This is a genomic window from Deltaproteobacteria bacterium (genome assembly GCA_017302835.1).
Classification (GTDB): domain Bacteria; phylum Bdellovibrionota; class Bdellovibrionia; order Bdellovibrionales; family Bdellovibrionaceae; genus UBA2316.
Map to the genome: position 1 here is coordinate 346028 of JAFLCC010000001.1, position 41865 is coordinate 387892.

Here is a 41865-nt window from a genome sequence, read left to right on the forward strand (position 1 = left end):
TTTAGATGATCGTGAACCCGACTTCCAAACAAATAAATTTTAACATGTTGATCTTTAGATATGTATTTTTTAAAAACTGATAAAATTTGTTCCTTTGTTTTTTCAGAAAGCCTCTTTTAACTATACTTTTTATTCCAAGAACGATTGGGGTTTTTAGAAGGATTTGCTTGAAAAGCTCAGTAAGTTCCTTGGCTGCATATTCATGGGAAATTTTTTTAATTCGATAAGAATAGAGTCGTAATTAGTCATCTTGGCCATTATAAAAGCATTTTAAAAAGGCAGAGTCAATTATAAGGAACTGTCTAAATATAACTTCAAACTCGCTCCAGGCAAAATCACTGCCATAGATGCGGAAAATGTTACAAAATCACTGCCATAGATGCGGAAAATATTGACTCAAAAATAAGAAGAAGAGTATTCTCAAAAAAGGTGGGTTTCCTCGATGGAATATATAAAAAGAAGTCTGGACTTAAATAATGATTTAAAACATAAAAGCGTGTTATTGCTTGGGCCTCGACAGACGGGAAAAACTCAGTTAATTGAGCATCAAGTAAAGGCAGATATAACTTATGATCTTCTCCAAGCAGATGTATTTAGGGAGTTAAGTTATGCCCCTCAGTTAATTAGGCAAAGAGTTAACGACAAAACAAAATTAATTGCTATTGATGAAATTCAAAAGTTACCACTATTAATGGATGAAGTTCATAGCATGATCGAGAAATTGCGGATAAAATTTATTTTAACTGGAAGTAGTGCTCGCAAATTAAAAAGATCACATACAAGTCTTATGGCAGGAAGAGCGAGAGTTAAAAATCTATTGCCCCTAACCTCTAAAGAATTGGGAAAAAAGTTTAAACTATCTGTTGCTCTCCAGTATGGGCTTCTTCCATCAATTTATTTTTCAGAAGAAAAGGAAAAGGATTTAAAAGATTATGCCGGTCTTTATCTTAAGGAAGAGATTTTAAATGAAGCTTTAGTTAGAAGAATAGAAAATTTTTCTCGTTTTTTAGAATTTTCTGCATTAACTAGTGGACAGATTTTGAATTTTGAATCAATTGCTTCAGATGCTCAAATTTCTTCAAGAACAATAAGGGAGTACTATGCTGTTTTGGAGGATACTCTGGTTGGGTATTTATTAAGACCTATCCGCTCATCCCCTAAAAGAAAGAGCATTGCTACAAGTAAATTTTATTTTTTTGATATTGGCGTGATAAATTCAATTACTAAACGTCAATTGTCTTCAAAAACTAAAGAATATGGTGAAGCTTTAGAACATCTTATTTTTATGGAACTTCATGCTTTTAAAACTTACTCTCAAAAAAATATAGAATTAAATTTTTGGAATTCGCCAAGAAATGGAGAAGTAGATTTTATTCTTAATGAAGAGATAGCAGTTGAAGTAAAATCAAGCGAAAATATTTCTGTTCAACATCTTCAGGGGCTTGAGCTTTTAACAAAGAATGAAAAAATGAAAAGGCAAATTGTTGTTTGCCAAGAAAAGCATCGAAGAAAAATTGGAAATGTTGAAATTATTCCTGTGATTAGTTTTTTAGAGGGCTTATGGGGCGGTGAATTCGTATAGTCTGTAAGGGCCGGGCCATACTACAACGCGAGGGTTATTTAATAAAATCCAATAAACTTGGTTGAATCATTTTTCCAGAAGTTTCCAAAGTAGCTTTCAATGCGGAGTCGGCTTTATTGATGTCGGATACAACTTGAAAAACATCAGCATCCTCTAACTGAGAAGCGGTAAGTTTATTGTCGAAGATGGATTTTTGCAGAGAATCCAGAGTTCCGTTAATAGTCATAATTCTTGAGCCTAGCTCGGAACGCGCTAAAACGACTTGTGAAATGGACTGATCAATTAAATCTAGAGATTGTTGAATTCCTTCTTTGTCATTCGTTTTTAATGAGACTTCTAGTCCTCCAAGCACTTGAAATATATTTGTACCCGGATCTTGATTAGAAGGATCTTTAGTCCCGATTTTTGTTGCTTTTCCATAACTGGCAGGACCGCGAAGCAGAACTTTATTTTCTTGATCCACTGAAAAAATTTGTTCTGACTCGGATTCTTTTTGTCGTAAAGGATTTAAATCTTCGACTTTGGTAGGTGTGATTTGCCCGGGCCGAACCAGCCCATCTTTAGAAATTCCTTGCCCTAAAAAGACAGAGCTTCCTGGCAGGTTGACGGCCACGAATTGATCTTTATGGGTTTGCATTTTTAAATCCCCATTATCCCCAGAGTAATCCCCATTTTTATCAAAAGGCATGGTCTGGGTTTTAAAGCCAGAAAATATATAGCGTTCTCCGAGTTTTCGATTTCCAACTTGCACTGCTTGATTAAAAATCTGCTGAATTTCTTGAGCCGTCACATTTCTAGTTTGTTCATTTCCAGAGGCATCACTGGCCTGGCTAATGGCAAGCTCTTTGGCCCTGACAAGTAATTCAGATAATTCGTTGAGGGATTGGTCCGAGAACTCAAGAAAAGATTTTGCTTGAGTTATGTTTTTCACAAATTGCCCACTCGTTCTTTCCTCCGTGCGAGAAGAGAGAACTCGAGTTGTTGCTAGAGGGTCATCGGAAGGCTTGTTGATTCTTTTTTGGGTAGCTGCTTGATTTTGCAACTCAGACATGTCAGTGCGGTTTTTACTGATATTTTTCTGAGCTTGATTGTAATTCATTTTATCTGCAATTCTCATTTAAAACTTCCTATAACCTTTTTAAATTTAGAACTGTATCAAACATTTCATCCGCTGTTCTAATCAATCGTGCCGAGGCATCATAAGCTTTTTGCATCTCAATCATTTTGGTTGTTTCTTCATCAAGACTCACGCCACTAATGCTTTCCCTAATTTGACCTAATTGGTCTAAAATGTTTTTTTGATTTTCATGGGTTTTAATGGCTCTTTGGGCAATGGTTCCAATCTGTCCAACTTGAGCATTATAATAATCATCCAAAGAGGAGTTACCTTCTTCCATAACTTTTTGATATTGAATAGAGGAAATGATATTAGCAATCGTACTGTCGCCAGGACTATCGACTCTTGAAGCTGCAACAATTTTCCCTGAATCTAATTTAATGGATTCATTTAATGATAAAGTTTCAGAGGCGTCTTTAACTGATTCAGGCATTTCAAAAAATAAGATTCCACTTTTTCCATATTTATCATAGCCCTCTATATGAGCTTTATTGACTTCTGTTGCTAGGGTGAAGGCCATGGTATCCACTCTTGAAAGATGATCTTCAATCAATTCATCACGAATTTCCAAGGCTCCGCCAATGCGACCACCCCTAATCTGATCCGTGACACTAAACAAGCTTCCATTTTCGCTGGGTCGATAAAATATTTCAACACGATCGCGCTCATCGGTATAGGAAGTTTCTAAATCTCTGGAGGATAATCCCGAAACAAGAATCGCTGTGTTTCCTGCGGTGACACTAACCATCCCATCGCGACCCTCAGCCCAACTGATATCTATTTTTTCACCCAGTTTTTTCAAGAGCAAATCACGACGGTCGCGTTCATCATTTGCTGGGATCCCTTGAACTTCGACAAGCTGAATTTTTTCATTCAGGGTAGCTAATTCTTTCGTGTATTGATTGATTTCATCTACAGTAGTTTTAATTTGGCCATCGAGATCCACTTGCACATCTTTTAATTGACGATTGACTCGTTTAAAATCCTGTACCAAAGACTGAGCTGTTTCTCTGACCATAGTTCTGGAGGCTAAACTTTCCGGGGTGTTCGAGAGTTCTCTAAAGGAATTAAAAAAATCAGTCATAAACTGGTTTAATCCTTTATTGGTTTGTTCATTATAGACTTGTTCTACTCGTGCAAGGGAATCTGCTTTTGTTTCCGTCATGCCAAGGTTCATATTTTCACGTTGAATCTGTTTCTCTAGCCAAGGATTATTAACTCGGGTTACTTGTGAAGCTTTGGCCCCCATACCGATTCTTAACCGACCAGAACTGACAGGGTCATTGGTAACGATTTCAACACGCTGTCTGGAATAACCCTCTGTGCTTTTATTGGCAATATTGTGCGAAACAGTTTGTAAAGCCGTTTGCGAGTTAGATAGTGCTCTTTTACCAACGTCCATCATGGACGAAATTTTAGACATCCTGTCCTCAATTTATTTAAATTTCTTTGGAAACAAAATTACCAGATTGTTCTGGTCCTTGTTTATAATTCCCTTTTCGTTCGTATGTTTTCTTTCCAGAGAGAGTTTCTTTAATATTATTCATAGTCCCGTTCAAGGCTTGCAAGGCTTTTTGAGTGAGCAATTCATTATCTTTATTTATTTCAATAATACGAGTGATCACCATATCTAGTGTTTTGTGTAAATTTCTTAATTGATCCCCCATGACTCCAGGTATTTTCTGAGCGATTTCTAAAAGTCTTGGGTTTTCAGAGTCAGCTTTGATCATCACGCACAATTCTTTGGCATGTTTAAATCGCAGAGTATCTGCCAATTTTATTTTCTGTAAATGAAGCTCTTTTTGAGAATTTAGTTCAAGAATTTTATTCGCATCTGCCTCGACAAGTGCTTCTTTTTCTTTGCGAGCTAAATCGAGCAATTGAAGGTAAAATTTAATTAAATCTTCTAAATTTGAAACTAATTTTTCAAAGGCCTTTTCTTTTACCGCATCCATGCGATGTTCTCCAGTTCCGTATTTAATTTATTATTACGAATTAGTTAAAAAGACTTAATTCTTCATCCACCATTTTGTCAGCTACATCCTTTGAGTTGACGGAATATTTTCCTTCATCAATTAACTTTCTAAATTTTTCAACCTTTGCTTGATCCACATCGGGTGCTGCCAAGGCGAGTTCTTTAATTTTTTTAGCCTCCATCGCGCGAGCAGAAAGATCCACCTTGGAAGCCTCATTACTACTAGGTGAAAAAAGAGAATTAGCTAGGGTCGTTGGAGTTTGAGATTTTTGTGAACTCTCTGTTTTTTCAGATTTTCCACTGTCATTTAGATTTAGATTCTGACCAACTTTATTATGCGTAATTTTCATAAAGAGCCTCCTAGAATTGTCTCATACTGAATCATCGTATCATATTGGAACAGAATTTTAAAGCTAGTTTGCAGGTGATTGGATCTACAGGTCTTTAGTGTGTTCCTTTGAAAGCACAGACCTAAATCGCGTCAGCATTTGGTTTACAATTTCAGAATTTCCAGCAACTAAAGATCGGCTGTAGGGTGTATGAGCCTGATTTTCATAGGTTCTTAGAATTCCACCAGCTTCTTCTACTATCAATTGCCCAGCTGCTACATCCCAAGGGCTTAAGTTTTTTTCCCAAAAACCATCAAATACGCCTCGGGCAACTTGACAAAGGTCATAGGCGGCAGCTCCAGCACGACGAATGCCTCTGCAGTCCCCAACGAGAAGTGAAAATAAATCTAATTGTTCCTTAAGGGCAGGTTTGTTATCTGGGAAAAAACCGGTAGCTAGTAAGGATTTATTTAAATCAGTATTAGAATTAACTGACAATTTTTTTCCATTTACATAGGAACCTTGATTTTTAATGGCGGTATAGGTTTCTCCCAGAAGAGGCACGTCGATAACTCCAAGTAAAAGCTCACCATTTTTTTCCAAGCCTATACTGATACAGAAAATGGGAAATTGATGAACATAATTGGTTGTTCCATCGAGGGGATCGCAAATCCAACGAGCTTTTTCTTGGGCTCGTCCAGGATTCACCCCTATTCCGGCAAAGGCAGATTCTTCACCCAAAAATTCTGTTTCTGGGTATTTGCTAAGCAAAAATGATTTTATCACTTTTTCAGATTCCTTATCCGCTTCACTGACGAGGCCTGCAAGGTGTTTCTCCTCAACACAAGAAAGTTTCCCATAATAATCAAGTAAAACTTGCCTAGCTATTTTGGCTGCTTTGATAGAATCATATAAGGCTTGATTTAAATCCATAAAACCCCCATTCAGATGTAGTCCGTTACAAACTATATGTCACTCTTCTTAGGTCTCGTCGAGCGCCGCCTTCTCAGCTAGCGCAGCGTGCAAGTTTTTCAGGACAAGAAATGCAAACCCTTCTAAGGTCCCATTGACCAAGGGAAAAGAGATTATATAAAATAAACAATAAGTAGGCGTGTAGGGAAGCAGGCTAAATTAGTTTGATTTATCAAAAAGGAATTAAAGCATGGGTGCAAAATCTGATGTGGTTGTAAAATTAGTTTTGGTTTTTTTTATATCGTTATTTTCTTTTGCTATAGGGACATTTGTAGGAAAAAAGTACAGCGATAATCAGCATAAATTGGCTAAATTAGAACCAGAAGCCAAAGCAGTTCATGGCGAAAGAAATGTAGCCAGTGATCATGAGAGCGCAGAACATGGCACCCCTGCATCTGTAAAAAACCATAATGAAAAATCAGAAATGGTATCCGATGAAGAGATTAAAAAACTAACAGAAGAGGCTTTAAAAAAAGAAGAATTTATTGCTGACGACACTAAAGGAGAAAAACCAATACACAATCCTAACGTGCCCAAAACAGCAGTAAAAAATGCACATCATCATGATGAAGCCTTGGCTGCGGCCCAGGCATTTTTAGATGGTAAAGCACCAGAGGCTAAAGACGATGCAAAAAAAGAAGCGCGAATTCCATCAAGTCTCCCTAAGGATGTGGCTCAATATGCAGTGGGAAAGTTTACGGTTCAAGTTGCATCTTACGCGGAAAAAGCAGACGCGGAAAAAAAAGCAAATCAACTTAAAGAAATGGGCTATCAGGCAAATGTTTTCACGGCACAAGTGGGTGGAAAGAACTGGTACCGAGTATCCTTTGGCTTATTTTCTAGCCAGAATGAAGCCTTATCTGAAAAACAAAAATATTTAGAGCAAAATAAAACGGAATCTGCACTTGTACAAAAAATTAAAAATTAATAGAATAAAAAGATGAGGCGTTTCATCTTTTTAGGGTTCATAAGTTTTGTGTTGTTTTCAGTAAAAGGTTTTGCTGCTCAACCTCCAAAATTTGTAATTTATTTAGTATTCGATCAAATGAGAGCCGATTACCTATTGAAATATAGGTCTGAATTTAAGAGCGCTATATCAAAAACAAATGGTTTAGGTGGATTTGCCTATTTAATGGAAAAAGGTGCGTACTATCCGTATGCTCAGTATGAAGTTTTACAAAACATGACCTGCCCGGGGCATGCGATGATTTCAACTGGGTCTTGGCCAATAAATACAGGAATTTCAATGAATGACTGGTATTCTCGAAATACAGAGAAACTAGAATATTGTGTTGATGACAGTAAAGATGGCATTTCGCCGAGAAAGTTATTAACAACAACAGTCAGTGATGAATTTAAAAATTTAGATAAACCAAGTAAAGTTTTCGGAGTAGCTCTAAAAGACAGATCCGCCGTCATGTTGGCGGGGCACCGGGCAGATGGAGCCTTTTGGTTTAATGAGAAAAAATGGATTTGGGAAAGTAGTTCCTATTATAAAGAATCCCCTAAATGGATTTTAGATCATAATAAAAAATTAATTCCTAAGATTGCTGATAAAAGTTTGTTTCTTACAAATTGGGGAACTGAAACGACTATTAATATGGCGATAGATTTAATCAAGAACGAAAATTTGGGAAAAACAAAGGGAACAGATTTTTTATTTTTGAGTTTTTCGACTCATGACCTTGCAGGTCATGAGTATGGTCCTAACTCAGAAGAAATGAAAAAGTTAACCCTAGAAGAAGACAGAGAGCTATCTAGATTTTTAAATTTCTTAAATCAAAAATTTAATTTAAATGAGAATGTAGAAATAATTTTAACTGCCGATCATGGGGTTCCCTCTTCTGTTGAGTATTCTCAAAAAAATAAAATTGCGGCAGATCATTTGGATGAAATAAAAATTGTAGAGAATATTTATTCAGAATTAAACAAAAAATATTCACCAAATGAAAAACAAGAATGGTTTACCTCCATGAGACTATTTCATTTTTTCGTAAATTTAAAAACTTTGAATAAATTAAAAATCGATAAAAAGGAATTTTTAGAAACCAGCAGGGAGTTACTTTTGAAAGAAAATTTGGCAGAGGAAATTCTTATCCCTTCTAATTTTAAAAATCAATTGCCGGTGAGCACTCAGCTCAGAAATCAAGTTCAAAATAGCTATGTTGAAAGTCAGTGGGGAGATTTAATATTAGTGCCTAGACCCTATTATATGAACAAAGGGAAAACCTACACAGTGAATCATCTTACAGGATACGTATATGACAGGACCGTACCACTCATTTTCTTTGGTAAAAACTTTAAGACAGGACTTTTTTATCAAAAAGTTTTTGTCGTAGATATTGCTCCTACCGTTGCGGCCACTTTGGGAAGCCTTCCAGGAGCCAAATCAGATGGAAGGATGCTGCATGAAATCCTTAAATCTAATTAGAGCGTGATTGAAAAGTATTTATTGTACTACCTAAAGGATACTTGCACGTTTGCCCTAAAGGAGACTTGCTTAAAGTGAAGTAGTGGGAGTAGTATTGAACTAATTATGAATCAAAAAGTATTTGTCAATAGAACATTAAATCTTAAAAAAATAAAGTATATCGGCCTGGATATGGATCATACTCTTGTCAGGTATCACAGCCAAGCATTTGAAAGCCTCTCCTATTCTACAATTGTAAAAAAACTTATAAGTAAAAAAAATTATCCTTCCACATTAACAAAATTAAATTTTGATTATAATTTTGCGATCCGGGGACTAGTTATTGATAGAAAAAAAGGAAATCTTCTTAAGCTGAACCGCTATACAGCAATTAGAGCTTCCTATCATGGTTTAAAACCTCTGGATTTTAAAACCCATCAAAAACTTTATCGAAGTACTTATATTGATTTGGGTGATTCAGATTTTATGGCTATAGATACCTTTTTTTCAATCTCCTTGGCTGTTCTGTATGCACAAATTGTAGATCTAAAAGATTCAGATTCTTCGAATCTCTATCCTGAATACGCCCAAATTGCTGATGATATTTTATATGCATTGGATGAGGCCCATCGAGATGGAAGCTTGAAAAATGAAGTCAAAGATAACTTGGGAAAATATATTATAAAAGATCCAAAAGTGGTTGAGGGTCTTGAAAAATATAAAAAACATGGAAAAAAAATATTTGTTCTGACTAATTCTGATTACCATTACACGAAGTTATTAATGGATTATGCAGTGACTCCGTTTCTAAAAGAGCATAAATCATGGAGTGATTTATTTGAACTAGTGATAACTTTTGCACAAAAGCCCAAGTTTTTTTATGAAAAACGAAGCTTTTTAAAAGTGAATCCCGTTGATGGAAGCATGAGCAATTATGATTACCCTTTAGTACATGGAGTTTATCAGGGTGGAAATGCTTTTCAGTTTACCGATGATTTACAACTTGATGGCGATGAAATACTTTATATAGGGGATCATATATATGGTGATATTCTTCGGTTAAAAAAAGACTGCAATTGGCGTACGGCAATGGTTCTAGAAGAATTAGAACAAGAAGTTATAAATAATGAGAAAGCTGAACCGCTGGTAAAAGAAATTGAAAAACTAATGAAATTTAAAGAGCCTCTTGAAGATAAGTACACTGAATTGATGACAGAAAAAAGTGAAAATAAGTCCATCAAGGATGAAGAAATCAATGAACTTCAGGAAAAAATATCAATTGTAGATACACAAATAAGTCAGCTGATAAAAAAACAACAGGTAATATATAATCTTCAGTGGGGACAACTTATGCGATCTGGCAATGAAGAAAGCTATTTGGCCTATCAAGTAGAAAGATATGCCTGTGTTTATATGTCTAAATTGTCTGACCTGGTCACCTTGTCACCTCGGACTTATTACAGAGCCCCTAGACGGCCCCTTTCTCACGAAACAGTATAAGAAAGTTTCCTATGCCTCAACTCTACGTTGAGAAATTAAGGTGCTAGCTCGCAAATCGGTTTGGCAAATAAAATCTTTTTAATGTTTTTCTCTATATTTGGGACTTGTATCTTTAAATAGACTTGAAACTTTTTACTTTTTTTAGATTGAGGACAACTAGGTAAAGGTAAATTCACGAATTTATCTGGGGAATTTTTCTTTGACTGATTAAGGTTCATTTGAAGATCTTTTAGAAAATAAAACCAGCATTTTTTTGCTGATTTATCATTATCAAAATCACAAGGAACTTTGTATCTTTGAAAATACTCCAGAGCATATTTTTTATTACCGACCGTAACAAGCTCGAAAAGAAGATCATTATTTCTAACCCCAGAGAATACCTTAACATATTTCTCAGAATCATAAATTTCAAATTTGGTTCTTGAGCTCAATTCATCGGCATCCTTCAAAAACAAGAAGTGGGCTTTGACTCCCCAAAGAATGGCTCCTTGAGATTCGACTTTTTTAAAACCTTCTAGTTTAAGATCATCACAGGTACGTAGTTTTTTATTAGAGTCTAGATCTTTGATATTTTTAAAATAAATGGAATTTCCTACAAATCCGGGATCCAGTTTTTCAACAATGGTCAGAGAGTGAAAGGCTTTACAAATTAATTTTACCTTTTCGCCTTCAACAAGATCGCTATCTTGTAAGAATTCAGTTTTTGTTACCACTGGGGTTTCAAATTGAGCCAGGGCCAATCGGAATGACAAAAGTAAATATAAGATAATTTTCATAATTAATACTTGCTTTTAAGATTCGCTTTTTCAACTCTTTTTTCTTTGATCTGATTCTTATCATCGACGAAAACAACCTGAGGTTTGTAGGTCAGGGCTTCCTTTTCGCTCATTTGACAATAAGCTACAATAATTACAAGATCTCCCTTTTGAACTTTTCTTGCCGCAGCACCATTCAAACAAATTTGTCCTTTTTTACCCTTGATGACGTAGGTAGAAAATCTTTCACCGTTATTGCAATTTAAAATGTCCACTTTCTCGTGAATTAAAAAATGTGCCGCTTTAATCAATGACGGATCAATAGAAATTGAACCTTCATAGCTTAAATCGGCCTCTGTAACTGTCGCACGATGAATTTTGCTTTTTAAAATATTTAATTCCATATAATTCCTATTTATTTAGTTGTAATGAAATCAGCAGACCTTTTAAAACCAGATCTGGAATGATATAATCATAAATTTTTTCTTTTTCAAACAAATGAGAAAATCCACCTGTCCCTATTACAAGGGTTTCTTCGTTATTAAAACATTCCTGTTTTAACTTGAAAATAATTTCTTTCATTTGGCCAAGATGACCAAAATAAAGTCCCGATTGAATGCTTTCAACAGTTGATTTTCCCAGCACTTCGGATAAAGAAATGATTTCAACGGAGGGAAGTTTGGCCGTTTTACTTTCAAGGGCCTCCATAGAGATTCTTAAGCCAGGAACAATAGATCCACCCAGATATTCTTTGTCTTTGGTCACAGCGCAAAAGGTAGTTGCCGTACCTAAATCCACGATAATCAGGTTTTTATGGGGATAAAGAAATGTAGAGGCAATAGAGTTCGAAATCCTATCCGCACCAACTTCTAAGGGATTTCGATATTTAATTTTTAATCCAGTTTTAACGCCCGCCTGTAACACAAATGGATTTATGTTGAAATATTTCTTACAGGCGCCTTTTAAAGAATATAATACATCAGGAACAACTGTACAAATAGTTATATCTGAAATGGTTTCAGGTAAATAGCCATTTTCACGAATGGCCGTTCGAAGAAATATTCCAATCTCATCAGAGGAAGAACTGCCCTTTGAGTTTTTTCTAAAAGAAATAACCATTTTATCATTGTCAAATAAGCCACCAAAAATTTGTGAATTGCCAACATCAAGGGCTAAAATCATAATGGTTCTCCAAATAAAATATTATTTACGACTAAGGTATTCAAGTTGGCGATCCCTGCACAAGGAATAGAATCACCTGTTTTTTTGTCCCACAAAGAAAAGGCATGCTTTGTTTTATCTGTTGAAATCTCATGTAAATCATTATGAATGACATAATCAACGTTCTTATCTGAAAGCAACTTTTTGACTGCGGCGTCTTTAACATTTTTTAATTTTGAATCGGTTAATTTAAATCCAATTATTTTAACCTTCTTATTGGAGCTGTATGTTTTTAATTTAGAGATAATTTTAAAATTTGGTTCCAGAACAAGACTAATTTCTTCATTAGACTCTATTTTGTTTGAACCCTTTATTGTAGGAAAAGGTAATGGTTTTGATTTCGATTTGTTTCTAGACATGGATCTAATTTCTTTCACAGAGAAGTCGCTGACTGCGGCTGCGTGAAAAACAAAGTCATACTTTGAATTTTTAAGCTCAAATTTCAACGAAGAATTTAAATCGCGGAAGCTAGAAAATTTTTTTAAACTGATTTCGGAACAGATTTTTTCTTGAACCCTTTCACTTAAAAGCAAGGTTACCTGAAAACCCAGTTCCGTAAAAAACTCGGCCATTTTAATGGAAGTCGATCCCGTGCTTGCATTTGTAATAAAGCGAACAGAGTCGATTTTTTCCTGTGTTCCTCCACCCGTGATTAAAATTCTATTTTTGAAAATGCTCTTAGTGCCTAGAAATTTCTTTGGTCTGCTTGACCCTTTAAGGGTTTTTTTAATTTCGGTAAGAATTAATTCGGGCTCCAGAAGTTTTCCATAGCCAACCTCACCACAGGCCAAAATTCCTGATCCTGTAGAAGAGATAGTGATTCCCATAGCAGCTAAGTTTTGCATGGATTTTTGAGTCACCGGATGATGGTACATTGATGAATTCATTGCAGGAAATAAAATAAAAGGTTTTTTGAAATCATGGGCCAAAAATAAGGTACTTGCTAAATCGTCTGCAATTCCAGCAGAGATTTTATTAATAAAGTTGGCGGTTGCAGGTGCTACAACGACAATATCGGCATCACGGATTAATTTTATGTGACCCATGATTTGCCCCTCTTCGAACACGGAAGTATGAACACGAATACCCGTAAGGCCCTCTAAAGTTGCCGTTCCAATAAATTGAGAAGCTGATGGAGTCATTACGCATTGAACTTGGTGACCCTCTTGAGCCAACTTAGAAACGACATTCACGGCTTTATAACAGGCTATAGATCCCGTAAAGATAAACAATATATGATTTGAAGTTTTTAAATCAGATTTCAACATTGTCGATCAACCTCACGGCCCCAACTTGAACGGCAGCATATCTTCGATGATTAAAATCAACGATATAGTCAACTATAAGACCTTCTTTTTGAATTTTATCGGCAGCTTCTTCTGCTGTTTTTGAATTATTAATACTTTGAAATATCACAGAGCTTTTTTCAAGTTCAATAGAGGATAATCGTTTGTTTCTTGAGCTCATTGCCAGCCCTGAGGCCTCACGAATTGTTGGACAAGAGACAATAGTTATCGGCAGAAAGAAATATTTTACCATGTCTTTAATTAAGGATAGTTGTTGGTAATCTTTTTCGCCAAAATAAGCTCGATCAGCCCTGGTGATATTAAATAATTTGAGAACAACAGTCAGAACGCCGTTAAAGTGATGAGGCCTGTTCGCTCCACACAAGGAATAACTAAAATCATTTTCAATGACTTTCAGCCTATAATTGTCCGCATACATTTCCTTAGTCTCAGGAAGAAACAAAACATCAATTTTTTCTTCAGTAGCAATCGTAATATCTTGTTCTAGGGTTTTAGGATAGTTTTCAAAATCTTGTAATTGATTAAATTGAGTAGGGTTAACAAAAATGCTTAAAACCGTTAGGTCATTTTCATTTTTAGATCTACGCAATAGCGAGACGTGGCCTTGGTGCAAGGCTCCCATCGTAGGAACAAAACCAATAGATTTCTCGCTTGGAATCGTTTTTCGCCAAAATTGAAAATCTTTTACTGATCTAAATACTTTCATAAACTTCCATATACTTCCATAAAATAAAATTCCTTATTAGAAATAACCAAATAACTCGAACTCGCCCGTGAACTTGCGTTAATATTTTTCGCTATCATTTGGAAAACTAAGGTCCTTCACTGAGTTATTAAAATTATTGAAAGACTCTAAAATAAGACTCTTCCCATTCAGAAATCGTCTTAAAAATTTAGGTTTAAAGTCATCACTAAAGCCCAATAAATCTTGAAGGACCAAAACCTGTCCATCTGTGTCTTGGCCCGCACCAATTCCAATGGTGGGGATATGAAGGGACCCTGTAATTTCCTTAGCCAGCACGCTAGGGACACATTCAAGAACTAGGGAAAAGCAACCGACATCTTCGAGCATTTTAGATTGTTCAAAAATAAGTCGATGGGACGCAGCTTCTCTTCCTTGTACTTTAAACCCGCCCATAGTGTGTACAGATTGAGGAGTTAGGCCAAGATGTCCCATGACGGGGACTCCGGATTCAACAAGATGCTTAATTAATTCCAAATTTCCCAAAGCGCCCTCTAATTTTAAAGCTTCGGCACCGGCCTTCATCAAAAGCTCTACATTATTCATATTTTCACTTAAAGATTTTCGATAGGATAAAAAGGGCAAGTCCCCAATAACAAATTTATTGGGAGCTCCGACGGAGACTGCCTTCGTATGCCATTCCATCATTTCAATAGAGGCATTGATGGTTGTTGGGTGACCGTGCATGACCATGGAAGCGGAATCGCCTACCAAAATGCAATCTATATTAGAGTCATTTACAATTTTAGCGAAGGAGTAGTCATAACAAGTGATCATAGAAATTTTTTCGTTGGCCTTTTTTTTATCAATAAAAGTAAAAGCATTTAGTTTGTTTTTCATAATTGGATTCCCTTTAGTTTCACAAAGGCTCTATAGAGCTCTTGCGTTGGAAGTTCTTTGTTTAGTGAAGTTATATTTTTAGAAATTGTAAGAAGATCTTTTCGTTGTAAAGGTCCAGTTAAAGAATGGTCTTTAAGATTTTTAAAATTATTCAAATTGATCTGTAAATAGTGGTCTAAAGCAGAACCGGGAATGTTCCAGTTTTTAAATTTGGTATTAACCAGGGACCATAAAATTATGGGAAAGTTTCCAGCAATTACACAGTAGGCATGATAAAGGCTTTTTTCTTCTTCGGATAGGACAGAAAAAGAATTTGGCAAAAAAGGCATTAGATCAGAGAGCTTTAGCGTGTCTCCATCAGGTTTAAATTGAGAGGATGTGGTATGGGTAATTACAAAATGAATTTTATGATAATCCTCCAAAGGGTACAAAGTCTCTGAAAAACTCATTAAAGGATGGCAACCAAAAACTTGCGGGTGGCTAAGAGCACCTGAAAAATGAATCCAAATTTTATTTGGCTCGTAAAACTTCTCTACAAAAGGAATAATTGCTGAATCGGATATGGCTAGAAAAATTCTATCTGCATTTTTAATTTGAGTTTTAAATTCAGATTCACTTTGATGATGTCTGCTGATATTTTCAAATGGCACATCGAGTAAGGATAGATAATGTGAAAAATGCCGCGCCATTTTTCCATTACCAATAATTAAGTTCTTTAAAAGGCTTGCTGATGGCAAGCGGTTACTGCTTATTTCATTCATTTTCAATGGGTACCTGTTCCTTTGATAGTTGAAATCAAGTCCTTGAGCGGAAACATAGCACAAGGAGATTGATAAAGAAAAGAAAAATCATTAGATTACTCCTAACGCGAATTATCCCCAGAACTCGCATTCCTAAGTTAATTGAGGTATTGATGAAAATTTCTAGTTGGATCTATTATTCGATAGCTGGAATAGTTGTTATTTTAGGTGTTTCCGTCGCTATATTTTTTGGCGCAAAACCCAGGTCCTTGCCAAAGATTTCCTTTAGTCATTTTGAATCTCCTGAAGAATTTGGTGGTAATATTTATAAAAGATTAAGACTAGAAATAAATAGTCATCACGTTTTATTTCTAGGGGTTCAGCCTCAAGAAATGGATCACCTGTTAATTTGGAAAGGGTTTCTGGATAGTCTAGAAAATTCAAATAAATTTGAGTTGGTCATAGCCGACAAATCATTAGGTGAGATAAAAGAATTTCAAATTAACGAAACTATTTCTTTGCAAGAAAACCCTGAGGAAATTGCAGAGTATTTAAAAAAAGTAATTTCAGGTTCTAAAAAAATCATCATTCTGGCGCCTACTTCTTATCTAAGTTATATGATTCAAAACAATTTTCAGTCGTTTCTGAGGGACGCGATATATGGAAGCTCAGAAAAAATCTTTGACGTAAGTTGGCTGACGTTTTCATTAAGTAAATTCGCCAATCAAAGGGAAGACGAAAAATCAATACCCTTTCCTTGCAATACAAGCCCACACGATTTAGATGGCTCAAGCGAGTTAGGATGTCTGATATTAACGAAATCAAAGGTAAACTACAGAAAAAAAAGAATTTCTAATAAATATCCTGGAATGTTAGAACAAATTGGAAGTAAAGAATATTTAGCTCTATTTGCCCCAAAAAACAAATAGTTACAGATTTTTCCCCTCAAATTCACCTTGATAGCTAAATTTAGTTCGAAAGTACCCAACGCCTTCAACGTAAGCTTTTGGTTTGTAAGCCTTAAGTACCTGGTCCCAGTTTAATTCCTGCCATCCAAAAACTTCATAGACAGAGTTTTTGACATTTCGAGCTTGTACATATTGGAACACTTCAGAGTCTAAATTTAAGTAATCTCTTTTCTTAATTAAAGAGGGCAGGTGAAACTGAGCAAATTGAACATCTAAATTTTGTGTTGCAAAACCAGAAGCTCCTTGGGCAACGAGTTGATCCACTTTCTTTAGCTGTGTGTATCCACAGTCATAAGTTAAAAGCACTTTATCGGAGATTCTCTCATAGTTTAAGATATCTCGTATTCTTGCTTTTGAACAATACTCAAGTAGAATTTGGTTTGCTTTAAGTGAAGTGAATACATCCAGTTTGATTTTTTTATCAAGAGGAAGAATAATAATTTCTTTAAAATTACTTATTGCAATTTTTAAATTAGGAAATTTCTTAATAACCAAATTAATATTTTTATTTTCATAAACCGTATTTAAATTTAAATTCTGCTTGAAATAAATGAGATCAAATTTTGAGTTATCGACAAAATAGTTGTAGTTATATTTATTGAATGCCTTTAAAAAGCCGAATAAAAATTTCTTGCCAAGAAAAGTGTTCGGCAAATCAGAATTTAGAGACCAAAACTGACTCAATAATTTTAAGTTGGCTGTAAATGAAGGCTCTTTGGCTCTTGCTTGATCCACAGGGTAAACAAATTTAATGAGATGGAATTTAAAATTTTCGTTTAAATCATATCTTTGCGTTATGTTCATAGTTCCTAAGGACTCAACCCAGGAGTCAAAAACCTTTGTGTAAAGTCGATCATAAATAAAATCAGAATTGGTATCGAAAAAATGAAGGGAACTATTTATGCAAAGATCTAAAGTATTTGTGAGTTGCCAATGAGTGATGCAATTATAGTGGCTAGATTTTTGAATTTGCTTCCAAGCAATCTGAGGTTGGAAATTTTGAACTAAAGGTACAACGGCTTTTTTTCCAAACAAAAGAAAATATTTAAAGTTAACCAATAGATTTTCTAATAATTTATTTTTTTTAATATTTGAGTTGTAATTTTGAATCCAGTTTTTAATTAAAAAAAGTTCAAAAGATTGAGAGTTTAAAAAAATATTTCTAGAAATAAAAAGATGATTATTAGTAAAGTATAAAATGTTGGTTGGATCAAGAATTTCTACAGTAAGTGCTAAATTGGTTTTTAGTTTTAAGAAGACTTCAATTTCTCTGAGTCTTTTATTAAATTCGACAACATCCTTATTGATTTTTGAATTCCAATCCAGTTTTTGATTCTGTGTGCAGTTGGAAATCTTAAAATCTTGATAAATCACTTTTTGAACAAATGTAGATTGAATGCAGATGTTAGATTGCTGGCTGTAAGAAAAGAATAAAATTATGATTACAGCACTCAGCAAGGTGGAGAAAAGCAATGCTTTTTGTAAATTCATACAAGAGCTATGGCACAATTTTTCAATAGCCTGTATCAAAAAGTGTCAACCATGAATTTTTTTTACTGAGGGAAAAACGCCAATTCTATTGTCGTTTTTTTTGATGAGCTCAACAAGTAATTGAATAGATTTCTCATAATGTTTGGATTCCATCGGCAAATAGAGCCATTTTTTTAGAACGGGATGATTTTCCGTTCCTTTCAGCGATTTTTTGAGACTCTGGTGATGACTATGATCTGTGGGAATAAGAACTCCATTCCAAATTTTATATCCGTATCGGACGCTTCGCCAGGATTCTTCGTCTCCTTCGCACAACCCACTCACCATTTTGTAATTAAAATAAATAGCAACACTTCCGAACATTTTTTTACAAGCAAAGGTTTCTCTTTCGACAAGGGTTTCAAAAAAATGAGCTTGGGATGATTTTGAAAGTATTTTTTCATAGTTTGGCATAGAATAAAATTACCTTTGACCTATCTACTTTGCTGCAGCCGTGCCAATGTCTCTAGGATCAGCAACGGCAGTTAGTTCAGTATGATCCTTATTTAAGGTTACCGCCATTACTCGACAGGGTATTTCACCCAATTCAATTTTATATCCCATAGCTTTAAGTTTTTCTAAGTGAAGAGCCCCGGGTCCTGGACGCTCAAGAAACAAAGTGTCGGGTTGCCACTGGTGATGAACGCGGATATTTTTAATGGAATTTTCTAAGGATTGTTTGAAAAATAAATGATTAAAAATAGTCAGGGCCGTACAACTGATAATTCGCGTTCCCCCTGGAGCGCCAACGGACATAATGGGTTTGCCAGTTTCATCAAAGACAAGCGTGGGAGACATGCTTGAAAGTGGCGTCTTGAGTGGCTCAATAGAGTTGGCATCAGAGCCAAGGGCTCCAAACAAATTGGCGGTTCCAGGTTTTGCCGAAAAGTCATCCATTTCATTGTTTAAAACAATGCCCGTTCCCGTGGCTACGGCTCCTGAGCCCATCCATCCATTAATGGTTTGTGTAGAGCTTATGGCGTTCCCCTCCTTATCAAGAAAAGACATATGTGTTGTTTCTGTGGATTCATAGACATCGTCTAACACTCCAGATTTGATATCTGCTGCTGAACGTGCTTTATCAGGCATAATTTCCTTTTTTCGTTTTTCCAAGTAGGAATCAGAAATTAACTGTGTCATGGGAACCTTAACAAAATCAGGATCACCTAGATATTGAGCGCGATCGGCAAAGGCCATTTGAAAAGCGGCCGCTTGATAATGGATGACTTTGGCAGAATTTATTTCCAACGGAGACCAAGACTCTTTTTCCAACATTTTTAGAAATTGTAAAACATGAATTCCACCAGAGCTTGGAGGAGGCATCGAGACAAGCGTGTAATTCATAAATTTAGAGGTCAGAGGAGTTCGCGATTTTGTTTGGTAATTTAACAAGTCCTTCTCGGTGAGGATACCTTTCTCGCTTTTTATAAAATCGACAATTTTTTTGGCGGTTTCTCCTTGATAAAATTCAAGGACTCCATTTTTAGCAATAGCGCGCAAAGTTTGAGCCAGATCTTTTTGGACAAGAAGATCACCTTCACTATAAGAGTTCCCATTCTTTTTTAGAAAGATTTTCTTTGAATCTGGAAATTTAGCAAGAACATCTTTTCTAGCAGCCAAAGCCTTGGCAAGGCTTGGATAGACAGAAAAACCCTCATCGGCCATTTTAATTGCGGGCTCGATCAATTTCTCCCACTTCATTGTTCCAAAACGATGATGGATTTCCCACAATCCTTTAATCAAACCAGGAACAGCGACAGATAAAGAACCATCTTTTGAAAGAGTGGTAAGATATTCTCCATTTTTATCAAGGAACATCCTCTTAGTTGCATTTAGAGGCGCTCTCTCGCGGAAATCAATAACAATAGTTTCCTTCGACTTTGCCTGATGAAATACAAAAAAGCCGCCTCCACCGATGCCCGTAGAGTGGGGACGTTCTACAGAGATAGCAAATGAAGCGGCCACAAAGGCATCAATCAAGTTTCCGCCTTGGTCTAAAATTTCGGCTGCCGCCTTAGTCGTCAAAATTCCCTGCGTTGCCAAAGCATAGGCTTTTCCAGTCTTCAAAAAATCTCTACTTTGTGGACTGATAAATTCAGATGCAATAACAGAGTTTTTTGAACCGAGCTTCTTTTCTGAGCTTGAACATCCAAGAAAAAAAGATGGAATCAAGAAAGCTAAGGGTAAAAACGCAAAAGAAATGAGAAGAAGTTTTATTTTTTTCATAAAATCCATTCTATAAAATATAAATATGAAGACAACTATATCTGTCTAAATTTGGGACAACAGGTTGAATAAAAATAGAACACCTCAACAAAACTCACTAAAATCAAACTTGTCTACTTTTAATACATAATGCTGACAGTATTAGGAACTTTGTTATTTAAGGCAGCTGTAACCAATTAATTTTGCAAACTAAAAACTGGTTTCATATTTGCTTTACTCTTTATTAAGAGGAGTCCCATGAAAACACATCTGAGCAAAACCAATAGCCTTTTCATTGCTATATTCATGGCCCAGATTTTTATGAGCCACACCACGGCCCTAGCTGAAGGTAAAGGTTTTAAGCATACCTTTGAACACCAACAGGCATCTGGAGAGTACGCACAACCAACTCCCGATTATCAAGATAATCCTCAGATTCAAAATAATAAAAATTTATCTATAAACGTCTCTGTAATCCCAGGAAAAGAGGCAGATTCAGATGGAAAAGGAGGATCCTCTCCAGCTGTTGGTAGCGTAACAGTAGAGGGAACCCCTTCGACGGATCCAGCTTTAACACCGTCTTCGATAAGACGTCAGATGTTTTTGGAAGATAAAGAAGCCTATCGAAAAATGATGCAAGATTATAAACACAGTATGAAAACAGCGGGAGCCAAGCAGGAATGGCAAAAAACCATTTGGGGATCTCAGCTCAAAAGATTTCCCGTAGAGACTTTATTATTTTTCGTGGCCATAGGGGTTGTAAATCATGCTCAGCTCATGTTCGATTACGCCAACAACCCGCTTATCATGGAACAGCATTTAAAATCCTTAACTGATCCTATTGGGAATCTTTCTTTTTTGGCCTTTATGGTGGCCAATGGGTACGCCCATCATTTCTTTGATAATCCAAAACTGACAACTCGGTTTGTAAAAGAAGATGCCGCCAATATTTTTAGAAGAACTATATTTATGGAAAAATTACGTAGAGGAGCTACGGAGGCAGAATTAATACAAGAAGCACAAAAATATACCGATGGAAAATATGTAAGTGCAACTAAAAAAATCTATGGCCATTTGCTTCCATATCTTGCAATGACCGCTGGATCTATGGCTTCTCATTTAACTGGGGATATTTTTCACCAGCTGCAAGCTTGTGTAAAAAGTTTTACACCTAAGAAAAGTGCAGATGGTAAAGAGAAAATAAACGACCCCCTCACTTTAAGCGAGGATCCTTGTGATGTTGCTTGGCGAGAGTGGACTCAAGAGAAAAAATTCAATACCTATGCTCCAGCTTTGGCATCGATGATGGTTTCCCAAGCCTTATCTACCTTAGTTTCAATTGGATTTAAAAAATCAGGTTCTGGAATTTTTCCAGGCATGGGAGAGGCGCTTGCTGGAAAACAAGCTTTTAATTTTAAATTGCTTGGTTGGACGGTTTTAAAAGAAATGAATCCATTAAGTTTAAGATTTAAGGCTGTACAAATTATAGGGCATATTTCAAATCTGACACTTTTCACCGCTTTAGACCAACTCGTGCATCATTTCGTTTCAGACATCGTACTGAATTTAACTTATGGTAATTACAATCCTTGGTTTAACTCTGATGCCTTCCCAAAAAAGGCAGAGAATCTCTACAATATTTTAGAAAAAGAAAGCAAAGAAAAATATCAAACTTTGAACAGTGCGTGTGTGAAAGACATTCAAGATTACACCTGTCAATCCGAAGATATTATGGGGTTCTTACATAACTTCACAGAGACAATGACCAAATGGAAAGAATTCAATAAAACCAAACCAATGACCGCCCATCAAAATTGGCTCGAAATGGTCAATAATTTCCAAGCCACCGAAAGATCAGCATTCCATTTCTATCGAGAATTTTTGCATGATTTACAAACAACAGAATACTACCGCAAAAATCCCATAGTAAGTAATGCTAAGCCAAATGAAACTCAGGCTGAAAAAGAAGCTAGAATTGTTAAAGAAATTGAAAGTGGCAGTGACAGTACTGAGGTGATTAGGGATGTCCCGGAAATGCTTAATTATATCCGTTATCCCTTATTTGGAATTGAACCTACAAAAGGAATTGCAGATTTTGATTATAGCAAATGGAAGGATTATTACTTAAGCAATCCGAAAAAAATTCAAGCTTATCAATTATTGAAGGTAAAAACAGTTGCAGATGAATTTGTCAAATATATGGATCAAAATGGATACGCGTCTCTTAATTTGAAATATGATGAGGGAAAAATAAGACAAGTTTTAAGTGGATTGGCCTCCGATGATCTAGTTAGGATTGGAAATGCTATTAATTTAATGAGGCATTACGCTGAAGTAAAAAATGCTGGCGCCTCTGATAAAACTCAAGAAATTTTTAGAGATTTTTTAGAAAAATTGGGTAGGCCTGCACCGCTTATGTATCAAGGACAAGGGTTTAGTTTTGCTTTTGAATTAAACTCAGATTTTTTGGAAGGCTTAAAGAATATGGTTCTGCCTCATGCTTTAAGAAATATAAGATTGTCGACGCAGTATAGCTTTTCTAAAAAAACTGATTATTTTTATTATAATATGCTTTGTGGTCCACAAGTAAGTTCTCCGGAAATGATATCAGGTAAGTATATAAAGGCTATTTTCGGAATTAATACAGGCATTCCTTCAGGCCTTCAGGCTTTATTTATTCCACCTGCATTAGTGTCAGAATCTGTAGATGCGGATATTTGTTCCAAAGCCTTTTTATTTAAAAACTCAAATCAAATTTATAGTGATACAATTATTGATGAAAAAACAGGGAATAAATTCAAAGGGGTTTTTCAATTCATATTTAAAAATTTTAATACAGAAATAAAATCAATCATTGATGCTAGTCCAAAGTTTAATATAGCCATGGGAGCTGAGGAATTTCCTGAGTTTACAAAGTGGTGGGAAAGTAAAATTGAAAGTAAAGTGATTGATAAGCTCAATGAATTTAAGGAAGATTATCATGGAATCACTGTTGATCTTTTTGAGACATTATTTAAAGAAAACTCCCGATTGGGAAAAGATATTGTTAATAATTCTATCGTTTTTGCAAATATGCAAGAAGCCAGAACTTATTCAATGATTATTGCTCATGTATTAAAAACATTAGTGCCAGGAGATAAATTAAAAGAATTTATAGATACTACAAATACCCCTATTAAAAATTACAAAATAACTGAGAAATCTGATATTCTATTGTTTCAACGGGCCGCTTATTTACAAGATTTTGACGCCATTAAAAATGGAACGACGCCTGTTATTTTTAAGTTTCAAACTCGATTAGAAGAATTGCTAACCCTATACCATAACACTCTAAGTGGTTACAAAATAAAAGAAGTAATGGGCTCTAAAGGCAAAAACATCAAAGTCGTTGATTCAATTCAAGATGAAGTTAAAACGAATGAACTTTCAAAAAAATCTGATGAGCTTTTTAAAAGCATTGATGAAGATCTTGATAAAGTTATGACTCTGATTGCTGTGCCAAAGGAGAATAATAAGTCACACTCGGTAATTGCGTATGCAAAAGCTCAGTTAGCAAAAATATCAAAAGAGCTTCAGTATACCAATGAAATGATTAATCTTATGTCATTAAAGATAACAGAGCGAATACAAAAAGTTGTATCTAAAGAAGTTCAAGAGTCTCGAGAAGAGAGGGCTAAGCGTTTAGAGGAACAAGTTAAAAAAGATTGTAAGTCGAATCATTCAACTATTGGTTCAAAAGGAGGTTGTTAGATTATAATTGTCACCATGTCATTTTTTTAAACACCTAAAATGCCTAAAAAAGAAAAAGTCATAAGAGAAGATGGCATAAAAAATGTAACAACAGAAATGTAATAATAGAATTTAGAAAGTAAAAAACAAATTTAAAAAAAAGGAGAAAATATGATAAAAACATTAATTACGATTCTTGCCGGGATACTAATGGTAAGTGGAGCTTTCGCTGCTCCAAAAATAAGTGAAGTAAAAGAAAATCGAGAGAAAGCTTTAGAGCAATCTAAAGCAGCAACGACAGCGGAACAAAACAAAGAAGCAGAGCAGAAGTTGTACGAGTCTATAGTAGGTAAGGAAAATGCAACACCTGAAAAACTCGAGAAAATGAGATCGGTTTTGCCTGACGGTCAAATGAAGGCAGCTCTAGAGTCCTATGTGGAAGCTGGTAAGTCAAAAGACAGTGCGGCAATTAACGTTTCTGCGCAGGTAAGATATGTAATGAAAAAATATCTTTCTAGAGAAGTTACTGATATTAGCCTTTTAAAAGCATTTTTTGGAGCGGCACAAGTTGCTCTTGATCCTGCGAATAAAGGTGGCTCTGAGATTGTAACAAAAGTTGCCTCACAAATTAGAGATTTTTCGATTTATAAGAAAAATGGAATGAGTGATGAAGATGCGTCGCTGTTAGCGTTTATATCAAAAGTGTCTCCAATAGAAAATGCTACCCAAACTTTTGGATCTATTGATGCTGTTAAGAAGGCCGTTGGTGAGGACGCTTTGAATAAAAAAAGAGCAGAGCATGATGAATGGAAAAAAGATTGTGCGAAGGGAAAAGGGTAAAATTTTACAAAAATTTTGCTATAAGTAAAAGAAAAGGAACCAACTGATTTCAGTTGGTTCCTTTTCTTTATGGTGTATAGACTCATTAAAGCCAAAATGGTGTGCAACATGTTTGCATAATAATCAAAATAAATAAATTCTCAATTTTCAATTCTCAATTTTCACAGACTTAATCTTGATTTCTTCTGCTGGTTTGTCGGCCATGCCGGTTTTTGCTTTTGAGATAGCTTCTACGATTTCGTAGCCTTCAACAACTTCCCCCAAGATAGAGTGGCCCCCATTCAACCATGGAGTTGGTGCCACGGTGATAAAGTATTGAGAGCCGTTGGTATTGGGTCTGCCGATGTTGGCGCTGGACAATAGGCCTTTACGGTCGTGTTTCAAATCGGGATGGTATTCATCATTGACGTTGTAACCAGGACCGCCGGTACCGTTACCTAGGGGGCAACCAAATTGGACCATAAAATTGGGGATAACTCTGTGGAATATGGTGCCATCATAAAATGGGCGAGTGACTTTTTCTCTGGTTTTGGGGTCGACCCATTCTTTTGTACCTGAAGCTAGGCCTACAAAGTGGGCAACCATATTTGGCGCTTTATCTTGAAATAATTTAATTTTGAAATTTCCTGCAGTTGTTTCGAAAGCAGCTATCATTGGACCTCCGTAGGACTTCTTTATTTTGTTTTATGATTAGGAATATTATGATGATGAAAGTGGTTTTTAAACTCACCTTTGTTTTTTGTGGAGTGAAAACTAAAAGCCACCAAGAAAAAAGCTAAAAAATAAATATAAAGAATACTTCTTAATGAAGTTGATTTTTTTGGTTTCATATTGTGAATACATATATAGAGTATTTAGTCAGGTCAAGACTCGCCATGGCTTTTTCCATTTGAGACCGACAAAATTATCGAATTTTGGGATTTGGATCAGGTTATTCCAATCGACTCGTTCTTTCCTTTAAAAGAGCTTTATATTTTTCCTTCATATCTTCCGACAAAAAAGACCTATCAATCATTTCTATCCATGTGGGTAAAAAACTTAAAAGTCTTTTTGTTTCTTTTTCTACTTTTGCTTGTGGCAAAAATAGAGTTTGCTGTGCGAAATAAACAAGAAAATCTGCTTTAGTAAAGTTCTTCTTTTTGTCTGAAATACTTAGGGCCATTTCTTCATCCGAATGTGGATTAGCGATTTTTGAATTAGCAAAATCATACACGGGTGTGAGTTGCACTTTTTTAGCTTTTGTATATAAAGATATATTTTTTAAATGAAAATCTTCATTTCCTAAAAGAAAAGCTAGAATCACTCTTTGAAAAAGTTTAAAATTTTCTATAGTTGGAAAAGTGCAATGTTCCTCTATGGTCTCAACCACCTTTTCAAAACTGACATCATATTTAGTATCTCTGGAAGCGCCTATTAACTGCGAAAAATCTTCCATGGGAATTTTTTCTTTATTTGCACGATCAAATCTTTTGATTACATGGGATAAACTTTCATCCGAGCATTTTACTAATCCATGCCAGGGAATTTGAATTCCTGATATGGCCACCAAATGCATTGTTAAATCTTCATTTTCTGGGATCTGTGGATAATCACGTACTTGTGGTTTAAGTATATAGGTTCCATTACTTTCTACTTCTTTGAAAGCTTGTTCTTTTTCAGATAAAATAACACTGAATTTTGGTTGAACTCCTTGAATAGAAATTTTTTTAATCATTTTACGTGCTATTTCTATTTGCTCTGGCTGGCTATACGGAAATATTTCCAAATGAGTTAGTTTTTTAGAAAGCTTTTTTAACCCCTCAAGAGAATAATTTTTTTCATTTACACTTAAAATAATCCTGACGGTTGATTTTATGATCCTTTAAAAGAGCTTCAAGCTGAAACCCCTCTGGCAAAAGCCCTTCAAAAAATGCTGGAAATGAAGTGAATTGATAATTTCGATGAGATAGTGGTAATGTCAGCGACACTGGAGCTCCCTTATAAGATTCGTCATAATTAAATTCATAACGATTCCTATCGTGCTCAATCAGCTGACCTGCCTTTATACCATTAATAAAAATATGAGCAGTCCTCATTCTGGAGTCTCAAGCTGAATTTTGATGTTGAGCACTCCAAGAACTTTAAGAAAATTATCAAGGTGGACGCTTATGTGGCCATTTTCTAAATTAAAAACAAGAGTCTTTCCAACTCCTGCCAACTCAGCCAATTCAATTTGGCTAATCCCTGCCTTTTTACGAGTGCTTTTTATGATCTCAGGCAAGGATTTACAATCTAGTTTTACTGTCATTACAGTAAAGTATATCATTTTTTACTGCTATTTCAGCAAAAAATGACTTACTTTAAACATTTTTACCGCTATTCCAGTAATTGTACAAAATTCTACTGTAATAGCAGTAAATTATCTAATAAGACACCGATTTTTACCGCAATTGCAGTAAAAGGTATAACCAAACTAGACCTGAATTATAAATTGAAACACAAAAGGAAAACACAACTGCAAGTCTAATCTAAATTCACTGACCATTTGGGTTTGAAGTAGTTGTGATTATCCTGGGTGACCCTTCGTTCTTCGGTGCCCTCAATATTGGAGAAGTAAATTTGATTTTTACCTGTGCGATTGCTGGTGTACACAATGAACCTTCCATCTGGAGAAAAACTGGGGTCCTCATTGTCTGCGGGTTTGCCATTTTTTTTCTTAGCAGACGTAATTCTTTCGATTTTAGTGCCATCGGCATTCATAATAAAAACGTCGAAATTACCCTCTGTTTGCCCTGCGAAAGTGATTTTTTTTCCATCTGGTGACCAGCCTGGAGCCGAATTAAAAACCCCGTCAGAGGTGATTCTTTTCACATTGCTTCCGTCAATATTCATTGTGTAGATCATGGGCTTGCCATGGCGGTCAGAGGAAAAGGCCACTTTTTTTCCGTCGGGACTGACCGCGGGTTCAACATTCATGGCGCTGTTAGGACCATTGGTGATCTTGCCGTCCAAGGTGCCATCATAAGTAATTTTAAAAATATCTGGAGAAAACCCTTGAGAGATCGTTAGATAGATGGATTTCCCATCGGGGCTAAAACTGGCACCAGAGTTAATTCCTTTTCGACTAGAAACAGAAGTTCGGGTGCTATTTGTTAAGTCAAAAAGAAAAAGATCTGCATTTCTGAGTTTGGTACTTCGTCTTTGAACATAGGCTGTGTAAGCCACTTTTTTTCCATCTGGGGACCAGTTTGGCGAGATGGTGATGGAGTTGTGATTTGACAATTTTTCTAGATTTTCCCCGTCCCAGTCCATGAGGTAAACTTCTTTAAACTGTCCACCAGCTCTATCGCTGGTAAAGACCAGTCTAGAGTTAAATGGGCCGGCGGTATCGGTCAAATTTTTTAATACATCATTGGAAAAAGTATGGGCTATTTTTCTAACTGTTGAAAGAGGCCCCTTGTATTTTTTCCCGAAAATGAGTCCTGATTTAGGAACATGATAAAGATAAATTTCGAGTTCAATTTGGTCTGCCGTGACAACATAAGATCCACGGATTAAAAAGTCGGCACCTAGGGAACTCCAACTTGGAAATTTAAATCCATTTGGTTCTGTGGGGAATGGTTTTATGGCTGTTTTTTGAGTGTCTTCAACAAAGGCTGATTGAGAAATAAACTTGAAATATCCAGAGACATCTAAATCATTATTGATGACATTAAAAAGTTCTGCGCCAATGGAAATATTTTTGCTACCTACAGCAGGTGATCCAACATACTGCAAAGGAGGCATTGCCATAAGGCTTTTTTTTGTCTTAGCATCGCCGATCTTGATATAAATTTGATCAGCGAGTGTTCTGAACGAAAAAAGAGTTACTGAAATGAAAAATGTAACAAGAGTCCTTATTAGAAATTTGCAACCTTTACCCATGAATACTCTCCCACCTTGAAATAAATGCATTAAAAACGATCATTCTGGAAATCCAATTAAAATTCCTTTGACCCCAACAAGAGCCACAAATTTTTCTGGAGGCTTAGGGAAAGGAGAAGACTTATGAATCGTCTCGAGAACAAAATCATCATAAGTGGTATTTCCGCTGGTTTTAAAAATCTGATTGTAAATGACAACACCATTTTCATCAATCTTTATTAAAGCTTGTGCCGTTAGATCTTTATTAGAAAGCCATTGAGGTAAGGTCCAATTTTCTTTGATCTTTTTATCAAGCAAGGCGACATAATTTTCATGCTGAAGTTTGTTTAAGCCAGTGAGCTCGGTTCCTGGATTTAAGACACTTCCTTTGTACTGAAATTTTTTTTGAGTTTGATTTGAACCTATTTGTTTTGTCTGTTCCGCTTCTAAATCAGATTTAATTTTATCTAGCGCGGATAACTTTTTTATTTTATTTATCGCCTCAACTTGTTTTTTTTGAATAACCTTAGTGTCTAATTTTCGTTTTTCCTTAGTTAACTTGATGGCCTCTAAGTCCGGCAAAGATTTTTTTTCGGGAAGCCTATCTGTAATTTTTTCCGCTTGCTTTTCTATTTGGTTTTCTGGGATTGTATCAGGGGTTTTTTCAGGCAATTTATCAGGTAATTTATTTGATGTCTCTTTAGGTGTAGGGATTAGTTTTTCTGGTAGCCCTACAATGTCAACGCGAATGGCTGATTCATAGTCAATTTTTTCACCTTCAAAAAAGACATTTTGTAATATAAATATAGAAAATATAAAAAAATGAAAAGCCAAAGAATACCATAAACCATTTTCGTTGGTGGAGATTTTGTATTTTGAGACATCTTTTGAACCTTGTTTAAACTGATTTTCCAAATATAAACCCTATTTTTCTTTTGGCAAGGTGACTAACCCCAGGCTCGTGATTCCAGCTGCTTTTGTTTCTGCCATGACCTCTGCAACAATCCCATAGTCAACTTTCCTATCTGCTTGAATATAAACTTGTTTATTTTTTCTTGTTTTGAAAATGGCCCTTAATTTTTCGTTTAATTGAGTTAAGAAAATAGGATTTTTTGCAATAGTTATCTTCCTATTGGCTTCGATGACAATAAGTAAAGGTTCTTCATTAAGTTCTAAGCCCGTTGCGGAGGTTTTCGGTAGCTCCACTTGGATTCCTTGCTGCATCAGTGGCGTTGTTACCATAAACATGATTAATAAGACCAACATCACATCCACAAGTGGTGTTACATTGATTTCACTGAGAACAGCTTTCGATTTTCCTGAACCAGAACTCATACCCATGATAAGACTCGATCCTATTGATTTAAAAAATTTCGTTTTACAAGGTTTAGAAAATCAGCAGAGAAATTATTCAGTTCTATTTCTTCTTTTCTGATTTTTGAAATAAAATGATTATAAAGAACAACAGCTGGGATGGCTGCGGCCAATCCAACAGCCGTAGCAATCAAGGCTTCAGAAATACCTGGAGCCACTACGGCTAAGCTCGCATTTCCAGTGGCGCCAATTTTGTGAAAGGAGGTCATGATCCCCCAAACGGTGCCAAACAAACCTATAAAGGGTCCCGTGCTTCCTGTTGTGGCTAAAAGAGTCAGTTTAGATTCCATTTTGGCTAACTCATTTTCCATGGCCTTTCTGATGACACGTTCTAAATTATCCATACTTGTTAGCTGAGGTTTGGCCGCTTTGAACACTCGAGCCAAAGGACTTTCATGGAAGGCATCTATTTCACTGTAAAGCTGATCTAAGGAGCTACTTTTCCAAAATTGAACCAAAAAAAGCTCGTTGACAGTGTGAATTCGTCTTAACAATAACCATTTATTAAATGAAATTCCCCAGCAGAGGATACTTAGAAAAACTAAAACGACAAGTGTTAACTGAACAATGGGCGAGGCTTGAAATAGAATATCTAAGGTGCTGGAATTAACGCTAATTTTATCCAAAAGGAGTCCCCCCTGCTTTATAGTTATGCTTAATTATATTCAGGGAATAAAGGGAGTCTATCAAAAAAAGACAATTCAAGATTCTGGACAAAAAAAAAGGTCCGAAGACAACTTTGAAATAAACCTCATTATTTAAGTGGGTGGCCATGGTAACAACTTTAGGCTTCCCAGTACGAGCTGGGCTTGCACACCATTGTCAGGGACAGCCCCCGATTACTTTGCTTGTAAGGTTTATTTTCGATAAGCTTTACGCCGTCGAACCCAAAATCAGTATACCTCAATAAAAAATAATTTTCAATAAGGCAGGACTATATATTAAGAATAATTAACCGAAAGGAGATGTATGAATTTGATTCTAATAGACTATATATTTCCTTTTGTTGTATTTTTCTATGGACTCTTAGTCCTTATTATGCTGGAAGTTCCTGTTCAAAAAATTATGAAACCTTCCCTTCATCGACTTAACTCTCATAAACCCTTAGCATGGATTTGTTTTTTTGTCGGAGGTCTTTGGTCCTTGCAGAACCTACTGTTGTAGACTCAAATAATGGAAAAACAGACCCATTGACATAGAAACCGGGTGATATTAACGTGCTCAAATGACGGAAATACCTTCGGCCCCTTTGCTTCATTCGGTGACAACAAAAATAAGTTTAAAAGATGATATCGATACTCTTAAAAACGAAGTTGAAGTTTATACGGTTGAACAATTAAATCTGCAAATTAAACAATTGTTAGAGGGACAAATTTCCTCAATTTGGATCAAGGGTGAAGTATCCAATTTTAAAGCGCATACATCGGGTCATTTTTATTTTTCTTTGAAGGACAATAAATCACAAATCTCTGCAGTGATGTTTCGAGGTTTTAATTCTAAACTCAAATTTAAAGTCTGCGATGGTTTAGAGGTGATTGTTAAAGGAAGAATTAGCGTTTATGAGCCCAGGGGAAGTTATCAAATTTTGTGTGAGACGATGGAGCCTGTCGGAGCCGGGGCTTTGCAAAGAGCCTTCGAAGAATTAAAAATTAAACTCAAAGCAGAAGGTTTGTTTGAGTCGGCTCGAAAAAGAAAAATACCGCCCCTTCCACAAAAAATCGTTTTGGTCACTTCTCCAACGGGGGCGGCGGTGCAGGACATGCGGCAAATTATTTCACGGAGAGCACCCTACCTTGAAGTTATTTTGATTCCTACCCTAGTTCAGGGTGAGGGGGCCTCAGAACAAATTATTTTAGCTCTCAAAAAGGCTTGGCAGCTCAAAGAAGTGGATGTCATTATTTTGGGCCGAGGCGGGGGATCCATTGAAGACTTGTGGGCTTTTAATAATGAAAATTTAGCTAGGGCTATTGCCGCTTCTCCAGTTCCGGTGATTTCAGCAGTAGGACACGAAATAGACTTTACCATCGCAGACTTTGTAGCTGATTTAAGGGCGCCAACACCTTCTGCTGCGGCAGAGCTAGTGGCTAAGAGCGCAAAGGACTTGACGGATCGTTTGATTAACTTAAACCGTGTGATGAAGATGGTTCTTGAAAGGCAAGTGAAAAAATGGGATCAAAAACTTGAAAATTTAAAACTACGGCTGATAGATCCAAAACAAAAACTTCAAGATTTAATTCTTAAAAACGATGATTTTTTTAATCGGTTGCAAGCAACACTTGAGTTGAAGATCTTGTCCTTTAGGCATAAAAATGAACTTCTTTTTCAAAAATTAAAAAATCCTAAAAATAAAATTGATAGCGCCAAAGAAGAGCTTAATTTTATACAAAAGTCCTTAATTTATCAAATGCAGAACAAGATCGAAAGAATGCAAAAAGACGTTCAAAATAAAATGTTGTTAATGGATTCATTTAGTCCTTTAAAGGTTGTAGACAGAGGATTTGTTATTGTCACTAAGAGCCATAAAATAATTAAGGAAAGCACCCAGTTGGAAGAAAACGATCGAATTGAATTGCGCTTTTCTGATAATCAAGTAGAGCTTACAGTTAAAGATTTAAAATTCAGCAATATAACTTAATAAGATAGCAACATAATTTAACAAAATAATTAGTGGGTAAATTTTAAAAAATTAAAGTTAAAATAAGGACGAAAATGGAATTTGAAAAAAAACTAACCAGATTAGAAACTATAGTTCAAAAGATGGAAAAAGGCGATGCGACCCTGGAAGATTCTTTAAAGCTTTTTGAAGAAGGAGTTAAGCTTTCAAGAGAGTGTCATCAGAAACTCAGTGAGGCTGAATTGAAAATAAAAAAACTTATTAGCTTCGACGACAAAGGCGAGCCAATTACAGAATTCTTTAATGAAGAGTAATATTCAAAATTAAGCTGGGTGGGTCTTTGTTTAGCGAAAAAACCAAAAATAAAATAATAGAATTTGATGAGTTTTCTAAGGGCGCGGTCGATTCCCTTTATCCAAATAAAATTGAAAACAAAAAACTCATTGAGTCTATTCAATATTCATTTTTGGGCGGTGGTAAAAGATTTAGACCCGCCATAACCTTTGTTGTCGCTGACTTATTAAAAGTAGAGACAAAGCAAATTTTGCCATGGTGTCTTTCTTTAGAAATGATACATACCTATTCTTTAATTCATGATGATTTGCCTTGCATGGATGATGATGATTTTCGTCGAGGAAAAGCAACAAATCATAAACTCTATGGTGAAAGCATTGCCCTTTTGGCAGGGGATGCTTTGTTGACAGAAGCTTTTGGAATTTTAGCCCAATTTTATGCCAATGAATCTGGAAATTTAGTTAAGCTTATTAACGAACTTGCTTTCATTTCTGGGCTCAGAGGGATGATCGGTGGTCAGTTTCTAGATATGGAATTAGAGGCAGCCACCATAGACAAAATAAAATTAATGCATCAAATGAAAACGGGGGCATTGATTTCAGGTTGCTTCAGTGGTCCTGGAATCATAAAGGGTTTAGCCCCAGATAAAATAAATAAATTGAAATTTTTAGGACAAGAAGTGGGTTTTCTCTTTCAAGTCAAAGATGATATTTTAGATTACCAAGATAAAAATCAAGATATTAAAAATATCGTTCCTTTTCTGGGGGGAATTGAAAAATCAAAAATATTCATTGAAAGTGAAACGGATAAACTCCTCCAAGAGGTAAGCCATCTTTTGGACACGTTGGGGACAGAACTCACGCCCACAAATGAACTTTCTTTTTTGCTAAAATGGAATCAAAATAGAAATTTATAAAAATGAGTAAATGTAGAGCGGATGTATTACTTTACGAAAAAGAACTAGCTAATTCTAGAACTCATGCCCAAGAACTGATTAAATCTAAAAAAGCTTACTATATGGAAGGTAATAAGAAAGTTTCTATTGATAAGCCAAGCCAAGAACTAGCGAAAGATTTGGAAATTATAATTGAAAATGATGAAACAATTAGTTTTGTTTCAAGAGCCGGTAACAAGCTCTATGAAGCCCTTAACGAACTTAAGGCCGGAGGCTTCATAGACTCAATGAGTTTTAGGGGGCATCATTTTCTAGATATTGGGGTGTCAACTGGTGGATTTTCTGACTGTGTTTTAAAGTTAGGTGCAAGCCAAGTTTTTGGTATCGACGTGGGTCATGGGCAAATTGCAAAAAATTTACTAGTGCGTCCTAATTTTAGGCTTTTCGAGGGCGTCAATGCTCGGTATTTATCTTCATATAAAGAAGTAACAAGTCAATTTCCACCAGAGGGGTTTGATTATATTTTGATGGATGTGTCTTTTATAAGTATAAAACTCATTCTTAATGAATTGTCCTCTTTTCTGAAAAAAAATGGAAGGCTACTTTCGTTAGTGAAACCACAATTTGAATTAGGAGCAGAGAATTTAAATAGATCTGGCATTGTTAAAAATATTGATTTGTATGCAAAGCTTGAAAAAGATATGATGGAGTTTGCAAGAACAGGTCAATGGGAAATCATAAGATATTTTGCCTCTAAAGTGCCTGGTAAAGATGGCAATAAAGAGTTTTTTATTTTTTTAAAAAGAGGAATTTAAAATGAGTTATTTTTATTTGTTGGCTTCCGCACTCATCATTTTGTTCCAACTGGGGTGTCAAAGTTTTCAAAGCAGAAATCCCCCATCTGCTTTGCCTGGAGGAAACAATTTACCTCAAGTCAGGAACGTTGAAACTCCAAGTCCAAAGCTGCTTCCAGACGATAATGCTCCTGGAAGTAATCCTGACGAGCCGGAACTCGCAGAGGGGATGCCCGTAAAACCTAGGCCATTGCCTGATATACCTAAAATTGGCATTATCCTGGGGCCTGGGGGAAGTCGTGTTTATGGTCAGATTGGAGTTCTTCAAGAATTGCAAAAAAATAAAATTCCAATTCAAAGTATTGCAGGAATGGAGATGGGTTCGCTGGTTGCGAGTCTTTACGCTTGGAGAAACTCAGTCAATGATGTTGAATGGCAAATGTTTAAAATTAAGGAAGATGATTTATTCAAAAAAAATCTGATAACTGGAAAAAAAACGACGGATATTAATTCACTGAATCCAATTATTAAAGCGGCCTTTAGTAATATTCGAGCCGAAGATTTTAAAAAACCATTCTCCTGTCCGGCTCTGAATTTACAAAATAATCAAATTTATATTATGAATAAAGGTTTTTTAGATCAACTACTTCCTTTTTGCTTGCCTTTTCCGCCGTTTTTCAAACCCTATCGAAAAAATATTGGTTCAACACGGGACTTAAAGATCGTGGCTGACTATTTGCGTTCTCAAGGGGCAAATTATATTATCTTTGTAAATGTTCTGGGAGGGAATTCTTTCAAAGCACCTATTTACGATGAAAACTCGACAGAAAACCTTCTTTGGGCAGAGCTTTCAAGCCAATTATCCAAACAAACGCGCTATGTGGATTATACTATTACTTTAAATCTTGAAAACAATAGTATAATAGACTTCAGTCAGCGACGCGAAATGATGCAAAAGGGTTCAGATCAATCATATAAGGTGATTCAATCCCTAGCCCAAAAATTAGGTTTATAGAATAAAAAAAGAGGAAACTTATGAGAAAAGCGCTTGAAAACATCCAGATATTTAAAACTCGAAGAGAAAAAGTGATTAAAAAACTTGGAAACAATGCCCTTGTTGTAGCGGCTCATCCAGAGCAAATTCGCAATCATGATGTTGGATATGCCTACAGACAAGATTCCAACTTGTATTACTTAACCGGCTTTGAAGAGCCAGAGTCTGTTTTAATTTTAAGACCAGGATTATTTCCTGAAAGTATTTTGTTTGTGAGGCAAAAAAATATTGAACGAGAGACTTGGGATGGTTTTCGTTTTGGTCCAGAGGCGACACAAGAAGAATTTCAAGTTGATAAATGCTATCCCATTGAAGAATTTGAAAAACAGGCCTTAGAGCTACTTAAAGGGTATGAAGGGGTCTATTACCGCTTACTTAAAAATCCAACATTTGATCAAAGATTTCTTAATATTTTGGAAGAGTTAAGACGGTCTCAAGGTAGAACTGGTTATGGTTTGATGACGATTTTAGATGCTGATGTATTTCTTGGTGAAATGCGGTTACGAAAATCTGAGGAAGAAATTTTAAATCTAAAGAAGGCCTGCGAAATCACAGCCCAAGGTCACGTGCAAGCAATGAAGTATGTAAAACCAGGGGTCACAGAAAGGCAAATTCAAGCAGTCATGACAAGTTATTTTCTTTCTCAAAACTCTCAACGAGAAGGCTACAATTTTATAGTTGCCAGTGGCAATAGCGCAACAACTTTGCATTATAATTTCAATGATCAAGTTTGTAAAAATGGGGATTTGTTATTGATCGACGCGGGAGCTGAGTACAATTATTACACTGGTGATATCACTAGATGCTTTCCCGTAAATGGACAGTTTTCCAAAGCTCAAAGAGAAATCTATCAAGGGGTGTTAGATATTCAGAAAGAAATAATTTCTGGCTTAAAACCAGGAATTTATTTTAAGGATTTGCATGACCAAGGAGCTTCTTTATTAACCGATTTGATGCTTGAGCTGGGTCTGTTGAATGGAAGAAAAGACGATATTTTAGCAGCGAATGCGCATAAAAAATATTACCCCCATGGAATTGGCCATTGGCTAGGCATGGATGTGCATGATGCGGGTCTTTATTTTATTAATGGAGAGCCTCGAACTATCGAGAAAAGCATGTGTTTCACCATTGAGCCAGGCTTGTACATTCCGGCAAAAGACGGCGAGGCGCCAGCTCCGTATCGAGGTATTGGGGTTCGCATCGAGGACAATATTTTAATCACATCCGATAGCTTTGAAAACATGACTTCAAGTGTGCCTAAAGAAATATCAGAAATCGAAAATTTGATGAATATGATGAACTCAACGAAGTCTAATGTCTAGGATTGATAAATAATATTCAAAGAAAGAATAAATTAATAAAATATTCTTCCACGTTGCCAGATTAAATCCTATACTCATATTAAGGATATTCAATGTCCTTAACCAGGAGGTCACGATGGCTGAAGCTAAAAACATGGAGTTACCCTTACTTCCCCTTAGGGATTTGATTATTTTCCCTCATTTGATGATGCCCCTGTTTGTCGGTAGGGAAAAGAGCATCAATGCTCTTGAAGAAGCCATCAGTAAGCAAAGTGATATTATTTTAGCAGCTCAGCGGGATGCTAAAACTAATAATCCAGAGTCAAAGGATATTTATAGTGTTGGGACCATTGGAACGATTATCCAACTGTTAAAATTACCTGATGGAACGGTTAAGGTGTTGGTTGAGGGCAAGCGAAGGGTTAAAATTAAAGATTTCGTTCCCAATGAGAACTTTTTCGTTGTGAAGTATGAAGAGATTCCAGAAGAGGTTGATTCACAAGTAGAGGCTCAGGCTTTGGTAAGATCAGTTAAAGCCACTTTTGAGACTTATGTAAAGCTAAATAAAAGAATTCCGCCAGAAATATTAATGAGAGTGACTTCTATTGAAAACGCAGGTGAACTCGCAGACATTATTGTCGCTCAATTAAATTTAAAACTTGAAGATAAGCAAAAAGTTCTTGAAATTTTTGAACCAGAAAAACGTCTTGAGCATTTGTTAAATATCATGACGGGAGAGATTGAAATTCTTGAGGTCGAGAAAAAAATCAGAACCCGAGTTAAAAAACAAATGGAGCGTTCGCAAAAGGAATATTATCTAAACGAACAAATGCAAGCCATCCAAAAGGAACTTGGAGATAAGGATGATTATCAAGCAGAGCTTCAAGATCTTGAGTTAAAGTGCAAGCAAAAGAAAATGCCTAAAGAGGCTAAAGAAAAAGTCATGAAAGAGGTTAAAAAACTCAAGCTCATGTCACCGATGTCGGCTGAGGCGACGGTAGTTAGAAACTACATTGATTGGGTTTTATCTTTGCCGTGGAATGATTATTCTGAAGAGAGTCACGATATTAAAAAAGCCAAGAAAATTTTAGATGACGACCACTGGGGATTAGAGAAAGTAAAAGAGAGAATTCTAGAATATCTTGCAGTTTTGTCCTTATCTAATAATCTGAAAGGTCCAATCTTATGTCTTGTAGGTCCTCCCGGAGTAGGTAAGACCTCTTTAGCTAGATCCATTGCCACTTCTTTGAACCGTCAGTTTGCAAGAATTTCACTGGGCGGCGTTCGTGATGAAGCGGAAATTCGTGGACACAGAAAAACCTATGTGGGAGCTATGCCGGGTAAAATTTTGCAAGCTCTCAGAAAAGTGGATAAAGGAAATCCTTTAGTATTGCTTGATGAAATTGATAAAATGGCAAATGATTTCAGAGGCGACCCTTCTGCGGCGATGCTTGAGGTTTTGGATCCTGAGCAAAACAACAATTTTCAAGATCACTATTTGGAGTTGGAGTACGATTTGTCTAAGGTGATGTTTATTGCTACAGCAAATTCTCTTCACACAGTACCGCGGCCGCTTCTTGACCGAATGGAAATCATCAGTCTCGAGGGTTATATTGAGCAAGAGAAATTTCATATTGCAAAAAATTATTTAGTGCCTAAGCAAATTGAAAACCATGGATTAAAAGATTACAAAGTGTCTATTCAAGATGCAACGATTAGAAATGTAATCAGATACTATACTCGTGAAGCTGGGGTCAGAAATCTTGAAAGGCAATTGGCAAATGTTTGTCGAAAAGTGGCAAAAGATATCGTTATGGGCGAAGCCATTTCAGATATGAAGCCAGGGACAAAGAAATCGCAACCCATCACATCGAAAAACAAACAAGGTTACGTTGTGACTCCAAAAAAATTAGTAGAACTTTTGGGCGCTCACAAATATAAATTTGGCAAGATTGAAGAACAGAATGAGATTGGCTTAACAAACGGAATGGCTTGGACCGAGGTAGGCGGTGATTTGCTTGCCGTTGAAGTGAGTGTTGTGCCAGGAAAAGGTAAGTTCACGGTGACAGGACAGTTAGGCGATGTCATGAAGGAATCATGTTCAGCAGCCATGAGTTATGTGCGATCACGAGGTCCACTATTCGGCTTTGCTAAGGAATATTTTGCAGATATTGATGTTCATATTCATTTGCCCGAGGGGGCCGTTCCTAAGGATGGACCTTCTGCGGGAATTGCCTTAACAACAAGTATAGTTTCAGCCATTACCAAAATTCCTGTAAAAAGAACAGTGGCCATGACTGGTGAAATTTCTTTGCGTGGAAAAGTAATGCCCATTGGTGGTTTGAAAGAAAAAATTTTGGCAGCTCATCGTGGTGGAATTAAAATGATCATTTGCCCGAAAGAGAATGAAAAAGACTTAAAAGATATTCCAAAAGAAGTTCTGAAAGAGTTAAAAGTCATTTTGGTCGATCATGTTGATCAGGTTTTGATCAACGCACTCGATATTAAATCTCCAAAGGAATTATTTAAACAGCAGAAGGCGACAGAGCTTGGAGTGAGGGCTCAATACACAGGACAATCTCTGCATCATCATTAGGTTCTGAGAACAGGACCTAATGATTTGCGTTAGAAGTAGGCATTAAATAGGTCATAAATATCAGTTACTTAAAATTATTTTTAATAATGATGGTAAATATATGAACAATGATTGACCAAAAGAACAGAATCTGACAAAAATTCATAATAAAATTTATTTTTATTAAAGGAATTTGATGATTCAGACAAGCCTTGATCATTTAACTCTAGAGGGGTTGAGTGATGATAGAGTTTTTGAACTTGGCAAGCTTCACGCTGACCGTGGTGATTTCGAAAGCGCTATAAAATATTTAAATCAGGCATCAGATTTGTATTTTCTGTCAAAAAATTACTCCCAATATTTAAAATGTCAAAATTTACTTCTTCGAATATATGCCGAAAGAGAGCAGGCCGATGAAATAAATTCAACCAAAGAAAAAATTCAGGATTTAGTTTTAAAAGAAGGTTTTGAATTAAATTCCAAAACCTATTACACGCTTTCAACTTGTGCCTGCTATAAGGCTCAGTATGAAAATGCATTAGATTATGCACAAAAATCATTAAAATTAGCCTTAGCTCAAGACAGCAAAGAAGATATTTGTAATAGCATATTCCTGATTGCCTTAATTTATTCTTTTTTGGGAAGATATGCGGATGCCTTAAAAGAAATATATAATTTGCATGTTTTTTTTCAAGTTTATGATTTTAAGGAACTTAAAACATCAACTCAATTACTGAATGCGCGTATTTTAAGAGAGTTGGGAAAATACGAAGAGGCTCTTTCGATCACGTGGCAAGCTTATGAGGAAGCCAAAGAGCTAAGAAATAATATTATTAATATTAATTTCTTAGGAATGCTTGGAGTTATTTATTTCGAGTCTGGAGATAAAGAGCTCGCCAGATTGTACCTAAACATGGCAAATAAAATGGTTGATGCAAAAAATCAAGTCAGATTAAGTCATATGATAAAATCATACCTTGATAAGTTTGGCGGTGAGAACAATCAACCCTACGATATTATTTTCGATGAAACAAATCACTCCATTATTGAGAAAAAAATTGGGACTATTGATTTTAAGAATCAATTTATTTTGCTCGATTTATTGAAGTTATTTATTGTAAATCAAGGGACTGTTTATTCTAAAGAATTTCTTGTTGAGAATGTTTGGAAACAACCTTATGATCCCTTAGTTCATGACAATAAAATATATGTTACCATCAAAAGACTAAGAAAATTAATTGAGCCAGATTATGATAAACCAAAATATATTTTTAGAGCCAAGAATGGTTATTACTTTAATAAATCAATTCGTGTACTAATGGAAAAATGAGGTTTTTTTGTGAAAAAAATAATGCCAATACTTTTAAGTTTTATTTTGTGTATCGGACTCTTCAGTAGAGAGTCGTACTCGTTGCCAACTTCAAATAATCTTAAGACCAGTGCTAGGGATTATGTTATTCATGGTGAGGACTTCGTACCTATTCCTTGGGGTTATGAGCTTCCTATTACATGGTATTCGTTAACTGGAACTTGGATGTTAAAACAGTCCAGACAAACGGCATCTAGCTATTTTACTTTTCAAACAATTAATAATAATAAAACAAACAAGATGTTGTACATTCAACAAATTGATCCTAATAGTTGCCAAATATTGGGAACTGGAGTCGCTAGTCAGCTTGATTTAAAGATCATTTATGCCACCCTCAGGAGTGTAGTAAACAATCAAGTTTACCGAATTAATTTTAGGAATTTCGATGCAAACTCATTTAATTCCCTGGTGCTGCCTTCTTTTCAGGGTCATATTATGATGATGTCAATTGCACCTATTAATTCCCATGAGTTTGTTAACTTTTCATTAGATCGGGTAAATATAAGTTCTCAGTTCAATATTAAATGCAGAGAAAGATTAGTTCGATAATTTTTAAATAGACAAAGTGGAAGATAATTGTTATTCAATCTCCACTTTAGTTCTTTACCACAGGGAGTTAGCTCAGTTGGTAGAGCGCCACCCTTACAAGGTGGATGTCGCAGGTTCGAATCCTGTACTCCCTACCATTAACCACCAGATTCCACGGTGGTTTTTTGTTTGTGTGATACGCAAATGGTAGAATCCCGCGCAAAATTGGTAGAAAGGTAGAAATGAATAAAGTCATTCCTTTGACCAAAAATCATAAAGACTATGAAGATGTTCCGGAGATGGCGTCCCGTTTCTGGTAGAAACTTTTTAGAAATACTCCAGAATGATTTTTTATTTTTATTTTCTAAGCTGCATACAAGTCAAGTTCTAGTTGTTGAATCATGTCTACTTTTTCAAGTTTAA

The 41865-nt window shown here is 35.8% G+C and carries 41 protein-coding genes, 1 tRNA gene and 1 other RNA gene (1 of these 43 running past the window's edge); 18 read left to right on the forward strand and 25 right to left on the reverse strand.

The annotated features are described in order from the left end of the window. Window positions 1–86, reverse strand: the 5' portion of a protein-coding gene (locus tag J0M15_01665) for a nucleotidyltransferase domain-containing protein (protein ID MBN8535735.1). Its footprint begins 112 nt before the window's first position; the window shows 86 of its 198 coding nt (coding positions 1–86); it begins with the start codon at window positions 84–86; its stop codon lies off the left edge, out of view. A 356-nt stretch (window positions 87–442) separates the two neighbouring features. On the opposite strand from J0M15_01665, the gene J0M15_01670 reads away from it, so the two are divergent. After that, window positions 443–1582 carry an ATP-binding protein gene (locus J0M15_01670; protein MBN8535736.1) on the forward strand — a complete coding sequence of 380 codons (1140 nt, stop codon included), beginning with the start codon at window positions 443–445 and terminating at the stop codon, window positions 1580–1582. Window positions 1583–1616: 34 nt separating this feature from the next. Here J0M15_01670 and flgL read toward each other — a convergent pair whose 3' ends face one another. From flgL to J0M15_01695, 5 genes are all read right to left on the reverse strand, one after another. Further along, a complete protein-coding gene (flgL, locus tag J0M15_01675) occupies window positions 1617–2699 on the reverse strand; it encodes a flagellar hook-associated protein FlgL (protein ID MBN8535737.1) in 1083 nt (360 codons plus the stop codon). 10 nt (window positions 2700–2709) lie between these two features. After that, entirely contained in the window at window positions 2710–4122 is a 1413-nt protein-coding gene (flgK, locus tag J0M15_01680; GenBank protein MBN8535738.1) for a flagellar hook-associated protein FlgK, read from the reverse strand. 16 nt (window positions 4123–4138) lie between these two features. Continuing rightward, complete coding sequence (locus J0M15_01685; GenBank protein MBN8535739.1) at window positions 4139–4654, reverse strand: flagellar protein FlgN; 516 nt, start codon at window positions 4652–4654, stop codon at window positions 4139–4141. Window positions 4655–4694: 40 nt separating this feature from the next. Beyond that, window positions 4695–5024, reverse strand: a complete 330-nt coding sequence (flgM, locus tag J0M15_01690; GenBank protein MBN8535740.1) for a flagellar biosynthesis anti-sigma factor FlgM — start codon at window positions 5022–5024, stop codon at window positions 4695–4697. Window positions 5025–5108: 84 nt separating this feature from the next. Then, entirely contained in the window at window positions 5109–5936 is an 828-nt protein-coding gene (locus J0M15_01695; GenBank protein MBN8535741.1) for an inositol monophosphatase, read from the reverse strand. Between the two features lie 229 nt (window positions 5937–6165). Between J0M15_01695 and J0M15_01700 the strand changes: the two genes are divergently transcribed. The 3 genes from J0M15_01700 (at window position 6166) to J0M15_01710 (ending at window position 9885) form a co-directional block, all read left to right on the forward strand. Then, window positions 6166–6903 (forward strand): SPOR domain-containing protein, encoded by a 738-nt coding sequence (locus J0M15_01700; protein ID MBN8535742.1) that lies wholly within the window; start codon window positions 6166–6168, stop codon window positions 6901–6903. A gap of 48 nt (window positions 6904–6951) precedes the next feature. Then, window positions 6952–8406, forward strand: a complete 1455-nt coding sequence (locus tag J0M15_01705; GenBank protein MBN8535743.1) for an alkaline phosphatase family protein — start codon at window positions 6952–6954, stop codon at window positions 8404–8406. 105 nt (window positions 8407–8511) lie between these two features. Next, window positions 8512–9885 (forward strand): HAD-IG family 5'-nucleotidase, encoded by a 1374-nt coding sequence (locus J0M15_01710; protein MBN8535744.1) that lies wholly within the window; start codon window positions 8512–8514, stop codon window positions 9883–9885. Window positions 9886–9920: 35 nt separating this feature from the next. Here J0M15_01710 and J0M15_01715 read toward each other — a convergent pair whose 3' ends face one another. The 7 genes from J0M15_01715 to J0M15_01745 form a co-directional block, all read right to left on the reverse strand. Beyond that, complete coding sequence (locus tag J0M15_01715) at window positions 9921–10661, reverse strand: hypothetical protein (protein MBN8535745.1); 741 nt, start codon at window positions 10659–10661, stop codon at window positions 9921–9923. Between the two features lie 2 nt (window positions 10662–10663). Continuing rightward, window positions 10664–11044, reverse strand: coding sequence for an aspartate 1-decarboxylase (locus tag J0M15_01720; GenBank protein ID MBN8535746.1), 381 nt, complete (start codon window positions 11042–11044; stop codon window positions 10664–10666). 7 nt (window positions 11045–11051) lie between these two features. Further along, the gene (locus J0M15_01725) at window positions 11052–11822 is read right to left on the reverse strand and encodes a type III pantothenate kinase (GenBank protein MBN8535747.1); all 771 of its coding nucleotides are present in this window, start codon (window positions 11820–11822) and stop codon (window positions 11052–11054) included. Further along, window positions 11819–13129 carry a bifunctional phosphopantothenoylcysteine decarboxylase/phosphopantothenate--cysteine ligase CoaBC gene (gene coaBC, locus J0M15_01730; protein MBN8535748.1) on the reverse strand — a complete coding sequence of 437 codons (1311 nt, stop codon included), beginning with the start codon at window positions 13127–13129 and terminating at the stop codon, window positions 11819–11821. Before coaBC ends, J0M15_01725 begins: the two co-directional genes overlap by 4 nt. After that, window positions 13116–13874, reverse strand: coding sequence for a pantoate--beta-alanine ligase (gene panC, locus J0M15_01735; GenBank protein ID MBN8535749.1), 759 nt, complete (start codon window positions 13872–13874; stop codon window positions 13116–13118). The genes coaBC and panC overlap by 14 nt, the downstream gene beginning before the upstream one ends. 78 nt (window positions 13875–13952) lie before the next feature. After that, the gene (panB, locus tag J0M15_01740) at window positions 13953–14750 is read right to left on the reverse strand and encodes a 3-methyl-2-oxobutanoate hydroxymethyltransferase (GenBank protein ID MBN8535750.1); all 798 of its coding nucleotides are present in this window, start codon (window positions 14748–14750) and stop codon (window positions 13953–13955) included. Further along, window positions 14747–15511, reverse strand: coding sequence for a DUF2520 domain-containing protein (locus tag J0M15_01745; protein MBN8535751.1), 765 nt, complete (start codon window positions 15509–15511; stop codon window positions 14747–14749). The genes panB and J0M15_01745 overlap by 4 nt, the downstream gene beginning before the upstream one ends. A gap of 152 nt (window positions 15512–15663) precedes the next feature. Here J0M15_01745 and J0M15_01750 point away from each other — a divergent pair, with 152 nt between their 5' ends. Next, window positions 15664–16419, forward strand: coding sequence for a hypothetical protein (locus J0M15_01750; GenBank protein ID MBN8535752.1), 756 nt, complete (start codon window positions 15664–15666; stop codon window positions 16417–16419). Here J0M15_01750 and J0M15_01755 read toward each other — a convergent pair whose 3' ends face one another. The 3 genes from J0M15_01755 to ggt are packed head-to-tail and all read right to left on the reverse strand — an operon-like array spanning window position 16420 to window position 20214. Then, the gene (locus J0M15_01755) at window positions 16420–17949 is read right to left on the reverse strand and encodes a hypothetical protein (GenBank protein ID MBN8535753.1); all 1530 of its coding nucleotides are present in this window, start codon (window positions 17947–17949) and stop codon (window positions 16420–16422) included. It abuts the gene before it with no gap. A gap of 45 nt (window positions 17950–17994) precedes the next feature. Next, window positions 17995–18402, reverse strand: a complete 408-nt coding sequence (locus tag J0M15_01760) for a hypothetical protein (GenBank protein ID MBN8535754.1) — start codon at window positions 18400–18402, stop codon at window positions 17995–17997. Window positions 18403–18426: 24 nt separating this feature from the next. Further along, complete coding sequence (ggt, locus tag J0M15_01765) at window positions 18427–20214, reverse strand: gamma-glutamyltransferase (protein MBN8535755.1); 1788 nt, start codon at window positions 20212–20214, stop codon at window positions 18427–18429. A 237-nt stretch (window positions 20215–20451) separates the two neighbouring features. On the opposite strand from ggt, the gene J0M15_01770 reads away from it, so the two are divergent. Beyond that, window positions 20452–23943 carry a hypothetical protein gene (locus J0M15_01770; protein ID MBN8535756.1) on the forward strand — a complete coding sequence of 1164 codons (3492 nt, stop codon included), beginning with the start codon at window positions 20452–20454 and terminating at the stop codon, window positions 23941–23943. Window positions 23944–24093: 150 nt separating this feature from the next. Next, window positions 24094–24762, forward strand: a complete 669-nt coding sequence (locus J0M15_01775; GenBank protein MBN8535757.1) for a hypothetical protein — start codon at window positions 24094–24096, stop codon at window positions 24760–24762. A 147-nt stretch (window positions 24763–24909) separates the two neighbouring features. Here the strand turns inward: J0M15_01775 and J0M15_01780 are convergent, their stop codons facing one another. The 9 genes from J0M15_01780 to ssrS all read right to left on the reverse strand — a co-directional run bounded on the left by J0M15_01780 (window position 24910) and on the right by ssrS (window position 30896). After that, window positions 24910–25416 carry a peptidylprolyl isomerase gene (locus J0M15_01780; protein ID MBN8535758.1) on the reverse strand — a complete coding sequence of 169 codons (507 nt, stop codon included), beginning with the start codon at window positions 25414–25416 and terminating at the stop codon, window positions 24910–24912. Between the two features lie 277 nt (window positions 25417–25693). After that, window positions 25694–26476: a HipA domain-containing protein gene (locus tag J0M15_01785; GenBank protein ID MBN8535759.1), complete on the reverse strand. Its 783-nt coding sequence runs from the start codon at window positions 26474–26476 to the stop codon at window positions 25694–25696. Window positions 26477–26579: 103 nt separating this feature from the next. Next, on the reverse strand, window positions 26580–26837 hold the full coding sequence (locus J0M15_01790; protein ID MBN8535760.1) for a HipA N-terminal domain-containing protein: 258 nt from the start codon (window positions 26835–26837) through the stop codon (window positions 26580–26582). Continuing rightward, the gene (locus J0M15_01795) at window positions 26834–27049 is read right to left on the reverse strand and encodes a helix-turn-helix transcriptional regulator (protein ID MBN8535761.1); all 216 of its coding nucleotides are present in this window, start codon (window positions 27047–27049) and stop codon (window positions 26834–26836) included. The genes J0M15_01790 and J0M15_01795 overlap by 4 nt, the downstream gene beginning before the upstream one ends. Window positions 27050–27264: 215 nt before the next feature. After that, window positions 27265–28665 carry a PD40 domain-containing protein gene (locus J0M15_01800; protein ID MBN8535762.1) on the reverse strand — a complete coding sequence of 467 codons (1401 nt, stop codon included), beginning with the start codon at window positions 28663–28665 and terminating at the stop codon, window positions 27265–27267. Window positions 28666–28704: 39 nt separating this feature from the next. Continuing rightward, the gene (locus J0M15_01805) at window positions 28705–29559 is read right to left on the reverse strand and encodes a cell envelope integrity protein TolA (protein ID MBN8535763.1); all 855 of its coding nucleotides are present in this window, start codon (window positions 29557–29559) and stop codon (window positions 28705–28707) included. Window positions 29560–29568: 9 nt separating this feature from the next. Continuing rightward, window positions 29569–29985, reverse strand: a complete 417-nt coding sequence (locus J0M15_01810; protein MBN8535764.1) for an ExbD/TolR family protein — start codon at window positions 29983–29985, stop codon at window positions 29569–29571. 14 nt (window positions 29986–29999) lie between these two features. Next, the gene (locus J0M15_01815) at window positions 30000–30635 is read right to left on the reverse strand and encodes a MotA/TolQ/ExbB proton channel family protein (GenBank protein ID MBN8535765.1); all 636 of its coding nucleotides are present in this window, start codon (window positions 30633–30635) and stop codon (window positions 30000–30002) included. A 111-nt stretch (window positions 30636–30746) separates the two neighbouring features. Beyond that, window positions 30747–30896, reverse strand: a non-coding RNA gene (gene ssrS / locus J0M15_01820) — 6S RNA. Between the two features lie 91 nt (window positions 30897–30987). Here ssrS and J0M15_01825 point away from each other — a divergent pair. From J0M15_01825 to J0M15_01875, 11 genes are all read left to right on the forward strand, one after another. Then, complete coding sequence (locus tag J0M15_01825) at window positions 30988–31182, forward strand: hypothetical protein (protein ID MBN8535766.1); 195 nt, start codon at window positions 30988–30990, stop codon at window positions 31180–31182. Between the two features lie 61 nt (window positions 31183–31243). Beyond that, the gene (locus tag J0M15_01830) at window positions 31244–32653 is read left to right on the forward strand and encodes an exodeoxyribonuclease VII large subunit (protein ID MBN8535767.1); all 1410 of its coding nucleotides are present in this window, start codon (window positions 31244–31246) and stop codon (window positions 32651–32653) included. Between the two features lie 74 nt (window positions 32654–32727). Beyond that, entirely contained in the window at window positions 32728–32946 is a 219-nt protein-coding gene (locus tag J0M15_01835) for an exodeoxyribonuclease VII small subunit (protein ID MBN8535768.1), read from the forward strand. 26 nt (window positions 32947–32972) lie between these two features. Further along, entirely contained in the window at window positions 32973–33842 is an 870-nt protein-coding gene (locus J0M15_01840) for a polyprenyl synthetase family protein (protein ID MBN8535769.1), read from the forward strand. 2 nt (window positions 33843–33844) lie between these two features. Continuing rightward, window positions 33845–34636 (forward strand): TlyA family rRNA (cytidine-2'-O)-methyltransferase, encoded by a 792-nt coding sequence (locus tag J0M15_01845; protein MBN8535770.1) that lies wholly within the window; start codon window positions 33845–33847, stop codon window positions 34634–34636. 1 nt (window position 34637) lies between these two features. Further along, the gene (locus J0M15_01850; GenBank protein MBN8535771.1) at window positions 34638–35630 is read left to right on the forward strand and encodes an alpha/beta hydrolase; all 993 of its coding nucleotides are present in this window, start codon (window positions 34638–34640) and stop codon (window positions 35628–35630) included. A 20-nt stretch (window positions 35631–35650) separates the two neighbouring features. Next, window positions 35651–36991: an aminopeptidase P N-terminal domain-containing protein gene (locus J0M15_01855; GenBank protein MBN8535772.1), complete on the forward strand. Its 1341-nt coding sequence runs from the start codon at window positions 35651–35653 to the stop codon at window positions 36989–36991. Between the two features lie 115 nt (window positions 36992–37106). Beyond that, window positions 37107–39566, forward strand: coding sequence for an endopeptidase La (gene lon, locus J0M15_01860; GenBank protein MBN8535773.1), 2460 nt, complete (start codon window positions 37107–37109; stop codon window positions 39564–39566). A 214-nt stretch (window positions 39567–39780) separates the two neighbouring features. Further along, a complete protein-coding gene (locus tag J0M15_01865; protein MBN8535774.1) occupies window positions 39781–40875 on the forward strand; it encodes a winged helix-turn-helix domain-containing protein in 1095 nt (364 codons plus the stop codon). A gap of 9 nt (window positions 40876–40884) precedes the next feature. Continuing rightward, window positions 40885–41463, forward strand: coding sequence for a hypothetical protein (locus J0M15_01870; protein ID MBN8535775.1), 579 nt, complete (start codon window positions 40885–40887; stop codon window positions 41461–41463). 61 nt (window positions 41464–41524) lie between these two features. Continuing rightward, window positions 41525–41600, forward strand: a tRNA-Val gene (locus tag J0M15_01875). The last annotated feature ends 265 nt before the right edge of the window (window positions 41601–41865 follow it).

What these genes read in the sequence shown, in the direction of transcription:
- J0M15_01785 (MBN8535759.1), bottom strand. Translation starts at nt 26,476, where the DNA reads ATGATTAAAAAAATTTCTATTCAAGGAGTTCAACCAAAATTCAGTGTT.
- J0M15_01755 (MBN8535753.1), bottom strand. Translation starts at nt 17,949, where the DNA reads ATGAATTTACAAAAAGCATTGCTTTTCTCCACCTTGCTGAGTGCTGTA.
- J0M15_01855 (MBN8535772.1), top strand. Translation starts at nt 35,651, where the DNA reads ATGAGAAAAGCGCTTGAAAACATCCAGATATTTAAAACTCGAAGAGAA.
- J0M15_01720 (MBN8535746.1), bottom strand. Translation starts at nt 11,044, where the DNA reads ATGGAATTAAATATTTTAAAAAGCAAAATTCATCGTGCGACAGTTACA.
- J0M15_01845 (MBN8535770.1), top strand. Translation starts at nt 33,845, where the DNA reads ATGAGTAAATGTAGAGCGGATGTATTACTTTACGAAAAAGAACTAGCT.
- J0M15_01700 (MBN8535742.1), top strand. Translation starts at nt 6,166, where the DNA reads ATGGGTGCAAAATCTGATGTGGTTGTAAAATTAGTTTTGGTTTTTTTT.
- flgK (MBN8535738.1), bottom strand. Translation starts at nt 4,122, where the DNA reads ATGTCTAAAATTTCGTCCATGATGGACGTTGGTAAAAGAGCACTATCT.
- J0M15_01790 (MBN8535760.1), bottom strand. Translation starts at nt 26,837, where the DNA reads ATGAGGACTGCTCATATTTTTATTAATGGTATAAAGGCAGGTCAGCTG.
- J0M15_01685 (MBN8535739.1), bottom strand. Translation starts at nt 4,654, where the DNA reads ATGGATGCGGTAAAAGAAAAGGCCTTTGAAAAATTAGTTTCAAATTTA.
- J0M15_01695 (MBN8535741.1), bottom strand. Translation starts at nt 5,936, where the DNA reads ATGGATTTAAATCAAGCCTTATATGATTCTATCAAAGCAGCCAAAATA.
- J0M15_01770 (MBN8535756.1), top strand. Translation starts at nt 20,452, where the DNA reads ATGAAAACACATCTGAGCAAAACCAATAGCCTTTTCATTGCTATATTC.
- J0M15_01830 (MBN8535767.1), top strand. Translation starts at nt 31,244, where the DNA reads ATGACGGAAATACCTTCGGCCCCTTTGCTTCATTCGGTGACAACAAAA.
- coaBC (MBN8535748.1), bottom strand. Translation starts at nt 13,129, where the DNA reads ATGTTGAAATCTGATTTAAAAACTTCAAATCATATATTGTTTATCTTT.
- J0M15_01780 (MBN8535758.1), bottom strand. Translation starts at nt 25,416, where the DNA reads ATGATAGCTGCTTTCGAAACAACTGCAGGAAATTTCAAAATTAAATTA.
- J0M15_01850 (MBN8535771.1), top strand. Translation starts at nt 34,638, where the DNA reads ATGAGTTATTTTTATTTGTTGGCTTCCGCACTCATCATTTTGTTCCAA.
- J0M15_01775 (MBN8535757.1), top strand. Translation starts at nt 24,094, where the DNA reads ATGATAAAAACATTAATTACGATTCTTGCCGGGATACTAATGGTAAGT.
- J0M15_01670 (MBN8535736.1), top strand. Translation starts at nt 443, where the DNA reads ATGGAATATATAAAAAGAAGTCTGGACTTAAATAATGATTTAAAACAT.
- J0M15_01745 (MBN8535751.1), bottom strand. Translation starts at nt 15,511, where the DNA reads ATGAATGAAATAAGCAGTAACCGCTTGCCATCAGCAAGCCTTTTAAAG.
- J0M15_01800 (MBN8535762.1), bottom strand. Translation starts at nt 28,665, where the DNA reads ATGGGTAAAGGTTGCAAATTTCTAATAAGGACTCTTGTTACATTTTTC.
- J0M15_01795 (MBN8535761.1), bottom strand. Translation starts at nt 27,049, where the DNA reads ATGACAGTAAAACTAGATTGTAAATCCTTGCCTGAGATCATAAAAAGC.
- J0M15_01810 (MBN8535764.1), bottom strand. Translation starts at nt 29,985, where the DNA reads ATGGGTATGAGTTCTGGTTCAGGAAAATCGAAAGCTGTTCTCAGTGAA.
- J0M15_01835 (MBN8535768.1), top strand. Translation starts at nt 32,728, where the DNA reads ATGGAATTTGAAAAAAAACTAACCAGATTAGAAACTATAGTTCAAAAG.
- J0M15_01710 (MBN8535744.1), top strand. Translation starts at nt 8,512, where the DNA reads ATGAATCAAAAAGTATTTGTCAATAGAACATTAAATCTTAAAAAAATA.
- J0M15_01750 (MBN8535752.1), top strand. Translation starts at nt 15,664, where the DNA reads ATGAAAATTTCTAGTTGGATCTATTATTCGATAGCTGGAATAGTTGTT.
- J0M15_01725 (MBN8535747.1), bottom strand. Translation starts at nt 11,822, where the DNA reads ATGATTTTAGCCCTTGATGTTGGCAATTCACAAATTTTTGGTGGCTTA.
- J0M15_01760 (MBN8535754.1), bottom strand. Translation starts at nt 18,402, where the DNA reads ATGCCAAACTATGAAAAAATACTTTCAAAATCATCCCAAGCTCATTTT.
- J0M15_01715 (MBN8535745.1), bottom strand. Translation starts at nt 10,661, where the DNA reads ATGAAAATTATCTTATATTTACTTTTGTCATTCCGATTGGCCCTGGCT.
- panB (MBN8535750.1), bottom strand. Translation starts at nt 14,750, where the DNA reads ATGAAAAACAAACTAAATGCTTTTACTTTTATTGATAAAAAAAAGGCC.
- lon (MBN8535773.1), top strand. Translation starts at nt 37,107, where the DNA reads ATGGCTGAAGCTAAAAACATGGAGTTACCCTTACTTCCCCTTAGGGAT.
- panC (MBN8535749.1), bottom strand. Translation starts at nt 13,874, where the DNA reads ATGAAAGTATTTAGATCAGTAAAAGATTTTCAATTTTGGCGAAAAACG.
- J0M15_01825 (MBN8535766.1), top strand. Translation starts at nt 30,988, where the DNA reads ATGAATTTGATTCTAATAGACTATATATTTCCTTTTGTTGTATTTTTC.
- ggt (MBN8535755.1), bottom strand. Translation starts at nt 20,214, where the DNA reads ATGAAAAAAATAAAACTTCTTCTCATTTCTTTTGCGTTTTTACCCTTA.
- flgM (MBN8535740.1), bottom strand. Translation starts at nt 5,024, where the DNA reads ATGAAAATTACGCATAATAAAGTTGGTCAGAATCTAAATCTAAATGAC.
- flgL (MBN8535737.1), bottom strand. Translation starts at nt 2,699, where the DNA reads ATGAGAATTGCAGATAAAATGAATTACAATCAAGCTCAGAAAAATATC.